Raw genomic sequence first — 57,671 nt, forward strand, 5'->3', positions numbered from 1 at the left:
GGTAAAGTTTCTGCTGAATTATTGATGGGTTCATTACTCAACATCAGCTATGCATTTATTGCCCTGGCTGTAGGTTATGGCTTAACAGAGTTAGCCCACCTTTTTCATGTTCCTCTACATGTCAGCACATGGAATTTACTTTTAGTTTACATGTTACTGATCGGCTTGGATCTGGCTTACTCGCCACTGGATCGTTCTTGGTTAAACTGGAAAATTATGCTGGTACCGATTGCCTGCGTGATTGGCTCACTATTGGGTGCTGTTGCGGCATTTTTTTTGATTCAAGATATCAGTATGAAAGATTTAATCATGCTATCGCAAGGTTACGGCTTCTATTCGATGACAGGGATTGTGGTGACTGAATTAAAGAATGCCCATCTGGGAAGTATTGCGTTAATGAACGATTTATTTAGGGAGATTTTTGCCATTTTATTTATGTATATGATTGGATGGCGTTATCCACGTTCAGCAATTTCTTCTGCTGGTGCAACCGCAATGGACGTCACCTTACCCATGGTGAAACAAGCTTGCGGCAATGATTATATTCCACATGCTATGGTCAGTGGTTTTGTTCTGTCGGTATTGGCGCCAATTGCGGTAAGTGTTCTGGCTGCACTTTAAAATTAAGTTCTGAATATCGTGCTTTATCTGACGAGATAGTAATACTGTTCAATAGAATCATTGGAATATAAAAGATTATTTAAACTATTGAAGAAAAGATCTAGTAGCGCAGGTACACTACAGTGTATATACATCAATTTTTATTATATAAATCAAAGAAATCACCCTCTTGATCAACTGAAAAAGAGGGTTTATTTTTATAGGGTAGCTAAAATATCTTGCAGGGTTTTACTTGGATGCTCTGATTGAGTAATTGGACGACCAATTACTAAATGAGTAGAACCATCAAGCATGGCCTGCTTAGGCGTTACAATACGCTTTTGATCATCTGCATTTGCACCAGCCGGACGAATCCCTGGTGTTACCAAAGCAAATTCAGCACCTAACTCCTGACGTAACATCTTGGCTTCCTGAGCCGAGCATACCACGCCATCTAGACCACTCTGTTGAGTCAAGTTAGCCAGACGTTTCACTTGTTCAAATGGCTCAATGTCTAAACCAATTTCACGCAAGTCTTCACGTTCCATTGAAGTAAGTACAGTAACCGCAATCAATTGGGTTTTATAGTTACCTGCTTTTAAGCGTTCTACACAAGTTTCCATCATTTTACGCCCACCTGAGGCATGGACATTGACCATCCATACGCCCAAATCGGCCGCAGCACAAACTGCCTGCGCAGTTGTGTTAGGAATATCATGAAATTTTAAATCGAGGAATACTTCAAAGCCCTTATCATGTAGTGCTTTCACAACCAGAGGGCCTTCATGGGTAAATAGTTCTTTACCGACTTTTAAACGACATAGTGATGGGTCAAGCTGATCAGCAATTGCTAGGGCGTCATATTGGCTTTTTGCATCTAAGGCAACAATAATACTCACGAATCTCAGTTCCATCACATAAATTTGCGCTCATTATAAAGTGATTCACGCCATGTACAAAGCCAGAAAATCGACTTCATCACAAAACAATCAACTATTCTTACATCTTGCTTATGATTTATCTCTGCTCTGAAATCAAAATTGCACATGTGTCTTGCTCCAGTGCTTCAAAAATATGTGCTTGATCTGCTGGATAGGAAATATAGTCTCCTGCTTGAAGTAACTCAGCACTGTCTAATAAACCGACTTTAGCAGAGCCCTGCATAATAATAATATGCTCCACACTGCCAATAGGATGCGGTTTACTGCAACGCGGCTCACCCGGTTGAGTTGTAAGGATATACACGTCTCGTCGTGCATTGGGTGGGCATGTCGCCAACAAAACAGCCTGATAATTTGATATTTCAGAAACAACTGAAGCACCTTCGCCATAACGAATTACTTGTGTGGCTTGAGCTTGTGCTTCCATAAGTTTGGCAAAAGGAATATTTAAAGCCACGCAAAGTGCCCATAAAGTTTCTAGACTCGGATTGCCCTGCCCAGATTCAAGTTGTGAAAGTGTGGATTTCGCAATGCCTGCACGTCGAGCAACTTCTCCCAAAGATAATGCAGCACTTTTTCTTTCTTTTTGCAGATTATTTGCAATGATTTCAATTGGTATAGACATTACCCTTCCAGAAAATACGATCGTTCGATTTGACGAACAACAACAATAAAACTATTATAACAAATGATCGTTCATTTTATCGAACGATCTTATTACCCCAAGCAAGGCTCATCTCAATGAAGTATAAAGAAATAAAAAATTTACCCAAGCCCCTGATAAAATCAATCATGATTCTCTGCATCGCAACCGCATTGATCGGGATTTCATTAGGTACGCTTGCAGTCAATTATCAACTGCCGATCTGGATACCTTTACTACTTTCAATCTGTGTCTTGGCTGGTGCTGCCGAGTTTACTTTCATTGGCATGATTGCTACTGGAAGCAGTCCGATTACAGCTGCGATTGTCGGATTACTGATTAATTTACGACATCTGCCTTTTGGTTTAGCGATTACCCATTTTATAGAAAAAAATAAATTAAAATATTTTGCTACACATATTATGAATGATGAAAGTGTTTTATTTGGTTTAAGCCAATCTTCAAATGAACTAAAACTGAGTGCTTATTGGCTGTGCGGTGTCGGAATTTTATTTGCTTGGCCGATAGGCGTTTTAAGCGGTTATATATTGGGAAGTCATTTAGCTTATGCAAAATTACTGGGTATCGATACGATTTTTCCTGTCGTATTGTTTGCACTTACCTTTAAAGCATTAAAAAGAAAATCTGCTCGAAAATCGGCAATGACTGGTGCAGTCATCAGCCTCGCTACTTTTCCATTTCTCCCCTTAGGGATTCCAATACTCATGTCATTATTTGGCTTGCTTGTAGGAAGAAAATAACATGCATCAGCAATTTATCATTTTAATCGGGATCATGCTGCTGGCGATGGGGACTTATCTGATCCGATATGCAGGACTTTCACTCGGCCAATATTTTACGATCACTCAACAACGCGAGCAACTTTTTAATGATGCCGCAACAACTTTACTGTTTTCTATTGCGATTCTCAGCACTTTTTTTGAAGGTGCGGATTGGGTAGACTTAGGCAAAATCATGGGGGTATTGGTAGGCTTATTTCTGATTTGGAAAAACCACTCACTTATCACGACGATTGTGATCGCAATGCTGGTCACCACAATATTCCGCTTGGCAGAATTTTTCTGGTTAGCCCAATAGAACTGTTAAAGCTTAAAAAAGCGTTTTACAACAATCAAAGCGCTTTTTTAACAGCATAATGCAAGTGACTACGTGTGCTTAATTTTTGATTGAAGATAATGTTTTAATCTCTATGCTTATTTTTATGAATACTTAATCAATCATAAAGCGCTTAAAATTCATTTTATATTGATCATTTTGAAGCACTTCACTTACTCCACCAAATAAAAATTTTCAAAACACTGCCTTCTATTTATCTTTATCCTTACAGCAGATAAATTCTTTTTCAAGTAATTAAAACCAGTAAAAGCTTAAATGAATATTAAATTAAATAAAAATTATACTTTTATTTAATTTATTGATTGCATGCACCCATGTTTAAGCTCGCGTTTTTTAATAAATCTATTTGCTTTGTTTCTAAATATATTCTTTATGACTAAACAAACATTACATAACAACTAAACAATAAATCTCTTTGTTAAATCAAAATTTAGTCATACTAAGTGAAGTATAGTCGCATTAAAACGTCTTCTGCTTTCAAAATCAGCCTAGGATGAGCGCGATTTTAACTTGATCTATTCTTTTAAAAATAATTTATAAAGAAGTTGAATGAATATTAAAAAAATCCTTAAATTCAACACTATAAAATTATTGATAAAAATGCTCAATTACAGTGCAGTCTATTAAAATAAAAATAATATCTGATTAATCATGATAATAAAGTATTTTAGAAAAACTTAAATAAGACCTTATACTTAATATAAGCAGATCAAAATAGTTTGCTATAATATGACGTTATTCACAAAAAGTGACATTTTTTGTCACTTTTTAGTAAACAGAAACAAATCCGCTTTAAATTAAATAAACATGTTAATTATAAATATAATCTTGTATTTAAATAATAAAAAATAAATCTAAAACAAATAATGTTATATTGCTTTTATAAGATAAAAATAATGTGATATTTGTCTCTTTTTTTCGTTGTTTTTATTTAGAAAAAATTTATAGTAGCCCTTATTGTTTAGCTCCTAAACACTTCCCCTTTATTAGGAAAGTACCAGTAAAGGGCAAATCAACGCAGTATTGAGAGAAATTCTATGAAAAAAATTCAATTGGGTTTAGCGATCATTGGCTTAGGTTTAGCATCTTCAACAGTTTTTGCAGCTGCAGATGGTACAGTAACAGTTACAGGTAAAATCGTTGATCAAACTTGTACAGTTGGTGGTAATGCTGGTAACTATACTGTTGTTTTACCAACTGTAGGTAAATCAACTTTAGCGACAGCGGCGACAACAAATGGCGACACTAAATTTACCATTAATTTAACAGCATGCCCTGTAGGTAATGTGGGTGTTTATTATGACAACACCAATGCAAATATTAATACTGCAGGCCGTTTAAACAATACCGTAACGACTGGCGGTGCAACAAATGTAAATATTCAATTATTAAACTCTGCAAAAGCAGTAATTGACCTTACTAAAGATCGTACAGGCCAAAACATTGTGACTTCAAATGTTGCAACTGCAAACGGTTCTGCAAATCTTGATTTTTATGCGCGTTACTATGCAACTGGTGCAACAACTGCTGGTGATGTAAGCACAACTGCTACTTACTATGTTGTATATCCATAATTAAAAATTTGGATCTGTAAGTTTTCAAACAAGTCTGCGTTAATTTCTACATCTTAACCAGACTTGCCTCTCCCCAAGGGTCTTTCGATGAAAAAAACCATTTTTATTTCTAGCTTGTTAATGCTCAGTACTTTGATCACATCCGCTCAAGCAGGTATTGTGATTACAGGTACCCGTGTAATTTACCCTAGTGATAAAGAATTTGTATCTGTGCAATTAACCAATGTAGGTGATCAAGTTGCATTAGTACAATCATGGGTGGACAGTAAAGACATTATTGCAGATCCAACCACAACCCAAGCCCCATTTATTGTTACCCCTCCAATAACCACGATTGAAGCTGCTAAAGGTCAATCTTTACGTGTCATTTTCAATCAAAAACAAAAACTTGCTACTGATCGAGAAACATTGTTTTGGCTCAACGTACTTGATATCCCAGCCAAGCCAACAGCTGAAGCAAATTACTTACAATTTGCGATTCGTAACCGCTTAAAACTGTTTTACCGACCAACTGGCATCAAAATGGAACAGCAACAAGCGTTTCAAAAAGTTGAATTACAACGTGTAAATAACCAACTACAAATCAATAATCCGACACCTTATTACTTAAATTTTGGTAAATCGAATCTGGTTTTAAAAAATGGTGCGCCAAGCGAAATTAAAAATCTAAGCTTTATAGAACCATTTTCAAAACAACAAATTGAGGTCGAAAATTTATCAGACGCCAAGTCCGTCCAGCTTTATTTAATCAATGACTACGGCAGTTTATCGACAATAGAGAAACAGTTTTAATCTAAATTATTGGGAGAATTGTGCTTGAAACATTTCACACTTAGGTATAGTGTTTTGGCGCTAAGTCTATATCTATGCAATCAAAATGTTATAGCGCAAGCACCACAATTCGATAATAGTTTTTTATACGGTAAAAATTCTAAAACAATTGATCTTGAAAAATTTGTTTCAAGCGATAAAGTCGCGCCAAATGATTACATCCTCGATATTTACCTAAATGATCGTTATATCACCCGCTCTATTGTGCATATTTCAGATGATCCTGAATCACCTGAAAAGCAACGCTATTGTATTCCACGCAGTACTGTTAAGCAGCTTGATTTCAATCATAAACTTATCGATTTAGATAAAGTCACTGGTGACTGTATCGATACACGCTTAATGAATCATGTCGTGTTCTGGAAGCTGAATATAGCGGAACAACGCGTGGATGTTTCAAGCCCTCAATCAATGTTAAATGAGCGACCATTTGGCTATATAGATCCATCACTTTGGGAAACTGGTGGAAATAGTGCTTTTCTCAAATATTACTACAATTACTATAATTCAGATTATGGTCAGGACAACAAACAAGATTCTAGTTTTCTGAATATTAATTCTGGTATCAATATTGATGATTGGCAATTCCGTCATTCTGGTAGTACCAGTATGGGAGACAGCAATCATTCAGGCCAATATACCAGCTATGAAAACAAGCTTATGCGAGTACTGCCTAGTTTAAAAACTCAGCTTAGCCTTGGTGATTTCTATACCAATACCAAAACCATCAATAGTAATTCGAGTATCGCCATTCGTGGGGTACAACTTGCTAGCGATGACAGAATGCTTCCGATTTCATTGCAAAGTTATGCACCTACAATTTCAGGTTATGCAAAAAGTAATGCTTTAATACGGGTACGCCAAAATCAACAAATTATTATGGAACGCACTGTTCCTGCCGGTGCATTTAACATTACAGATCTCCAAACACCTGGGACGGGTGGCACATTAAATGTAGATATTATTGAAGCAAATGGTGAAATCCGCAGTTTTGATTTGCCTTATAATAATTTTATTCAGTCTATCCGCGCGCAACAGTATCGTTATCAAATTGCAGCAGGTACTTTTCGTCAAAATAGCAAATCCTATGATGAGAAGTTAATCAATGCATCTTTTGATTATGGATTAAATGATTTTATGTCAGTGAGCAGCTCAGCACTGGTCAGTGATCACTATCAATCTTATATTCTTGGAACCGCGTTAAATACCAAGCTCGGTGGTATTGCCCTAGAAAGCAATTATGTTAAAGCAGATATTAACCAATCCAACCAAAATTTAAACAGTTCTTTGCTTACGCTGCGCTATAACCTTGCACTAAACGGTGCAAAAACAAATATCAGTTTAAACAGTACTGTTTATGGAAATGATCAATATTATTCCTTTGATGAAGCCATGCAGAATCGTTATATCCAAAACAACAGTTCTGCGCTGGTGCTTAATGGTCGTCCCAAGTCATCAAACTATATTCAACTAAGCCAAAACTTAGGTCATCAGTTTGGTGCTGTTTCAGCCAATTTTTCGCAATATAAATTTTGGCATCAAATCAATACACAAAAGTTTTATCAAATTAGCTATAGCAATAGTTATAAAGGCATCAGTTACTATGTCGGTATGCAACATACTCAAAATGATCAATACAAATTAGATAAAGACACTCAATACTTCGTGAATGTGAATATTCCTCTATCGTTTAAAAAGAAAAATAGTAATTTACGTCTAAGTAGTGAAGTCTATCCAGATAATAATGCACTCAATACCAATCAAGTCGGCATATTTGGAAATTTAGGTGAAAATCAGCAGTTCGGCTATAACTTCAATTATTCAAATAGTAAAGATAAAGATCTCTTCAGCAGTTCTTTAAGTTATCGAACCAATCCGGTTTATTTAGCATCGACTTATGCAACTGACTTTGACCAACAACGTCAATACTCTTTACAAGCACAAGGTGCTATCGTTGCACATCAGCATGGTATCACCTTAGCCAATGATTTAAATGATACTTTTGCAATTATTCATGCCAAAGGTTTAGAGGGAACCAGCCTTTCAAATGGAAATAATATTAAAATTGATCGCTGGGGCAATGCGATTATTCCCTATCTAAATCCTTACCAATACAATAGTATCAACTTAAACCCAAATACAATTCCATTAAATACCGATGTTGATGCAACCCAATTACAAGTTGTACCCAAATCAAACGCAAGTATTTTGGTTGATTTTAAAGCATTAAAAACCACAAAAGCCTTAATCGAACTTAAAAACGCAAATGAGGTGCTCATTCCAATGGGTGCTCAAGTGAAAGATACTTTGGGTAATGCTGTTACTACAGTAGGACAAGGTCAGCAAATTTTTATGCAAAATATAAATCCTGGACGCTATAGCGTCTATTGGAGTAATACTGATTCTTGTCAATTCGATATTTCTAAAGAAATATTGCAACAAAGTAAAAATCAAATCCCTTTTGCAAGCTTTAGCCTAAACTGTAAATAAGCACGGAGTAATTTTATGCTGAAATATAAATTGTTATTTATGTTATCTACACTCCCCGCAAGTTTTGCAGCATTTGCAGATTGTAGTGTAGGCAGCAATTTCACTGGCGGTTATAGCATGCCGACGATGAATGCCAGTACCATGAATATCAATAAATATGAAGGGACATCGGTACAGTCCAATGTCTATTCACGCGAAGTTGCTTCAGCAAATTTTGATATTTTCCGTGTCTATAGTGGATGTACTGTTGGCACAAATAGAACCATTTTTGGGAATGTTTTTGCCACCAATGTGATTCCTTATGATGCCAATATTTCGCGTTTAAATGCTTACCCAGCTTTAGGAATTAAAGTTGAAATGGGCGATGCACCTGCAAGTGGCACATTAAAAACGCTAAATACCACTGAATTAGCCATTTATAGTTATAGTGGTGATACACATGGTGTAAAAATGAGAGTGACATTATATGTTTTGCCCAGAACATCAACAATGACCTCCTATCCTGCAACAATTAATGTGTCTAATCTACAAATAGCAACTATCAGTTTAAGACGTGTAAGTGATAATGGTCTCATCCCTGCAAATAGACAAATTCCCGTATATTTAAATGCAACAGTGAATATATCTGAATCCACATGCTCACTAAGTCAAAGTAGCTACACTATTGCGTTACCTGACGTCAGTGTACGAAACTTGGGTTTAGTCGGAAATGAAACTGCATTAAGCTCAAGTAATACAGCAACCCTCAGTATTAATTGTGCAAATTTAAATGATGGTGCAGGTCGCGAAATAAAGGCTTATACCACGGATGCCTTAAATCAATCCAATGCGACAAATATATTAGAAAATCAAGTTGGTGCTGGTTATGCGACAGGCGTAGGGATTCGTTTACGTGATAAAAACAATGCGATAATTAGTCTAGATCCAAACCAATCAAAGAGTACCAACAAGTGGACCTTTGGCAATTTAGGCACTTCTCAGTTGATTCAACATGTAATTAAAGCCAATTACGTAAGAACAACAAATACAGTGACACCTGGTCTGGTCAGATCTCAAGCTTATTTAAATATTGTATATGATTAAAAAAAGCGAACTTATGTTCTTTTATTTGTTTGATAATATTGAACAAAGTTTCTGGTATTGAATAATTGACACAATCAACAATCAGTACAAATAAAAAAGCGCTTTACAGTGATGGTAAAGCGCTTTTTTTATCATAATGATTAAAGCGGATTGATATTCTTATTTTCTGGTTGAATATCTAATACCGTCTTTTCATGACGAGCACTTGCAGCAGCTTCAGCAGCAGCCAATTGTGCTGTCTGTATTTGTTCTTTTCGGAGATGATCGATATCTTTACGAAGACGCTTAACTTCCCATGCATTTTGGAATACACGGAAAACCTGTACACCAAGCAACAATCCAAGAACAATCCCGAGTACCAAAGTTAATAGTAGCAATAACCCTAAACGCATTGCTGGTACTTGAGTAAACAATAAATCTACAGGTAGTTCAGCTGGATTCTGCAAGACTAATGCTAAAGCATAACCAAAGACTACCAGTAGTAATGCAACTAAGAAATAGCGCATACTCACCTCATTCGAATTTTATTAATTAGCAGATTCGTTTACTGCATCACGGAGTGCTTTACCAGGTTTAAAGTGAGGTACAGCTTTTGCTGCAACTTCTACTGATTTACCTGTTTTAGGATTACGACCCACACGTGGCTCACGGTGATGTAAAGCGAAACTACCAAACCCACGAATTTCAATACGGTCATCTGAAGATAACGATGCAATCATTTGATCGATCATAATCTTAACTGCTTCTTCGACTAATGGCTCTGCTAAATGCGGATTTTTAAGAGCAATTCTTTCTATTAAGTCAGACTTATTAAGTGCTTCAGTTGTCATTTAAGACCTCATTAATTTTAATGCTAATTGATATACACCAGATAATATCCTTTTTAAATACAAAAAGGTAGCGCAGTAATCATATACTACGCTACCTTTTACACTATTTGAATAAAAAATATTAATTAATTACATTAAATAATACTTCTTAACAATCACTTAGTGGTTCATCTGTGCTTTGATCAAATCACCAATAGTCTTAGGACCATTGTCTTGACCTGCAGGCGCAGTTGTAGTTGTTTTCAAGTTTGCTACAGCTTCTTTCTCTTCAGCTTCGTCTTTCGCTTTAATCGACAAGTTGATAGAACGTGATTTACGATCTACATTGATGATTTTAGCTTCAACTTCTTGACCAACTTCTAAGAATTTAGTTGCATCTTCAACGCGATCGCGGTTGATTTCAGACGCTTTCAAAGAAGCTTCAACTTCGTCAGCTAACTTAATTGTTGCGCCTTTAGCATCAACAGCAGTTACTGTACCTTTAACCAACGCACCGCGTTCGTTAGCAGCTAAGAAGTCATTGAACGGATCGCTGTTCATTTGCTTGATACCAAGACTGATACGGTTACCTTCAGCATCTACAGACAAGATAACTGCTTCAACTGTATCACCTTTCTTGTAACGACGAATAGCGTCTTCGCCTTGTTCGTTCCAAGAAATATCAGACAAGTGAACTAGACCATCGATACCGCCAGGTAAACCGATGAAGATACCGAAGTCAGTGATAGACTTGATCGTACCAGAAACTTTTTCACCTTTGTCGTGTGACTTAGAGAACTCTTCCCATGGGTTCGCACGAGTTTGCTTGATACCCAATGAAATACGACGACGTTCTTCATCAACTTCAAGAACCATAACATCAACTTCATCACCAATCTGAACAACTTTAGATGGGTGGATGTTTTTGTTTGTGTGATCCATTTCTGAAACGTGTACTAAGCCTTCAACGCCTTCAGCGATTTCAGCGAAACAACCGTAGTCAGTTAAGTTTGTAACACGTGCTTTAACGATAGAACCTTTAGGATAACGGTTCATGATCGCTAACCATGGATCTTCGCCTAATTGCTTAAGACCTAAAGATACACGATTACGTTCTTTGTCAAACTTAAGTACTTTAACAGTAACTTCTTGACCCACTTCAACAACTTCTGAAGGGTGTTTGATGCGTTTCCAAGCCATATCTGTGATATGTAGAAGACCATCAATACCGCCAAGGTCAACGAATGCACCGTAATCAGTAAGATTTTTGATCGTACCAGTAACTGTTTGGCCTTCTTCCAATTGAGAAAGAAGCGCTTCACGGTCAGCTGAAGATTCAGCTTCCATTACAGCACGACGAGATACAACAACGTTGTTACGTTTAGCATCAAGTTTGATTACTTTGAATTCTAACTCTTTGCCTTCAAGGTGAGTTGTATCACGAATAGGGCGAGTATCTACCAATGAACCTGGTAAGAATGCACGAACTGGACCGATGTCAACAGTGAAACCGCCTTTAACCTTACCAGAAATAACACCAGTAACGATTTCGCCGTCTTCAAAGATTTTTTCAAGTTTAGTCCAAGTTTCAGCACGTTTCGCTTTTTCACGTGATAAAACTGTTTGACCCATACCGTTGTCAAGCGCTTCAACAACAACATCAACTTCATCGCCAACTTGAACTTCAAGTTCGCGTTGTTCGTTTAAGAATTCTGAACGTGCAACAACACCTTCAGATTTAAGGCCAGTGTCAACAGTAACCCAGTCAGAGTCGATGCTAACAACGATACCTTTAATAACGGCACCTTTGTCGATATTGAGAGTTGATTCGCTTTCTTCAAAGAGGGCTGCAAAAGATTCGGTCATGATATACCTAGTAAAGTCAACGGTCTTGGATCAGACAAGGCCGGTTTAGTTAAGCCATCCACATAGTCCGTATAAACTGATCAAGCTATGCTTTGGCTAATATTTGGTTAAATATTCTTTATTTAGCTAAATGTAACTCGACATAATCAGTCATCAGTTTAAACACTTCATCGATGTTCATTTCTGAGCTATCAATGATATAAGCATCTTCTGCTGGCTTGAGTGGAGCGACTGTGCGTTCCATATCTCTTTTATCTCGAGCTTGTATATTTGCTAAAATGTCGCTTATTTTAACATCCAGCCCCATTCCCTGCAACTGTTTTACACGACGCTCTGCACGGGACTCGGCTGAAGCAGTGAGATAAATCTTCGCTTGTGCTTGTGGAAAAATAGAAGTGCCCATATCACGCCCATCGGCAACCAAGCCAGGCAACTGAGCAAAAGCATGTTGTCGATCTACCAATGCCGCTCTAAGCGCTGGAATTGCTGCGACTTTTGAAGCAAATTCACCAACACGTTCAGTACGAATCGTTTGTGAGACATCCTCACCATCTAACAAAATCATGATTCCGTTGTCAGCACTCTTAAATACGATATCTAAATTTGTTGCAATCGTCACACTTTGTTGCAATACAGATTCAGTATCTAATGCGTCCAACAATTCTTTTTGATGCAATGACAATCCAAGCAAACGATACAGCGCACCAGAGTCTAATAAATGGAATTGATAGTGATTCGCAAGTTTTGCTGCAAGTGTTCCTTTACCAGAACCACTTGGCCCATCGATTGTGATAATTTGAATTGTCATTGAATTTCCAATTAAGCTACAGACTTAGCAAGTTTCTTAAATCCAAGTGTAATCGCTAGTTTAAGCTGTGCAAGTATTAATTTACTCACAAATGGTGCACGTGCTTGTAATTCGATCGTATAGTCAACACGGGTTTTGTTTGCATCAAGCGCTGTAAACTCAATAATTCCAATATGATGTTTAATTAATGGATTGTTAATTAACTTATATTCAATACGTTTATTGACATCCAGATGCGTAATTTTCTCTTGAATCGGCTTGATCGGACCAAACCCCATACGACGGATAGAACCCAATCCATCTGGGCGTTCAGGATCAGCAGCATCTTTTACCCGTACAACTTGAATGGGAGCAAAAGCCACATTATAGGTTGAATGCTTTGATAACAAGTCAAAGACCTGATCGATTGGTGCATTAAACTCTTGTTTTACTTGAATAGAATTCATTGTTATACCCTTTTAAACTTTAACTATATTTTTAAACCCTTATTTTGACAATTTTTATTGTCACTAAAATCTTGTGTATTCTAGATCATTTTAATGAGTCATTTAAGGTCTTTTGTTGTAACTTTAATTGTTTTTTTTGCTCACGACGCATTTTAAAAAAATCAGACAGTTGGCTTGAGCACTGCGTTTGTAAACAACCGCCTTCAAACTGAAATATATGATTGTAATAGCCAATCTCTAACAGTTGGCGGCTACTGATAAGTGAACCCGCTTTAGGTTCAGTCGCGCCAAAAACCACACGTTTGATTCTTGCATGGATTAATGCACCAACACACATGGTACAAGGTTCAAGTGTGACGTATAAAGTGGCGTCTTCTGGCAGGCGATAATTTTCAATCTTTTGACACGCATTGCGCAGTGCCTGAATTTCCGCATGGGCTGTTGGATCATGCTGAGCAATCGGTTGATTATAACCTTCACCAATGACTTGCCCCTGACTTACAATCACTGCACCAACAGGAATTTCACCGATAGATGCAGCAAATGCAGCTTGCTCTAAAGCCAGCTGCATCCATTGTTGATCTATGTGTTGTTGAGTTTTTTCAGTCATACGACCTTAAATGATACCGTACTGACTTAGCAGCGCATTCCAACTGTCAATCGTTGTGACAGGTGGATTTTTAGCAAGTATTCCACGCAATGTTCGAGACTCAACCTGTTCCCACTCTGGTGATAAATCTTTATCCACCAAACGTGCGCGTACCCCTTCAACAAAATCAGGATGACGAATTTTCCAATCAGAAATTTGTTTTTCTAATTCAAAAACCTCAGACCACGGATGAACTTGACGTCCCCACTGCCATAACAACCAGGTAATCGCAGCAGTACTTGGTGAGCCCTTTTGTAGATTCTCACTGGCTTGACGCAACCAATCACTACGCGCATCACTTAGGCCAATAATCGCTTCATAATCATGTTCAAAGTTTACACCACGACAAACACTATGAATCACATCCAAAGAGTTTTGCAACGGTCCTGGTGAAACAGGACGATGTAAACTATTTAAGGTGTCATCTAAAGCACGGAAATCACCAGCAGGATAATGATCCCAATCAATATCAATCAGTTTCTGTAAAACCACATCACGTTGGGCATCACAAATATGAGTTGCCCAGCCAATCCCATAACCACCCGCTGCAGTCATGATCGAACCAGTTAAACCTGTGAATAAACCTATCGGACCACGATCTGCCAAGAAACGTGTAGCCCCCACATCTGGATATAGACCAATATTCACTTCAGGCATAGCAAGACGCGAATACGGAGTAACTAAACGAAATGGGGCAGCCATAAATAAGCCTAAGCCACCACCCATGACATAACCTTCACCCCAAACCACTATAGGTTTAGCATAATTATGCAACAGTAAATCTAAAGCATATTCCGTTTCAAAAAACTTATTGGCTGTTTCAACTTCATTGTTGATCACCAATTGGCGAAGTTTACGAACATCACCACCTGCACAAAAAGCTTTTGGCGTGGTTGAATCCAACCAAATTGCCTTAACTGAGTCATCATGATGAAAATCCTCAAACAGCTTCAATAATGCCGCAACGATAGATTCATCAAGTGCATGAAGCGACTTAGGACGATTTAAGCGAATAATTCGCCATCCCTTTTTCGCTTCTTCGATAATCAGATCTGGGTGATAATTATTTATTTCGGGAGAGTTTGTCATGCGTCCAGCTGCCAGTCGATTGGCTCAATGCCATATTGTTTCAGATAATTATTTGTTTTTGAAAAAACCTTACAACCAAAAAAGCCACCACGATTTGCTGCCAATGGAGATGGGTGTGCAGCTTTTAATACCAGATGCTTCGTTTGATCTATACGTTGTCCTTTTTTCTGAGCATATGCACCCCAAAGTATAAATACAATGTGCTCTCTATGCTCATTCAACACATCAATCACATGATCTGTAAAATTTTCCCAACCGCGTTTTTGATGTGATGTCGGTTGCCCAGCTTCCACTGTCAACACACTATTTAAAAGCAATACACCCTGTTGAGCCCATTTAGTGAGATCACCATGTCGGGATACAGGCACAGCTAAATCTGTATTTAACTCATGAAAGATATTACGTAAAGACGGAGGCAATGCAACGCCTCTTTGTACGGAAAAACTCAAGCCATGCGCTTGTTCAGGGCCGTGATAAGGATCCTGTCCTAAAATGACCACTTTTACATGATTCAATGGCGTTGTGTCTAATGCATTGAAAATAAGTGAGCTCGGTGGATAAATGGTTTTATTTGCATTTTTTTTAGCAACTAAAAAAGAACGCAAATCATCCATTTGCTGACTCAAAAGAAACTCAGCTAAACCTTCTTTCCAACTTTGATCTAACCGAACTTGATTTAATTTTGTTTGTTCGAGTTCAGATAATTGCATCAACTTTCATCCTAAATTTCATTTTCCTAAAAATTTATTTGTCCTAAAGATGGATTTCACTCAAGAATCATCATTTAAATTTTAACCTGTAAATCCACTTCAGGGTTTTGAAACGGAATACCTTGTTTCAATTTTTCATACATTTCTGGGTCAGACCATTCAGATATGACCTGCTCAGAAAAAATAATTTTATCCAGATTCAACAGTCCCATCTGAGCATTTTCAATATCTTCTTGAAAACTTTGCGCATAACCTGTATCGGTTTCATGCACAATCACAGAATAGACTTCAACATCCCCTTCCCCATTTTGGGTAATGGTGGATTTTAAAATCTGTTGCGCGAGAAAAAAGAATATCCGTGAAAACTGTTCAGCCGATGGAGAAACTGGCAAAGCCACCCAACGAGCACTAAAGGTTTTACACGCCTGAATATATTCAGGGTTATCTTCTTGCCAAAAACAGATCGCATGGTCAAAACTGTCGAAAATTTCTTTAATTACACCTTTAAGCAATCCAAAGTCATATACCATTTGACCATGATCAAGTTTTGAAGCTTTAAGTAGTAATTCAACTTTATAGCTGTGCCCGTGTATAGACCGTTTGCAACGATCTGACGTGCAATTGCGCACAATATGTGCATTTTCAAACTTAAATAACTTACGAATTAACATGAGCCAAATTTTATAAACAAATCGGTAAAGAATCTCGATTATAAAGCAAAACTCGAACCCTGAGCATTAATTTTCACGTTGATTGCAATTAGCAAAAAGGATGATCTGCTTTTTTAGGCCTATTTAGCTTATCGAATCATGTTTACTCAATCAACCAACCTTTTGACTACCTTTTAACTATTTTTTATAGTTATTTAAAATCATATAGTTAAAATAAATATTCACTAAAATTTTCAAAATGGCGCAAGGCTACGCGAATAAACATAAACTTGCGATTTATCATTACGCATAAAGCGCGTAGTAAATTGACGCTTTCGATTGCTTAAAGATACTTCGATGTTGGCTTTAAAATAATTGGATGTCACACCGAAAATCTTATCTGCCTCGGTTTTACTTGCAGCTTCCAATGTGTCAAATGGTGCGACTTTCATCAACTCACCTACATTGGCAAAGTGCTCAAGTTTTTCTTGTCTCGCTTTTAAAGCTGTTTGTATGCTATTTACGTCTAGTTTTTCATCCATGGCTGCCAAAACCATTGCAGGTGCTGTATTAACATTAATTCGTGTGGCAATATCAGGCAGTGCCGATATATAAGGTGCGATTAAATCATACTTTTTTTCTTCAAAACCACGTACTTGTTTAAGTTCTTCAACACTGGAAAATTTTCGATTTGCAGCCAAATATGGTTTAGGTAAACCTTGGTAATAACTTGTTTCGGCGCCGAATGAACCTATGGTTTCATTATCTGGATCTTGCCAATCAATCACGGCTTGGACAGCATCAGCAGGTAAACCGACACGAACCAACAGTTTAGAAAAATATTTCTGTGCTGCATCGTTGGGCTTACCTTCATTGGTTAATAAACTGTTTAAATTGAATTTACCTGACTCATCTTCCAACACACCTGTAACATATCCATCTTCAACGGGAAATGCTGGCATTGGTTTTGCCCAAGTTTCCTGTAAATAATCTGCCTCTTTGCTGTTTTCGCTGTCTTGTACCAATATCTCAGAATAAAATGCTTCCGCACTCTTTGCATAAAAAAGTGCTTGGCTTTGCCGTTTTAAAAACCCTGTACTTTCATTGGTGTAATTTTGACGTTTAGCAATCGTCGCAGCAATAATGGTTGCCAAAGCGACCATCACTAAAATCGTAATTAATGCGATACCCTTTTGCTGCTTCAACTGCATGAATGATTTACCTAAATTGATTGATCCACATCTAACATAATACTGATTTAATTACCTGTGCCGTTATTGATCAGATAGTCAGAATTGAGCAAACTAAAAATCCATTCATATTCTATATCACGAATCGTGACTTTAATTTTAATCCCACGTGGCAATTGCCCATCATTTTTAATCATATCGTTTGGCCAACGATCTAATTCAGTTGGATTTAAAACATCAATACGATACTGATCAACATCTGCCAATAACACACTCGATAAGGGTTGTTCTGAATTATTTCGATTTAAATTTGAATATTTTAACCGATAAAGTTTTTTCTCTTGTGCATTGTAAACATATTCAATTCGTTCATAGGGTGACAGCCCCTGTTTAAGCGGGTCGGTTACACCTGTTTTACTGAAAGAAAGTTTTTGATTGTCTAAGCGTAAAGCAGGTTCAATTTCCTCACCACTTCTCGCAGAAATAGGAACAATCTGTAAGGTATCACGCTGAATCTGTTGATAGGCACCTTGCAATTGACCTAAATTTTCCTCATGTATGACATTACGATCTTTAACCTTAATCAGATAGTCAAATATTTTCCAGCCCAATGCTGACAAAACAGCAAAGATTGCAATAGCCACCAAAAGTTCAATTAAGGTAAAACCCGTACTTTTCTGTGAATACACAGTTTGATTTTTTTTATGTTTGATTAGATTCATCATTATTTTTCTTTGATCGGATAATTAAAGAACACCATATTGGTAATCCCTGCTTCTACTTTGCCCGTATCAGGATTAAAAAGGCTCACTTGCACATCTATTTTTTGTACATTTGGGCTCAGTGTAGATTCTGCTTTTTTATCTACCTGCCAAGTTTCACCTTGTGTGGTGATTTGTTTGGATGATGTTCCTGACAGCCATTCACGATTAATCATCATCATTGAGATTTCATTCTGTGCAACAAACTGAGCTTTGGTTCGTAAAATCGCGTTGGCTGTCGACTGCGTATATTGCATCGCGACTTTAGTCAAAGCCATTGCTGCGACTGCAAAAATCGCCAAAGCCACAACCACCTCAATTAAAGTAAAGCCCTTATTTTTCTTCATCTACTTTACCCAAATAATCAACTCGAATCACCCCACCCACTGGCTTTTGCTGATAATACATTTGAATTGTGACAGGTTTGACTTCACCATTTCCAAACCAAATCAATTTAGGTGCATTATTCCCCAAGAGTTCTGAGTTATTTGCATTTTGGAATTGATGATCTTCCGTTTCAATAGAAAATGAAACGTATTCTGGCAACGCTCTTTTAGGAAAGTCCGTCACTTCTTTCCATGGTTTATTGTCAACCACTCGAATACGTTGCTCAGCGTCTTCTTTGACTGGAATATATTCAATAACACCATACTGTGCATCTGCAACATCCGTAGCATTGTGTAATTCGAGTGCATAAATACGCGCTTGATCATTGGCTTCACGATTAATCTGCTTTAAATCGAGCAATAACATCTCGCGCGCTTGCATAGCTTTACGCTGATCTACGCCATCAATATTTAAAATGATCAATGAGGCAATAATACTGATGATGACGATCACCACCATCACCTCAATTAAGGTAAAACCTCGCATTTTTTGAGATGATCGTAGATTTTTCATTGCAGCTAAGCCACCTGTTCTGAGGCTTGTGGATGTTTTGGCACAGCCAATGCCTGATCAATCAATGCGACACGTAAGGTATCTCGACAACCTAAATAACGTTGATAGAAGCTTGAATTCAATATCGCTGCTCCACCATGCGTAATTGACCAAATCGAAGCCAAATAATCACGTACAGACATCAAACTTTGAATGGATTCTAGATAGCATTCTGTCATTCGAATAATGATACGTAAACGTTGTTTACGCACTTGATAGAGTTCACTAAATAAATGATGGATGCCTTGTCCAGTAGTGGATAATCGCTCTTCGATCTGATGGAATAACACTGCACGTTCAGGATGGTGTAAATGGTGCAACATAAAAAAAGCCAAATGCTCAGGAAATGCTTTTTCAGTATCACGTACCATTTCAAGTAACATACGTTCATTACGAATGATGAGTAGTATATACAACTCATCTTTACTCTGAAAATGCTTATAAAGTGTTCCCTTAGCTAGATCTAGTTCTGCAGCAAGGGCATCCAATGTCATCCCAGCTTCACCATTTTCTAAAAGCAGTTGTTCAGCAACCTGAAAAATCAATGCTTCTCTTGCTCTAAACTGAGCCTGTCGATCCATCTTCACCCGATAAACTCTCTTGTTAATTCTATCCGTTAATAAATTGACGCACTTCTATTGATTGCTTTTTAAATCAGTGCTTTTCAATCACTTTTGTTGAAGCAGATTTTCAAAATTTTGTGTGGTAATGAAAGCGATCTCTTCAAGCGTTTTATCATATACATCACTCAGCGCTTTGGCTACATAAGGAACGTATTTTGGTTCATTCGGTTTTCCTCGATAAGGCATCGGCGCCAAATAAGGACTATCCGTTTCAATCAACAAGCGATCTAAAGGTACCTGCTTTGCAACATCTCTTAAATCTTGCGCATTTTTAAATGAAACAATCCCAGAGAAGGAAATATAGTAGCCACAATCTAAAACCGCCTTTGCAGTCTCCCAATCCTCTGTAAAACAATGCAAAATACCATGTGTTGATTTTTCAGCCCGAATAATGTCTACAGTTTCATGCTTTGCTGAACGGGTATGGACAACTACAGGTTTTTTAAGCTGTTGCGATGCGTGAATATGTCGTGCAAAACAGGCTTTTTGTTCAGCAATAAATTCAGTACTATGAAAATAATCCAAACCTGTTTCACCCAAGGCCCAAACTTTTTCAGCCTGCGCCAATTCAACCAGTTTTTCAACACTTGCACGTTGCATCACTGCAGGATCTTCACATGGGTGCACACCAACACTATAGCCCACATCTGAATGTCTTGCGGCAATTTCTGCAAGTGCGATATGGTCATCCAAATCTACAGAAATCCCCATAAATTTGGACACACCAGCATCTCTTGCTTGTTGTAATGCGGCATCGAGATCCCCAGCATAAGGTTCAAGATTTAACATGGTTAAATGGCAATGCGTATCAACAAACACAGAAATTCCTAAATATTGAAAATTGGCTTACATTGTAAAGCTAGGACGGTCTAAAGACATACTGCCTGCGAGTAGTTTTTCTGCTTCCATTTTGTAATAGATGCCTTTTTCGCCAGTGAGTTGAATTGCAAAACCTTGTGGCTTAATTCCATTTTGCTTTTGCGAAATCCAAATCACTTTCCCTGTTAAAGGAACTTTCTGTGATTGATCTGGCAAACCTGCCAATACGAACACTTCATCGCCCATTTTTACAGCATTCTTTGATGGTACAAATAAGCCACCACCTAAAATATAAGGCATATAACTGGCTTGTAAGGTTGCACGATCATTGATGTTGACTTGAATCAAACCGCCCATACGTGGTTGCATGATTATTCCCCCTGAATATTCAAATTTTATGTCACATTCATTAACTGAATCGACAATTGATCAATAATTAGATTTGTTTGTACATTTTGATCAACTTTTAGCTTAGATTGTTGTAAATCCTCATAAATAGAGAACAAGCTTTGCAATTGATACTGCGCTGCAAGCTCATCCAACTGCAAATCTGAATTCTTTACAACTTGATTCAGCTTGACACAAATTATATCTGACAACAAGTATTCAAACATTTGTAAAAAATCATAAAAGCTCAGTTCTTTATTCCATTTTGAAGCGAACTGTAAAGGCATGCTTTTTTGACTGACCAGTCTTTGCCAATCTTGTAAAAATTCCCCACGTCGGTTTAACCAATCCAGCTCAGCAAGCGCCAATGCTTGCAATGGCATGTTATTGGATAAATTCATCAACAAGTTAATTTTAGAATGCATTTCACTTGGTAAATGCTGTTGCAAATATTGTTCTGAAAGCGTGGGGCTAATACGATCCATGGCAAAGTGCTGTAACCGACTACGAATCGTTGCAGGCAACTTTAGATAATGTTCTGCAAGTAAGATAATCTGTACCCGATCACCTGGCTCTTCTAGTGTTTTTAATAATGCATTTGCAGAAGCAATATTTAAAGCTTCTGCAGGTTCAATCACAATAACGCGCCAACCATCTACTGTTTGCTGCACAAATGGTAGTAAATCACGGATCTTCTCGATCTTAATTTTCGCGTTTTGCTTCTTATTCTCTTCATCGGTCGTGATATTAACATAGTTAGGGTGGGTATCCGATTTGAGCCACTGGCAACTTGCGCACTCTCCACAAGCACCTTGTGGTGTTTTATTTAAACACAAAACCCATGACAAAAAATGTTGGGTAAATGCATGTTTACCACAACCTTTTTTACCATAGAACAATAAACCATGCCCTAATTTTGGAAAGCGACCTGTTAAGGTTTCCCATGTCTGTTGCTGCCAAGGATAAACCTGAGAATTAGAAGCATCCATGAATCAAAAACCTAAATACAAGTGAGGTAAAAACAAGTGACGTAAGTATAAATAATGCAAAGACAAACTATTCAAAAACCGCTACATCTAAGGCGTTTAAGCGATCCAAATCTGTTTGAGTATCGACACCCGGTGGTAAGTTTACTTGTGCGATATCAATCGCAATACGATGTCCATTTTCTAAAACGCGTAATTGCTCTAAACTTTCCAACTGTTCCAAAACACCCATATCCCAAGTGACATATTCTTGTAAAAGCTTGACACGGTAAGCATATAAGCCCAAATGACGATAAGCATGCTGATGTAGCTTTTGCTCAGCCTGTTTAACACCCTCTCGATCATAAGGAATTTGTGCACGACTGAAATAAAGCGCTTCATTGAACTTTGACATCACCACTTTCACGATGCTGTCACGCTGAAACTCGTCAAGCTGATGTATCGGCTCACATAAGGTCGACATTGAACAATCTGCTTTCTGTGCTAGCAACTCCGCAACTTGAATCACCAATTGTGCAGGCAACAAAGGCTCATCGCCCTGTACATTCACAATAATATCCTCAGCATTCCAACCTTTGATCCGAGCAACTTCACTTAAACGATCTGTGCCTGAAGGATGACTCGGATCAGTCATCACAACATCCACACCTTCTGCTCGGCAAAGCGCTGCAATACGTGGGTCATCTGTTGCCACACAAAGATCATCAAACCCCTGTACTTTTTTTGCTTGATCAACCACACGTAAAATCATGGCTCGTCCATGAATTTCTAAAAGCGGTTTACCCGGAAGACGTGAACTCGCAAAACGCGCAGGAATAACAATATGTTTCATCAAATTAACCTTGTATTAGATCAATACCAAGTTGAGTAAGTTGTTGGTTGAGTAATAGATAGCATTCATCAGACAAGACTGCCCCTACTGGAACCACCCAAATCTCACGACTAAATGTAGAATGATTTTTCAATAATGGTAAAAGCTTTACTGCATCTTTTTCAGTGGTGATAATCGGATTGTTATCTTCAAACTGCAAATCATCAATTTCATAATCATAATGGTCTGGAAACTCATGACATTGAAATTGAGTTACACCTATACTTTCCAAGGTATTATAAAAGCGTTGAGGAAAACCAATTCCAACAACTGCATAATAATCGAGTGTAGGATCAAACTGCTCAGATTGGTCAAAACTTGGATTTAATAGATAAGGTTCTGTCACTTCTAAATGCATATTGAGAGCTGAATGTGGCTGGTGCGCATGCTCAATCACGGTGCTGTGCTTTAAACGGCTCACAGGCTCGCGTAAATAACCTTCAGGAAGCAGTTTTTGATTGCCCAAACCCCGGTTATTATCCAACACAATCCATTCGATTTGACGCGCTAAAGCCCAATGCTGTAAACCATCATCACTGATAATCAAATCAAGTTCATAATGTTGCAGTAGTAACTCAATATTGGCTTGGCGATTGCCACCCACCACCATGGGAACCTCAGTAGACTGAACAATTAAACAGGGTTCATCGCCCACTTGATCAGGCACAGAATCTAAAGTAACCAGTGCAGGAAAAGGCCCTTGCCCCCCATAACCACGGCTAATCACACCAACACGAACACGGTGATGTTGCAAATATTTCACCAACTGGATCAATAACGGTGTCTTCCCACTCCCGCCCACAGTAATATTTCCAATAATCATCACTGGGACAGGTGCTTTATAGGTTTTTTTTATACCTTTTTGATACAGTTGCTTATTTACCGTAAAACCGAATTGATATAACCATGACAATGGCCGCAATGCAATCAACCACTTGGACTGTTTATTCCAAGCATCTTGAATGATTTGCGCAATAGACATGTTCGATTATTCCTCAAAGTTACGTTCATACAATTGATAGTAAGCGCCATGCTTCGCTAATAACTCCGTATGAGTACCTTGCTCTATGATACGCCCTTTATCCATAACCACAATCTTATCTGCTTTCTCAATTGTGGATAGACGGTGAGCGATCACAATCGTGGTTCGATTTTGATCAAGCATCGCTTCATCAAATGCTTTTTGAATAAAGTGTTCAGACTCATTATCTAAAGCACTGGTGGCTTCATCAAGGATAAGAATTGGTGCATTTTTAAGGATTGCACGTGCAATGGCAATACGTTGACGTTGACCACCAGAAAGACTTAAGCCTTGCGCGCCCAAAGGTGTGTCATAACCATTTGGTAACTCCATAATAAAGTCATGTGCATAAGCTGCTTTAGCAGCGGCAATAATGGCTTCATCGGATGCTTTTTCTAACTGACCATATGCAATATTTTCACGCACTGTTCGATCAAATAAAACAACTTGTTGGTTGACCATTGCAACTTGTGTACGCAAACAACTGAGTTCAATATCTTGAATAGGAAGTTGATCTAGATAAATTTGCCCTGCGCTAATTTCCTGAAAGCGCACCAACATATTCACCAAAGATGACTTACCAGCACCTGAACGCCCAACCAAAGCAATGGTTTGGCCTGCTTTTATGTCTAATGTGAAATCATCAATCCCTTTTACATTGTTTTTATAAATCAAAGACACATGATCAAACTTGATATTACCCAATAATTTTGGCGTTAATGTTCCAGTATTTTCTTCATGTGGCAAATCTAGAACTTCGAATACAGAATATGCAGCAGCAATACCACGTTGTAATTTTTCATTAATATCCGTTAAGTTTTTAATAGGTTTCGCCAGTAACCCTGCTGCTGTGATATAAGCAACAAACTCGCCTGCTGAAGTATCGCCTAAAATTTGTGGACGTAATGCCAACCAAATAATGATACCCAGAGCAAAAGCCATGACCAATTGTACCAGTGGACTATTTAGGTTTTGTACAACCACCATTTTCAAGCCACGTTTTAAGTTTTCTTCTGACGACTTATAGAAACGTTGTTGTTCACTTTCTTCACCTGCAAAACTCTTTACAACAGCATTACCACTGACTGTTTCTTGCACAATATGGTTGACATCACCCATGGTATTTTGCACTTGAATAGAGAGCTTACGCATACGTTTTGAAGCTTTACGTACCAATAAGCCAATAATCGGCATAAAGATAAAAATACACAAGGTTAAACGCCAATTGGTATACAGCAAATAACCCAATAAACCCAAAGCAATTGCACCATCACGAATTAATGTTTTTAACGATTCAGAGGAAGCCGCAGTTAACTGCTCCACGTTATACATAATTTTTGCAGTGATATGGCCAGATGAATTATCCAAGTAATACTGTGCTGGTAGTTTTAACAGTTTGGCATAAACTTCTTGGCGAATACTAAATACCAAACTTCTTGAGATGACTGCAGTAAAGTAGCCTCCCATAAACAAACCTAAGCCTCGGAAGAATATCAATAGAATAATCAGTGCTGGGAACCAATCAAGATCTCCACGATTACCATCTTGAATTGCATCAATAATATATTTAAGTAATTTCGCTACAGAAACTTCAGTTGCCGCATTTACGCCAAATCCAATAATAACGAGTAAGGCTGCCCCCCAGTACGGCTTTAAATATGCCAAAAGACGGACATAGACCTTAAAATCTTGATTCACTAATTAATAACCTCGAGATGGAACTTTGGTACTGATATTGATGTTAACGAAACCAAGCTGTCCTGCGACGTCCATCACTCGTATAACATCTTGATGCGTCGCTTTGGCATCTGCAGCAATTACAAACATCAGATCACGATTGTCATTTGCTGCTTGCTTAATTGCAGTACTTAAATCAGCCGACTCTTTACTCGAAAGTGCCTGCCCATTAACTGCATAATGTCCTGCCGAGTCTACCATGACTTCAATTTTATTTTTGTATTCTTTTGGCGGAACACCTTGTGCATCCGGTAAAGAAAGATTGATCCGACTTTGCTGGTTAAAGGTGGTGGTCAGTAATAAAATCACCAATATAAATAACAAGCAATCAATCAATGGCGTAAGATTGATATGAATATCTTCAACTGTTCTGCGTCTAAATTTCATGAAACACCCCTAAAACGGATTTAACCAGCTTTCTTTTTTTCATTTTCAAGGTGTTTCTGAAAAAATAATGCGGCATGAAATAAAGTCGATTGTTGCTCGAGTTCAGCCACATATTCCTGAACTAGGCGTTGAAAATAACGGTAGGCAAATAGTGCTGGAATAGCAATCACCATACCTGCAGCTGTGGTAATTAATGCCTTAGAAATACCTGGAATCATCATGGTTGGATTGGCATTCGTACCTAAATCAATCACCAAAAAGGATTCGATAATCCCAATCACTGTACCCAACAGGCCCAATAACGGTGCAACAGCGCTCAATGTTCCCAAAAAATTGATATTTTTTTCTAAATATCCAATTTCGCGTGAAGCAGTCGCTTCCATCTGAGCACGTGCAAATGCCTCTCCTTGAGCGTAAGCATCGATACCATCTTTAAAAATATAACCCAATGCAGTTTGGCAAACCGCTTGATCTTGTTCCATTTCATCTAAAACATTGTCAACATTGCGACCTTTTTGCATCATAAGCGACTTAGGTAGAACTAAAGATCGTTTCAGCCGTATAAATCTCTCGATTGAAATCGCAACAGTAAAAATTGAACATAAAACCAATGGCAGCATTAACCAACCGCCGGCTTTAACAAGTTCCCACATCTTTAGTTCCCCAAATTAATTAAATCGCTTAAACATTATTGTTCTGGTAAACAGATATTTAAAATTCCATCTAACTCATCAAGCGAGTTATAACTGATGACCAGCTTGCCTTTACCCTGTTTGTTATAGTCTAATTTTACACTTGCACTAAAACGTTCTGACAATTTCTGAGTCAGCTGTTGTACATCTGGTGCAAGTGGATCTTTAGATTTTTCCTGCTTTGGTGTATTCCAATCACGCACCAACTGCTCGGTTTGACGAACAGATAAACTCTTATCAATCACAATTTTTGCAATTTGCAATTGATCTTTAGCTTTTAGGGTCAATATCGCACGGGCATGCCCCATGTCTAATAAACCTTGTTGCATTAAATCTTTGATTTCATCTTCTAGACTTAATAAGCGCAATAAATTACTTACGGTAGTGCGTGCTTTACCTACAGTATCTGCAATTTCTTGATGACTAAGCCCGAATTCCTCATGGAAACGTTGTAATGCTAGTGCTTGATCAACAGGGTTTAAATCTTGACGTTGAATATTTTCGATCAATGCCAAGGCAATCGCAACCTGATCGGTCAAATCACGTACAATTGCAGGAATTTCAGTCAAACCAGCCAATTGCGCAGCACGCCAGCGACGTTCACCTGCAATGATTTCATATGGAGTTTCGTCATTCTCAATTGGACGAATCACTATCGGCTGCATTACACCATGTTTTTTAATCGATGCAGCAAGTTCTTGTAAATCCTGCTCACCAATAAAACGACGGGGTTGATATGCACCGCGTTTTAATTGGGTTACATCCATCTGTTTTAATTGGCCATGATCCAATGCTTGAACTTCAAGCTGTAATTTTTCTTTTTGGATAGAACCTAATAATGCATCTAAGCCACGACCCTTTGCCAACCCTCTTTTTTTCACGGTCATGCTTTATTTCCTTTTTTCACTTTACTCTTTTTCAACATTTCAGCTGCTAAATTTAAATATGCAATTGCACCTTTAGAGCTTTTCTCAAAATAAATAATCGGTAATCCATGTGCTGGCGCTTCGGCCAACCGCACATTACGCGGAATCACTGTATCATAAAGTTTCTTACCAAAATACTGTTCTAATTCGGCAGAAACATCACGAGTGAGTGCATTACGCGCATCATACATGGTACGAAGCACCCCAATAATTTCCAATTCAGGGTTTAACGCCTGCTGAATTTTATCAATGGTCTGGGTCAGATCTGCCAATCCTTCTAATGCATAATACTCACATTGCATTGGAATAATCACTGCATCGACTGCGGCTAAAGCATTGACCGTAATTAAACTTAAACTTGGTGCACAATCAACAATAATATAATCAAAGTCTTTTTCAATCTGCTGTAAAGCGTTACGCAAAATAAACTCACGTCCATCTTGCTCTGCAATTGCCAGCTCAACACCTGCCAAATCACGATTTGAGCCAAGCACTTTATAGCCAACTTCAGCTTTACTAATTGCAGTTTCAATCGGTACTTCACCCAGAAGTACATCGGTGACTGAATACAACAAATCATTTTTTTGAATACCCGACCCCATGGTAGCATTACCCTGAGAGTCCATATCCACCAATAAAACACGCTTTTTCAACACTGCCAAAGAGGCAGCCAAATTCACGGCTGTCGTGGTTTTACCTACGCCACCTTTCTGGTTTGCGATAGCAATAATTTGAGCCATGGTAACCCCAACCCTTAGTCTGTTTTAAATCTGTTTTAATAAAAGTAAATGACGTTGTTCGTCCAATCGAGGTACATGCAATTCAATAATGTCACAACTCCACTTGTCTTTTAAAGCATCAACTTCTTCAGTGGGAATCAAACCTTTCATTGACGCAATGATACTGCATTCATGCATATAAGGTTTTGAAGCTGTCACAAAATCTGTCAATGAAGCAAATGCACGACTGGTGATCACATCAAATTGCCCTAGATCATGGATACTATCTTCATTTTCTACACGTGTCTGAACTGCGACAACATTTTTTAGTTTTAAATCTGCAATAAACTGTTTCAGAAAACGAATTTTCTTACCATTTGAATCCAACAAAACACATTGGCGTTCAGGTTGGCACAGTGCAATGATCATCCCTGGCATACCCCCGCCTGTACCAATATCGAGTAAACGACCAGCGGGTAAATCATTTAAAATACTTAAGCTATCCAATAAATGTTTAACCAACATTTCTTTTGGATCACGAATCGCCGTTAAGTTATAAGCTTTGTTCCACAGGACGAGTGCATCTTGATATTGCAACAATAATCCTAATGCTTCATCACTAAGTTTTAAGCCAAGCTTTAGACTGCCTTGCTTTAACTCTTGAAAAAATGGATGCATGATCAAATAACATCTCTAAAAAGTTAGCTGAAAGTATACCTATTTCTCGCCCGTGGAACAGTAGTTAACGATGAGTTAATACGCACTTAGGCGTATTTATCCTCACTTAACTATACTCACCCTGTCTTATTTGCAAATCCAAGGCTGTTAAACGCTCAGGTGTACCCACATCAACCCACGCTGCCTGCATTTTCTCAGCCGAGATTTTACCGTCTAGCATGCCTTGTTTAAGCAAAGGTGCAAGTGGTCTTTTACCCTGTTCCAGACCATCAAACATTTTTGGGTTAATCACAGCGATACCACTATAAGTTAAATTTTCACCTTGCTGATTTTGCTCAAAGGTATAAGCACGACCATTTGCCAAGGTAAAATCGCCATGAGGATGCTGTTCAGGATTATTGACAAAAACCAAATGTGCAAGATCATCGGCAAGATTGATATCTAATAATGATGCAAAATCAAAAGTGGTCCATACATCACCATTGACCAGTATAAAAGGTTGATCACCGAGAAGCGCTAAGGCATTGATAATCCCACCTGCGGTTTCCAAGCCCTCATCTTCACGCGTCCAGCGTATAGTCACACCAAATTGTGAGCCATCACCCAAGGTGCCAATCAGAATATCTGCCAACCATGCAGAGTTAATCACGATTTCAGTCACGCCAATTTTTTTTAATTTTTCAATATGCCATACAATTAGTGCTTTGCCGCCTACTTCCAACAAAGGCTTTGGCTTATAGAGGGTCAAAGGTCGCATTCTATTGCCTAGACCAGCAGCTAAAATCATCGCTTTCATGCTGCAACCACCTCATATGCGCCATATTTTTCTTCAAATTTCGGCAAAACCCGTGCATGGATAAAACGCATAAACGATTGTAATTCTGGGTAAGGTTTTGACTCTTCCAGTAAATACCACATGACACGAGGCAAGTCCTTGAGATAACCAGACTTACCATCACGCTCAAACAAACGAACGAAAATACCTAAAATTTTGATATGACGCTGAATTGCCATAAAGTCAGCATCTTGTTTGAATTGATCAAAATCACGATCTTGCTTCGCAGATTCTGGCAACAAGTCATAAAACACTTTAAACCACTCATACACACGCTCAGGACCCCACTGTACGTAGGCATCACGGGTAATCGAAATCAAGTCATAAGTATCCGCACCGATCACTGCGTCTTGAAAATCAATCACACCTTGGTCTTTCTCAGCTTCAAGAATCATCAGGTTACGACTATGGAAATCACGATGTACGATTACTTGAGGTTGTGCCAAAGCTGCATTGGCAAGGATAGCAAAAGTTCTTTTAATTAAAGCATGTTCTTCATCTGTCACTTGGATTGCTAATGATGGTAACAACCAATCCGTTAACAATTCCATTTCTGAGATCAGCTTTTCATAGGCATATGCTGGCAATTGTGATGAATCAGCGACAATCGACTGCAACTGCACCAACTGCTTAAAACTTTGCGCATAATGTGCATCTACCGTTTGATCATTCAATTGTGTAGATAGCAATACATCGCCAAAATCTTCAAGTAACAACAAACCTTGAGCTAAGTCCTTGGCAACAATATGAGGTACACGCACCCCATTTGTGTCAAAGAATTCATCAATCGCAACAAAAGGACGACAATCTTCCTTCTCAGGAGGTGCATCCATAAGCATAAATGTTTTATTATTCAAGGTAATTCGTGCATAACGACGGAAACTCGCATCGCCTGCTAAAAAATTGATTTCAAATTGATCTGAACTGAGTACAGATGTTAACCATGTTTGTATCAATTGTTCACGTTGTGTATTCATTTGCAATTTAATCTAATTCAGGCTGAATTTTTGAAGTGCTAAGTGTAGCTACTTATCGACTTTTTCTCTATGATGCGACAATAATTAATTGCGATTAGCATATTTGGTTAATGAGACAAATGAAGCATCAGTTTAAATTTAATCCTTTAGCGACTGCTATTTTGACACTTCTTTGTGGAAGTTCAGTATCCAGCTATGCTGAATCAACAGACACTGTTTCTGAAGTTAATAATAAGCAACTGAATGCAGCCATCAAAGAAAGCTTTGCAGGGCAAAATTTCTTTGAACAATATTATGTGGACAAAAACTCGCCTGAAGCACAGGTACGTGATTTAAAAAATCCAAGTAGCCGTTATTGTGAAGGAGTCTGGGTAACGCCTTTTAGTACTCAAACTAAATCGACAAATCCAGAAGAAGCATCATCTGTGATTACCGCAGATAATGGGTATTACAATCCCAATGGTGACTCTTTCCTGTCTGGTGATGTGGTCATTGACCAATCTGGACGTATGATTCGTGCTGATGAAGTGACCATTGATAAAACACAAACTTTCGCCAAAGCGAAAGGCAATGTACAAATGGCGCAAGGTGGTATCATCGCGCAAAGTGATCAGATTGATTACAACCTGAAAGATGAAACTGGTCAGTTAAATAATAGTTTCTATATTGCAGAATTGACCCATGCACATGGTCATGCAGAAAAAATAGAAAGAACTTCTCCAACCAATATCGTCCTTGAAAATGCCACCTACACCACCTGCCCACCTGACGAAAAACCCACTTGGAAAATTCAGGCCAATAAAATTGAATTGGATCAAGATACTGGTCGTGGTGTAACGCGCGGGACTAAACTTTATGTTAAGGATGTGCCTGTACTCGCAGTTCCATACTTTAACTTCCCGATCGATGACCGCCGTACAACCGGGATTTTAAGCCCGAGTTTCGGCTTTACCAATGATGGCGGTTTTGAACTCGCAGTTCCTGTTTATTTAAATTTGGCACCTAATTATGATGCCACCATTACACCACGACTGATTACTGACCGTGGTCTTATGGCTCAAGGTGAATTTCGCTACTTAACTGAGAACTTTGGTGCTGGTAGCGTCTGGGGAAGTTACTTACCCTCTGACCGCGACTATAATGATGAAGATCGTAAAGACCTCCATTTCCTACACAAGTGGGATATCACCAAACAGTGGTCAACTAATTTAGAATATAACTATGTTTCTGATAAAGACTTCTTCTCAGATCTAGATAGCAACCCAAATTCTCGCACAGAGCTGAACCAACGCCGCGTATGGGAACTTAACTACAATCATGGTATTCCTGGGTTAAAAGCTCAGCTTAAAGTTGAAGACTTCCAAACACTTGATAAAACCATCAAAGATGTAGATAAGCCATATGCCCGCCTACCACAGTTTTTACTGAACTATGTCGCTGGCAATCCGCAAGGTTTGGAATACGAATTTAATAACGATACTGCTTATTTCCAAAAAGACATCAACGACGCTGATTATAACAACCAACCAAGTGGTACACGTTTATATAACCAATTTGCGACACGTTATAATTTCCGCAATCCATGGTCTTTTGTGATCCCTGAAGTTTCTGTACGTAGTTTAAATACTTTCTATGATCAAACCACGGTAGATCAACTTAACTTAAATAACCAAAGCCAAGATAGCAAAAATAAATCCGTTGTTGTTCCTCAATTTACCTTGGATACGGGTTTAACTTTTGAAAAGGATGGGAAATTCCTCCAGACTATTACACCTCGTGCTTTCTACGCTTACGCACCATATAAAAATCAAACAGGTTATCCAAACTTTGATTCAACAACAGCTTCTATCAGCTATGATCAATTGTTTAGCCCGTACCGCTTTTATGGACACGATCGCTTAGAAGACAATAACTTTTTATCTTTAGGCTTAAGTTATAGTTTATTTGATACGGTAGGCTTAGAGCGTTTAAGAGCCAGTATTGGTCAAAGTTATTATTTTGATGATCGAAAAGTTACACTGCTTAACAATACTGATGATTTAGACAGAGAAAAACATACCGGCCCTGTGCTGAGTCTTTCTAGCCAACTTTCACAAAACTTCACATTGAGTACCAACTCAGCGTGGATGTCAAATGGTGATAGCGCACAACATGACTTCCAACTGTATTATACAGGCCAGCGTGGAAACCTTTATAACGTCGGTTATTTTTATCGCAATAACCTTCCTGACCGTCAACGAGAATATGATCAAGCAGTTGCATCATTTATACAGCCTGTAAAAGACAACTGGCGTATTATGGGGCATGTTCAATATGACCTTGACAACCATGTCGCACGCGAATATCTATTGGGTGTGAATTATGAATCTTGTTGTTGGGGAATTTCCGTCTATGGTCGTTCATACTTTAATGATCTAGATGACGTTTCTCTTCCTGATACAAAGCCAAAACGCGCAGTGATGGCTGAGATCACACTAAAAGGACTTGGTGGTTTGAACAACAAGTTAAGTTCATTACTTGAAAATCGTATTTTAGGTTTTGATAAAGCTAATCAATCTTGGACACATTAATGAAGACGCAAAAATTTAAAAAATTATTTAAAGCATCAACCTTAGCTTTACTCATCTCCACCTCGGTATCAGTTTATGCTGCCCCGCAGGACCAAATCATTGCAATTGTTGGTTCTACGGCAATTTTAAAAAGTGATTTAGACCAAGGTGTTGCTGAAGCGACACATCGACTTCAGGCACAAAAGAAAGAAATCCCACCACAAAACATTCTGCAACAGCAAGTACTGAGTCAGCTCATCACCCATGATGCACAGCTTGAACAAGTGAAGAAGTATGGCTTAAAAGCAGATGAAAAAAGCTTAAATGAAGCCGTATTGAAAGTTGCCCAACAATCTGGTGCAAATTCTTTAGAAGCTTTTCAAAAAAAATTAGATGCTGTTGCACCGGGTACCTATGAATTACTGCGCAACCGTGTTGCAGAAGATTTACTCATTCAACGATTGAGTCAACAACAAGTGATGTCTCGTATCAAGATCACTGACCTTGATGTTGAAAACTTCTTAAAATCACCTGAAGGTCAAGCTGCTGTTGGTAGTCAAGTCCATGTACTACATATGCGTATTTCAGGAGAAGCGCCTGCAAGTGAGTTAGAAAGTATTGCAAAAGCAGTTCGTACTGACTTAAAAGACAGCAATGACGTTAAAAGCTTAGAAAAGAAATTTAGCACAGCCCAAGTTAAAGTCGATGGTGCTGATATGGGCTTCCGTCCGCTTTCAGATATTCCAACAGATCTTGCTGCACGTGTTACGACTCTTGAGCCAGGACAAACCACTGACTTAATTCCAGCAAAAGACGGCGTTCATGTTTTAAAATTATTAGAAAAAAAATCGAATGAGCAAAAAGCTTTAGTTCCACAATTTAATACACGTCATATCCTGATTAAAACATCAGAAGTTGTTAGCCCTGAAAATGCAAAGCAAACCATTGACAGTATTTATAACCGCTTAAAAGCGGGCGATGATTTTGCTACGCTTGCTTCAACCTATTCAAATGACCCTGGTTCTGCTCGTGATGGCGGAAGTCTTGGCTGGGTAAGCCCTGGCATGATGGTTCCTGAATTTGACAAACTCATGCAAAGTTCGCCAGTCAATGAAATCAGTAAACCATTTCAAACTCAATTTGGCTGGCATATTCTCCAAGTTACAGGCACACGTCAACAAGATATGACCTCAGAGTACCAAAAGCGTATGGCTCGCCAAATTTTAGGTGAACGTCAATTCGAATCAGAATATGACGGCTGGTTAAGAGAGTTACGTGCAAATACTTACATTGAAATCAAAGATCCAAGCTTAGATCCAAAGAAAAATGAAAGTTAAGTCTGTGCTGAGTCGTTAAATTAAAAACCAGTGCTTTTGCACTGGTTTTTTTCTCTCTAAATTTAGCAACACCAATAAAAAAGAGACGCCAATTTGGCGTCTCTTTTACAATCGTTCTTGTTAAATCAAGAAATTAACGATTGTTTTCATCTTCTTGTGAATCTTCAAATTTTGTTTCGCCGCCAAAGTCAGTACCTTGACCGCCGAAGCCACCTTGACCACCGAAGCCGCCTTGACCACCGAAGCCACCTTGACCGCCGAAGCCACCTTGGCTACCGAAACCACCTTGACCACCGAAACCGCCTTGTTGACCACCAAAGCCGCCTTGTTGACCACCGAAGCCACCTTGACCACCGAAGCCACCAGCTTGACCGCCGAAGCCGCCAGCTTGACCACCGAAGCCACCAGCAGCGCCTTGAGCACCAGCAGGAGCACCAGCTGGACGTGGATTACGTGCAGGTACTACAGTTGAAATAGCATGCTTATAAACCATTTGGCTTACTGTGTTTTTCAACAAAACAACATACTGGTCAAAAGATTCAATATGACCTTGTAATTTAATACCGTTTACAAGAAAAATAGAAACAGGAATACGTTCTTTACGGAGAGAATTTAAGAACGGATCTTGTAAAGTTTGACCTTTAGACATTTTATACTCCAAAAAAAATTAAAATCAGCGCAAAAACTACCTTTATTTTTCAATTAAAATTTATAAAAAAGGTAGTTGTTAAATTTTGCTTTATCCGTATAAGTTTCGCAAGTCTTCTTGTGCTTGGTTTATCGTAAAAAAAGTTTGAAAAGAGTGTGTTTCTTGCAAAGATCGTAACCATGTGTATTGACGTTTTGCTAATTGTCGTGTCGCAAATAGTGCTTTATCCTTCATTTGACGCTCACTTTCTTGACTCAAATCACTGTTTTTTAAAAAATCTATCGCTTGTCGGTATCCAACAGAGCGTGAAGAAGGTAAATTTTCTTCGAGATCGTATTTTTTCATAAGATTTTCAACCTCATTTAAAAATCCGATTTCCCACATTTTTTCCAAACGAAGTTCAATTCTCTTGTGCAGCTCTAGGCGATCAGGCAATAAAGCATAATTATGAAAATCATATCGGTACGGTTGATTCTTCGGTTGTTCTGCCTGTAGTTGAGTAATCGGACGACCAGTAATTTTATACACTTCTAAAGCGCGAATGATTCTTTGCTTATCACTGACTTTAAATTTTTCACCTGCCAATACATCAACAGATTTTAATTCATCATACACCGATTGCCAGCCTTCCGTTTCACCTTTTAACTCAATCGCAGCACGAATCGCGTAATCAGCACTCGGTAAATTTGTAGAGAGCCCCTCAAGCAACGCTTTAAAATATAGCATTGTACCGCCAACTAAAATAGGTGTTTTACCGCGTGCATGGATATCATCAATCAGTTGACAAGCATCCTCCACAAATTCAGCAGCGGAATAAACCTCAAGTGGGGTAATAATATCAATCAAATGATGCGGATAACGCTCCTGCTCCGCTTTGGTTGGCTTTGCAGTACCAATATCCATATCTTTATAGACCAAGGCAGAATCTACAGAAATAAGCTCATAATTCCCATGATCATACAGTTCACATGCCAAAGCAGTTTTACCGCTTGCGGTTGGTCCCATTAAATTGATGACGGGCAATTGATTTGACATGTACAACTACTCTCCTCGAGCAAATAATTTATCTAATTGGGGCAATGGAAATGCACGCCATGTTGGTCGACCATGATTACACTGACTGGCAAATTCTGTGTGTTCCATTTGACGCAACAAAGCATTCATTTCAGAAAGACTCAGCATCCGATGGGCACGCACTGCACCATGGCATGCCATGCCTGCTAAAATTTGATCACGCTTTTGCTGTAGCGCCTGTGCTTCATCATTTGGATCTAAATCATTGAGTAATTCAGGTACCAAGGATTCAAAATCTGCTTTATGTAAAATCGCAGGCACACCACGTACAATCACTTGATCATCACCATATTGATCAATTTCTAGACCTAAGCGTTCCAACTGTGGTTTTAAATCATCAACACGGGTTGCCTGCATACGGGTAATCGAAATGACTTTAGGAATAAGCAACTGCTGTGAGGTCCAAAATTCTGGTTTATCCCATGCAGATTTCATTTGTTGTAGCAAAATACGTTCATGCGCTGCATGCATATCGACAATAATCAGGCCTTCCGTATTCTGTGCAAGAATATAAATTCCATGTAATTGCGCTATTGCAATTCCCAACGGATATTCATCAACCTGATGGACCTGTTTATTTTGGATTTCTTGTACAGATCGCTCATAGGACGCTTGATCTGTTAATTCTTGATCAGCATCCCCAGACTCACGTAAAGGGGCTAAATAGCTTTTCAAGGCGTTATTGAGTTGTTGAGTGCCACGATACTGCTGTTGTGGTTCATAGTGGGAATAATTGACTGTTTGGGCATGTGCATCACTAAAATCTGTTAGACCACTATGCTGTATAGACCCATCTGAATTGCTTCGTTTATTTTGATCACTTACATCTTGCTCAGTTGGTACATTGCGATGTAAAGGAAATTGTTCCTGATAACGTGGCTGCGCTGGCAATGCTTGATTTTCTGTTGCGCCATCCTGCTTCATTGCAGAAGACAAATCCGCAGTTGCAGTTTGGAATTGAGATAAAGTGTCTTTAGCAAAATGTCGTACAAACTCATGCACTTCACGCTGATTTAGGAAGCGAATTTCATGCTTAGTTGGATGCACATTCACATCAATATTTTCAGGATCAACTTCTAAAAACAGCAAATACGCTGCATGTTGATGCCCATGCAAAATACCATCGTATGCCATACGCAAAGCATGAGAAATGGTCTTATCTTTGACGATACGACCATTCACATAGACATATTGCAAATCGGCTTGTGCACGCGCATCTGAAGGATGTCCTAACCAACCTGATAAACGCATACTAATACTGTCTGCATCTATCCAGTAAGCATTTTCAGTGAATTGGCGACCTAATAATTGCTGTACCCGTTGAAATCTTAGCTCACCACTATCTGCAATCGGCAAATTAAGGCGAATATTATCATTATGTTCTAAAACAAAGCGGATATCGAAATGCGTAAGTGCCATTCGACGTACAATTTCTTCAATATGACCAAATTCAGTACTTGGTTTCTTTAAAAATTTACGCCGCGCAGGCACATTAAAAAACAAATCCTGAATACGGATATGTGTACCTTGTTGGGTTGCTACCGCTTGAATATCTTGATGATCAAATGCTGTACCATTGACTTCCAGTTGGTAACCGACACCTGAATCATCCTGACTACTGGTTAAGGTTAAACGCGAAACCGCTGCGATAGATGCAAGCGCCTCTCCACGAAAGCCCAAACTCACAATTGCATGTAAATCTTCAGCAGATTGAATTTTACTGGTTGCATGACGGGTGACTGAAAGTGCTAGATCCTCAGCGTGAATACCTCGACCATTGTCAATAATTTCAATCAGGGTACTGCCGCCATTTGCCACACGAATAATCAGCTCAGTCGCACCTGCATCAATCGAGTTTTCAAGCAACTCTTTCACTACCGATGATGGTCGTTCAATCACCTCACCTGCAGCAATTTGGTTGGCCAGTGCTGGATCTAGATTTTGGATACGTCTTAAACTGATATCTTCGCGTTGCATTCAATTAACCTAAAAATTTAAATAAATTAAAATATATGATGGACTTAAAATGCTGAAAACATTGATCAAGTCAACGCTTCAATCAATTCAGCAGAAATACTTTCAATGACCACTTCTCGTGCAGCTTCATCTTCTGTTTTTAAAATGCGAATGACATGATCTGGCTGTGGAATTTCATCACCGCCCTTAGAAGGCCATTCAAACAAGAATAAAGCATTCTCGACCTCTAAATAATCACGAATACCCATCAATTCAAGCTCATAAGGATCATTTAAACGGTATAAGTCAAAATGAAACACCTCTTTCGCATTGATATTATAAGGTTCCACCAAGGTATATGTTGGACTTTTAACCGCACCTTGATGACCTAAACTTTGCAACCAATAGCGTGTAAGTGTGGTTTTACCTGCCCCCAAGTCACCGATTAAATAAATCACGCCTTTTGCAATATGTTGAGCTAACTTTTGTGCCAACATTTCGGTGTCTTGTTCATTGCTCAGACTTAATTTATATGAATATTGCATAACGCTCACGACATGATTCAAACCAGACAATATGATAGCATTGCGTGACTTTAAAACCTATGTTGCATTGTTTAGAAATCATGTTTTGATACTTTCCAACACGCTTAGACCACTCACTTTAAACTTATCTGCATAAAAAATACGCTTATGAAACCCGCCACCCCTGTTTCAGAATATCAACCGCCAATGAGAGATGGTGTAACTGCATCAAAAGTTTATCTCCCCAAGCTAGCAGCTTTACCTAAAAATTTATTCAGTTATTTATGTGAACATTTTCCACATATTTCAGCCAATGAATGGCAACAACGTTTTCAAGAGCAACTCATCATCGATATGCAAGGTCAAGCATTAACGGTTGATCAGCCTTATCTAGAGAATACCCATCTTTACTACTATCGATTTCTAACCCATGAAATTCATGTGCCATTTCAAGAAAAGATATTGTTTGAAAATGAAGATTTAATTGTCGTAGACAAGCCTCACTTTTTAACCATCAGCCCATCAGGGCAATATATACAAGAAACCTTATTAGTTCGTTTAAAAAAAACCACAAACAACCCAGACCTCACCCCAATCCATCGCTTAGATCGGGAAACTGCTGGCATTGTATTGTTTTCTAAACGGCCTCAAACACGTGGTTTATATCAACAAATGTTTGCTGAACGGCAAGTCAATAAGACCTATCAAGCGATTGCTCAATTCAATGCTGATTTAGAATTTCCATGTGCTGTGGACTTGAGAATGGAAAAGGGCGAACCCTTTTACACCATGAAAGTTGTTGAGGGAAAATCAAACTCATATACCGAAATTGATCTGATTGAACACAATCAAATTTGGGCAAAATACTTATTAAAGCCGACTACAGGTAAACAACATCAATTACGGGTGCATTTAAATTGGTTAAATATTCCAATAAAAAACGATCCTTTTTATCCGCAAGTTCTACATAAAGATGCTGCTGATTTTTCACAACCTTTACAGCTATTAGCCAAGAAAATTGAGTTCCTTGATCCGATTACACAAGCCAAATATTGCTTTTGTTCTGACTATGAATTGACACTGTAATTTTGACGTAATGACAAATATATGACTTTTTGACGATTAAGCATTGAAATTCCGAAAGCTTTGATTAAAATAAGCATTCAAACTCAAATTTTGTTTGGTCACTATTCATGAGAAAAACCGAAGTCTATCAAGTACGTCTTGATTCACAAGAAAAAAAACTAGCATTTGCTGTTTTTAAACAATTGGGGATTACGCCTGCACAAGCAGTTCGACTGTTTTTTAAACAAGTTGTCATCACAAAATCCATCCCTTTCGCCATAGAAAATCAAAATATCAATATGGATCAGTTATTCAAGCTGAGAAAACTTAAGCAAGACCAACAAAACGGACAACTGAATTCTTCTGTTGATTTAAATGATGACGATGAAGATCTATTTGCAGAGTTAAATGCCATCTTGGGTGAAAGTGACAAAAAATAACACTGTCGCATTTTTAAACAAATAATTAAGTTTACTTTTCTATTTTTTGGTTATGCTCTTTTGCAAAGATAAAAATCATTGCAAGGAGTAATAAATGATCGTTAGACGAGCGACCAAAGAAGATTTAAATCAACTTGCTACTTTATTTGATGAATATCGCCAATTTTATGGTGCATCTTCCAATATCCAACAGTCCTTTAATTTTTTAAAACAACGTTTTGAAAATAAAGAAAGTGTTATCTTCATCCATGTAAAAGATGATGTTTTTACAGGCTTTGTGTTGTTATACCAAGGCTTTTCATCAGTTTCTTGTTCAAAGTACTATATTTTAGATGATGTATATGTAACACCTGTTTTTCGTCGACAAGGTTCTGCCAAACAACTGATTGATACTGCAATTCTGTTTGCACGCCATGAAGATGCGCAACGGATCAGTTTAGAAACCCAGAAAAACAATTACCATTCACATCAGCTGTATGAACAAATGGGGTTTGTTAAAGACAATGAATTCCAGACATTTCATTGTTTCCTCAAGTAATTTTTACAATGCGTTTTTTGATCAATTCAATGTCGGTTTCCACATCTTTGCGAATTTAAGTACATTGGGTATCATGTCCTGTGAAATAGGAAAAACCACAGCACAGGATTTCTTAGCATCCAATACTGTACTTTCATGTCCTAAATAACACTTTAATTGAGCAATTTTATCAAATTCTTTTTGATTCACCTTGACCACAACTTTACGAAAAGAATGTTCTAACCAATTTTTATAACTTTCAGCATCAGCATCTTGAACAAATTGTAAGTGCGCAGCCAAGACTGCATGCGCAACAAGGGTTGGAACCATAAAGTCTGGCATTTCATCTAAAACAGCAATATAGAGCTTTAAAGCCATGATCAAATCACTATTTGTTCATTTTGACTATTTCTAGCAGCATTCACCTGATCTTCTGTCAAATAAACCCACTCACCTTCAACTAATTCTTTGAGTGCTAATTGCCCGACTTGTGCACGATGCAAGCTTTCAACCTTATTCCCCACAGCAGCCAACATCCGTTTGACTTGATGATAAACTCCTTGGTGTACAGTCATTTGTAATGCATATTCAGCCAAGCGCTGTACATCTGTTGCTGCAAATGTACCTTTTTCATTGCGTAATTCTACACCCTGTTCAAGTTGTTGAATCTGATCATCTGTAATCGGATCTGCTGTTTGTATTTGATAAACTTTAGCCACATGCTTTTTAGGATGAGTCAATGCTTGCAAAAACTGCCCATCATCTGTCAGTAGCAATAGACCCGTCGTGTCCTGATCTAAACGACCAACAGTTTGTAAACCACGGTTCATAAGGACATCATCAAATAAATCAAAAACACTAAAATGGTGTGTTGATTGATGGGAACATTCGTAGTCCTGCGGTTTATTTAAGGCAATATAGACTTTTTCACGGTATTGAAATGTTTCGGTATAGACTGAAAATACTAGATTTTGGGTATCAAGTTTAAATTTGGGGTCTGTAACGACCTCGTTTTGGATTTGAATTGCACCATTTTTAATGAGTTGTTGGCAATGCTTACGTGAACCAAAGCCTTGTGATTGCAACATTTTTTCCAAGAACATAAATCAATACCTTAAAAATTCACGATACATTTTAAAGTATCGTGAATTGAAACCCAAACAACATTCAGGCTTTTTTAGCCTTATTGATTATCAATATATGCTTTTATCAAGTATTAAAGATAAATGACTTATGTACAGCAACACCCGCCAGCGCTCCATCTGCAACTGAGAAAGCAACTGAACCACCTGAACGGGTGATATCACCACAAGCATATATCCCTTTAAGATTGGTTTCTTTCATGGCTGTGGTTTGAATGACTTTACTATATTCATTTACATCAAGCACTATCCCCAGTTTTTCAACCCAAGGGACATTGATGCGCATAAAAGTGGAGACGAATAATCCATCTAATTGAACCTGCTCACCATCTTCAAAGACTAAATCACAATGATTGTGTATTTTGACAATCTTGCGTATATCCAATTTCACATTTCTTTGTTTAAGCTGTTCAAGTGTGACGGGATCTAATTCAGCTTGTGAAATTACATCATTTAAAAATAAAGTGGTATTGCCCCAGTCGGGTAACATCAGTGCCATATGGATCGAATGTAAACCTGAACATAACATTCCAAGTGTCCCCAGATTTAACTCATAGCCATCACAGTATGGACAATGAAAAATGCTTTTCCCCCACCGTTCTGCTAAACCATCGATTTTAGGTAAATCATCTTTAACGCCTGTAGCAATAATTATTTTTTTGACTTGAATGGTTGTACCCGTGTCATCGGCTTGGTCTATTTGAATCTCATATTGCTGCCCGACAGCGCTCACATCGGTGACTGATGCGTTAATACATGTCAAAGTTTGGTATTTGTCTAACTGTAATTTTGCATCACGAATAATTGCTGCTGGCGTATTACCATCTTGGGTTAAGAAATTATGTGAATGTTCAGCAAAACGATTACGACGCATGCCTGCATCAATCATTAACACTTTTTTTCTAGCACGAAGCAATGGTAATGCTGCTGACAAACCTGCATAACTCCCACCAATAATTACAACGTCATAGTTCATTTTCAACACCAATAAGTAACTTTTAAAGTTACTATATTGAGTTATTTTTATAATTGCAACTTTTAATGTTACAATTGACAAAAGAGTGTTGACTAAAAAACTATGCGTAAAGACAGTAAGCTTTCTCGAATGTTGCATGTGCTATTACATATGGCCCGTGAAAAAAAACCGTTCACCTCTGAACAAATTTCAATCATGTTAGACACCAATCCTGTCGTAGTACGTCGTACCATGTCTGGTTTAAAAAAAGCAGGCTTTGTCCATGCAGACAAAGGCCCCGGTGGTGGCTGGACCTTAGTACAAGCTTTAGAACAAATATCTTTATTTGATATTTATCAGGCTGTTGGAGAACCTACTATTTTTGCCATTGGCAATGAACAAGAAACACCCAACTGTCTGGTTGAATTGGTGGTGAATAAGGCTTTAAACCAAGCTATGCAAGAAGCACAAAACATTTTAATACAACAGCTTAAATCAACAAATCTGTCTAAACTGGCACAAGACTTTGAGTATGAATGGAATTTATTGGGTGCTGAAACTCAAAAATTTATTGTCCACTAAATCCACACTCGACTGAATTTAAATGTGAATCATTGCCAGACAAGGCAAATTCACATACCGCTTTTCAGTATAATGGATGGATATATTAATTTTTAATGCTGAATATTGATGAGTCTTTCTAGTCTAGACCTAAATTTAATTGTGCTCCTTGTTTTACTGGCCTGCGGTATCTTTAGTCACAATACTGCGGTCACCATTGCAGCTGGGGTTTTGATCGTCTTTAGAATCACACCTTTAAGTGAGTTTTTCCCATTATTACAAACTCACGGTTTAGAAGTCGGCATTATTATTTTAACCATTGGCGTGCTTACTCCAATTGCCAGCGGCAAAATCCCCGGTGATGTCATTTTAAAATCATTTATGCATTGGAAATCATTAACAGCCATTGCGATCGGTTTATTGGTTGCATGGTTAGGTGGTCGTGGAGTTTCCTTAATGACCAGCCAACCCAATGTCGTTGCAGGCTTATTGATTGGAACAGTCGCTGGAGTTGCATTACTCAGAGGTGTTCCTGTGGGTCCCTTGATTGCTGCAGGAATCCTATCTTTACTGATTGGAAAAACTTAAGGTATTTTAAAATCACCAATTGTGTATCTAAAAATCATGTGCTCGCTGAACTTTATCAATGGACTTACTTTCGCCAGTAATTCTATTGATAAAGGGTAAATTTAGAATTTTTCGCACATCATTTATCATTCTTCCACTGCTTTAATAAGATTAATTTTTTAAAATTTACTTATTATATTTGGACTCTTGCATAAGTCCTTTTTAAAACCAAAGCTCAGCATAAAATCCCCCTCATCCTAGCCTTCTCCCAAAGGGAAAAAAGAACGTTCAATCCCCAGACAACTCACTTTTCATGATCTTTTTTTGATTTTTAAAAGATCTTTATTCATCAGATAAATAAAAATTTGTTATCATAAAATAAGTAAAAAAATCATCGTATTTAAAATACAAACTCAAGATATTTTAATCAAACAATTACAAGTCATCGCTACGCTTGTTTTTTTCTTAGCCCATTTATCGGGTTTATCATCTGGTATAAATAAGCTACTATATAAGCTTGTATAAAAATACTTTTAAAAATCAGAATCAATACTGAAACATTTTTAGATTCGTTCACCTTACCATTTTTTGATTTGCTCAAATAAAATGAGGCACCATATTGGATATGAAAAATAATGCAAATTCGATAGAAATACAGTCTTCTACGCTACAATCAGCTAATTACAAGACGCAAATGCAAAGCAACATTGTCGATCATAATGGAAATACCTTATTTAGTATTGTTTATCCAAATCCCGACAAAGAGACACTAATTTTATTGCATGGAGGACCTGGTTTTCCAAGTGATCTCTCTGCCGTTGCCGATCTTTTAAAAGATTATTTTCAAGTGATCACATTTCATCAAAGAGGAACCCAAAAATCTCCTTGTCGTGATAAAGACTATTCTATGCAGGCTTATTTAAGCGATATAGAAACTGTTCGAGAGTTCTATAAAATCAATAAGTTTCATTTATGGGGACACTCTTGGGGTGGACTTTATGCACAAATCTATGCTGAAAAACATCCCGATAATTTACTCAGTCTTTTTTTATGTAGCCCAGGTTCAGGTACCAATACGCAATGGAAGCAAACTGAAAAAGAAGTCATGCAACTTAATAAGTCCAAAACAAGTGCTTGGGCATGGACAAAAATGGGATTAAATAGCCTTTTAGGCGCGCTTGGAAGCAATGAAGCTTATAAACGCCTCTTTAAACAAGTCATGAAAAACTATAATGAAGGATTTATTGCAACAGATCATTCAGATCTCACTGATGATTTTGATTTACTGAAAGCAGAGCCGATCAATAAAACCAGACCTGAAATCATCAAGTATCCGCTGTTGACTGGATTAGAGGAACCAGATTTTAAGATTACCATTGTCTATGGAGATCAGGACATCTATACAACAAGTAAAAACTTTGTGATCAATCGATACCCAACAGCACATTTATTTACACTTTCAAACTCAGGGCATATTCCTTGGTTACATCATCCAGAGGCTTATAACGATATAGTGAGGAATCATTATTAGTTATTAGTTATTAGTTATTATCGGAGCTTATATCTAAAAATAAATTTTTTAAAATTCTCATATAGATTCAGACAGTTTTCCTTTCATCTTTAGAATAAATTTAAAAATCGTTTACGACTGTTAACGATTTTTAAATTTAATATCATTCCCCAATAAAATTCATGCCTTTTAATTTATTTAATAAGCATAGTTCTTTGAGTTTCTCACTTAAAATAATTATAGTTTTTCCCTTAACCTTGAAATTAAATTATTCCCCATAAATTCTGATGTAAAAAAATAATTTTAAAATACCGAACCTATTTACTTCAAAAAAATTTTGCTTTATCAACTCCTTCAAAGCAATTAAAAATATTTAAATATAGAAAATTATCAATAATCTCTCCATAGCGTGATAATCATCTTCCAATAAATAATCACCGACTTCCTCAATTATTCGTAATAACAATTATTACACCATGCTTTAAATACAACAAAACCAACTGTATATCTTTCGATAATTTTCAGCGCACTGAAACTCAACTGTTTTAAGTTTTTTTATATTTCATATCTGAGCCACATTAAAATAGTATTTTTCATTTTCCCTAGAATCTTTATATCCTTTAAAATCATCCACTTTTGTTAATGTAAACAAAAAACCATAATTTGCATTGGGGTATTCTTTTTCTATTTTTCTTCGGTAACCTTCAATTTTGACTAAATAATTTCCAGTTAACAAATCAAATCTAAAACCGTTATATAACGTTTCCCCATCTAAGGTTTGATAAGACATATATTTCTTGTCAAAATTTTCTTTACCTAAATCATATAACACACCTGCGCCTAATATCCAAAAACCATCTTCTACAGCTAGATTAAACCCGTCTTCTTCTATTTTCTTTTCCCAATTTTCATCAAAATTCTCGCCATTATTTGACAACTTTATAACATACTCAATTGAATTAATTTGTAAAAAAGGAATCCAAACACCTTTTGATATTGAGTCCAGATATAAAGAGTGATTCTCTTTAAATAATTTCAGAACTTTTTTAGTTCTAATTTTATTATTTTTCAAATATTTTTTTAAAACATTTTCAGAAGTTAATACTATTCCATAACTCGCAACATCTAAAACTTTATCTGTCATCATTAAACTTTAAAACTCCTTACTTTATACTAATAACATGCTCAATAGAACTAAAACAAAGAAATTAAACCTCTTTCCTAAGTCAAAAATACTAATCTTTGTGTTCAATATTCATAATGGGATCAAAACTTCACTAAAATTTATTTCTTATTAAAGATCTTAAATCTCAAGTATTTAGATTAATCATTTTTCTAGAACGTTTATGTTCATACATTTTAAGGTCTGCAAATTCAATCAACTTATTGAGTTCAATACCATCTTCAGGAAATAAAGCCAGACCTACACTTGCACCCATGGTTAATTTGACATTTTCAAATACAAACGGTAATCCACACGCCTCAACAATACGATTCATGACTTTTTTTGCCAGCTCTTGATCGCCAAGACTACTTAATATCACTGCAAACTCATCACCACCTAAACGTGCAACCAAATCATCATGTCGGGTAATATTGACGATACGTTTACCAATTTCTTTTAACGCCTCATCACCTAAACGATGTCCATATTGATCATTAATTGGTTTCAAACCATCCATATCAATAATCAAGATTCCAAGTAGCTTTTGTGTACGTTTAGCCTGTTCAACACCTTGTCTTAAACAATCAAGAAACAAAGCACGATTGGCAAGTCCTGTTAACTGATCCTGTGTAGCAAGCTTATAGAGTTCTTGAGCACCAAACTTACTGGCATGATACATCGCAGCAGCAATCAGTTCAGACATGAGTGTAAGTAAATTGATATCACTTTCTTTAAAGGCATTTACCCGTTCTGAATAAATTTTTAATACACCAATCGGTTCATCACAATGAATTAGTGGTACAACAGCCATAGAACGCAGCCCAACCCGTCTACATGCTTCACGATCTACACGCTCATCAGTTTCACTGTCTTTACAATATAAAGTCGTATTCTGCGCGATACAAAGCCCAGAAAGGCTAGAATCCATCTTTAAGCGTAGGCCTAGAAATTGATTTGCACCATTCGAAACGGCACGATAGACCATATCACCTTCTTCAGCGAGCTCTACAATTGCACCTTTTGCATGGGTAATCAATTGAACTTGCTCTGCCACTAAAGTCATGACAGCATTGATATCCAAGCCCAATTTTGCAATTGCTGTCTGCGTCTGAATCACTGACAGTAATTGTTTTGAGGTTGGTTGTTTCGTTTTAGACATACATCATCCTAGACGAGTGTGATCCAATTTAAGTATATAAGCTCAAACGCTACACTGATGAAATAAATGCAAGTGCCTAGCGCTGACTTAATTTCAAAGCTTGAACACGTAAAATATATCAAATACAGAGTTTGTGGCATACATATTATGATGATTCATATTTAAAGTATATTACTGTGTTCATTAAATTTTTGAAAAAAATTACTTCGTTATACCCTTCATATATCTACATTTAAATTCATACAGATAGGTGGCTATTTTTAATCCGATATAAATTTGACATGTGCTCCAATACTCTCCAAATAGTCTTTATTGTATTGACAGAACTGCTCAGCCCCGCTTTCAATTTCCAATGGTAACTGATTGATGATTTGCAACGCTTCCATACCTGTTATTTTGAAATGCTGTTTTAGAAAACTCACCACTTTAATTTTATTTTTACCTGATTCCACAAGTATTAATTTGCCATAAATCCATGGTTGAGATTCTATTTCATCATTTGCGTTTATATTTTCATCAGATAACGATTCGACTAGACTCAAATGCAATTCCTTCCAAAAATCTAGTTTGAAGTTCTTATTACTCACCACGTAATCAATTAATGCCTGCTTATCGTGTTCAATACGTTGGATTTGAATCAAATCTAATTGGAAATTCTTTAAGCTGCTGGCTACTTGTTTAAAATCCCAACACCCAGCGCCATGTTGAGCATAATAGACTGGATAGCCTTTTTTATCCTCATCCAGATGAATAACAAATGGATCATTAAAATAGTTTGAACAAATAACATAACCTTCAGGATGCCAAGCTCCATCATTTCGTCCTGTTATATTTTCATCTATACCCTCACAAACGCGATAACCAACTTGAAAATCCTCAAAATGATCAATAGCTGGATAGTTCCAAGGTAATTCCATCTGCTCAAATACAATTGGATTTTTTATAAAGTTAATCAATTCATCTGGTAAATTTTTCAAAAAATAGGCCTCCAATTCAGCCACTTGCGGTTATATTTCTCGAACTCACCGCTATCTGTAAATTCATAAGCTATCATACAGATCTCAAATATATCTTCTTGGCCCGAACCAGTACTAAAATAAATAGTAGATTGTGTTAAAGAAGCGCGTACAGAAATATTCTCATTCGACTTTTCAAAATTATGCATGGCTTTAAGATTAAAGCCTTGAACTTGTTAGCCCATTCTAGTGTCCTTTTATAGCTATAACTTCTATCCTAAAACTGCTTACTATTTTAAAGCCACATACTATTTTAAAGTGACTTACTTTTTATAACGTTTAAGTCACTAACAGAAAACCTTAGTCTAAATCACGATTTAATGTATCTATATAAATTTTATTAAATCGTTTTAAATTCAAAAAAGTAATAATGAGTATCATCTAAATACAAAAAAACAGCCACTTTTTGAGGCTGTTTCCCAAATGCTTAAGTCATCACATCACTTTTTCTAACAGAACATTTAAAAGAACTTCGTAATGGTTTGAATAACAACGGCATTCACAATATCAACAAAAAATGCGCCGGTTAGAGGAATAATTAAAAATGCTTTATGCGATGGCCCATAAGTATTGGTTACCGCTTGAATATTGGCAATAGCAGTCGGTGTTGCACCTAAATTTACCCCACACTGACCTGCACACAATACTGCAGCATCATAATTTTTACCCATAACTCGAAAAGTGACAAAAAATAGATATAAAGCAAGAAAAACAGTTTGAACGATAAGAATAATTACCAATGGACCAGCTAAATCAGCAAGTAACCACAATTGCAAGGACATCAAGGCGATAGCTAAAAATAATGCCAGCGAGGCATTACCAAATACATCGATACAACGGTCAAACAATTCAATTTTAAATACATATTCCAGTGTATTACGTAAAAATACCCCACAACCCAATGCCCATACAAAAGTCGGTAACTCAAACCATTGTCCTTTGGCAACACCGGTCATAAAGTTAGCAAAGACAATACACAGCGCAAACATTCCTATGGTTTTAACCGCATCATCAGCGGTGATTAAACGGGTTTTTTCTGGATATTCAAATGGCGCTGTTTCAGCAGATGGAGGAGCTTGCATACGCGCTGCTGATGGCGCTATTTCTTCAGCCAATTGATAACGACGAATCAGAAACTTTGCAACTGGACCACCCATCATTCCACCAATGACCAGACCAAATGTCGCACTCGCCATTCCTAAGACAATCGCACCTTTGATACCATAATTTTCTTCAAAAATACTGCCCCATGCTCCAGCTGTACCATGCCCACCAGTTAAAGTGACGGATCCAGCAATCAAGCCAATCAAAGGGTTTAAATCGAGTGCGGTTGCCAAACTTATCCCAACAGCATTTTGCAGTAGCACATAAATCACTACGCAGACCATAAAAAGAAGCAGCGACTTACCCCCTTCTTTTAACTTAAGCAGACTTGCACTCAATCCAACAGAAGTAAAAAACATCAACATAAAACTTTGTTGAATATTGGCATTAAAATTTACGGTTAAATTAAATTGCTTAAAAAGCACAAAAGTTACAGCAGCAGCAATTAACCCACCCACGACAGGTTCAGGAATATTATATTGCTTCAATATACTGATCTTATTTACAAGAAAATAACCAATAAAAAGAACGGCTACAGCAATTGCAATCGTGCCAAAAATATCAACATTAATGTTCATTGTTAACCATTCAAAACTTTTATGGCGTTATTAATACTTAAATTTACTCAATAATTCATTAAAAAATATGTAAAAAATAAATTTAAAACTCTTATTCGGCTATTCGTTGGTCAAAATATTTAGAAGAATTTTCATCATTATACAGATTGAATTTATCGTTGTTATTGTGAAGCACTTAGCGCAAATAAAGCGAGGATTGATTCGTCTCAGCCAATTTAAGAATGGATAGTGCTATGCAGATGATGACTACGGATCCAAGATAATTCACTACTTATATTTTTATCAATGACGGTCACTCATCTTCATTTTAGGGTCAATTCATTATTAAAAAAATTTTCACGCTGAATCAATTGACTCCATTCACGATAGCTGTACAACTTCAAATTTTCGACTTTATTACCTGTTAACAAATAACGCCCATCCCATGACAATACTTCGCGACAATCATCAGGTCGAATTTCCGAAAATTTCGGTAATTGAAATAAATGCTGTTCTAAAATCATTCCTATTTCTAATAGCTCTTTGAGAGTTTTCACATTTTTGGGAATCATTGAAAACAAAGGACACAAAGTTAAAATCTCTGCTACGATTTCGATTGGTTCTTCATACAAATCATCTAGACACCAGTTTCCATCCAAAGTTCTCCAGATATAGATATTCCAATGTCCTATACCAATACTTAATGTTTCAGGATCGGCATCAGGTTCTTGATAATACACTTGATATTTTAAAGATGCTGTAGACACGATATTCATTTGAGGAAGTTTTAAATATGAATAATTTTGAAAAACTTCCTCAAAAAATGATTGCAATCGGTTTTGTAAAATATCTAGCCCAAAACTTTCAGAAAAAATACTCACGAATTTAGCTTTCTGTTGTTCAGAAAGATTAAATTTATTCATCCAAATACTCACTCAGGTAACTTATACCCACAATTTGGACAGAAACAATACTTGTTTTTTTCTCTTTCCAATTCCTGTTCTTTACGTTCACGAATCAGTTGTAAAACAATATCTCGTGTCTGCTCAGCAGATAAGCCAACATCTCTACGAATATCATCAATCTTGTCTTCATCATGAATAATGTCAATTTCACAGCTTTCTAACAAATCTCGAAACTTTAACTCCAGTTGTTGCTTTCTTAATTCCAATTCATTGGCTAAACCATTTGCCAAAATACCTGCAGGTAAAGCGGCCAATCCGACACCGAGTATGGTAATCAAAGCACCAAGGAAGCGTCCAAGTGGAGTAATTGGCGTTACATCACCATAACCCACAGTGGTTAATGTCACCACCGCCCACCACATAGATGCAGGGATTGAGCTAAAGACATCGGGTTGTGCACGACCTTCGACAACATAAATGCCTGCTGCCGCCATCACGATCATAATCACCAAAATAAAAATCACGGCTTGAAATGAACCCTTTTCACGTTCTATAACGCGCAGTAGAATCTGTAATGAAATAAAATATCGGGTAAGTTTTAATAAACGCAGTAAGCGCAGAATCCGCAAAAATCTTAAATCAATATGTACAAAGAAGTTGATATATGCTGGTAAAATCGCCAGTAAATCGATAATCGCAGCACCACTGGTCACATATTTCCAGCGTACTCTCCACTCAGAATCAAACGGTTCTTTTTCTGCAACACTCCAAAAACGTAAAATATATTCAACGGTAAAGACAATGATTGAAAAATCCTCAAATGCATCGAAGTAAAGCTGATAGGCTTTATAAACATCATTGATTGACTCTAAAAGTACCGCGACAACATTACCAATGATTAGAAAAATCAAAGAGAAATTGATCGCACGACTAAACCACGTTTCATAATCTTCATTATGCAAATTGTCATATACAAATTTTCGGAGTGTGTACCAAGCTGTGAATCGCATGCATTATTCTTTATTTTAAAGATAAATCATCTTAATACTTCTCGATTTAATTGCACATCTTCAGCTGCTTGAGTTTACAATTTTGTTGATTATTTTGGCTGTTAAAGCATCGAACTCAAAGTATAAATATATCTTATTCATTGCATAATTTTTTGTTATACAATAAAAAAGATTACAATGTCTTATTGAATCATATGCAATTTGTGAAGGCGCGGTTGAATTTTATCGTTTTAAAACTATTTTTATAATTTTTTTAAAGCGTAGAATAAGGTCGCGGACAGTATCGTTAAAGGCACCCTTTCCTCTAAAGATACTATCCGCTCAATCAAAGCCAGTCTCCCAAATGTCTTTGATTTGATAAGTTTATTCTAGCGTTCTACTGAATAGAATGTTTCCCGTATTTAATATAAATCTCCAGTATTTTCGGAATGATTTTTCACATATTCCATTATTCTCGAAAATATTTTCTGTGGTAAAGCTCATGAATGAAAGTCAGTACACTTTAGATAGGATTGATCGCAAAATTTTATCGGCACTTCGAAAAGATGGTCGTTTAACGGTCGCTCAGCTCTCTGAACTGGTTGGACTCTCCTCTTCGCCATGTTGGACACGTGTTAAACGTCTAGAATCTTTAAATGTCATTGAAGGCTATACTGCCACCATTAATGCCAAAGCCATCGGGATTAATGAACTATTTTTTATTGAGATCACCTTAGAACGTCATGATGACGAAATTTTAGAGCAATTTAGTGATGCACTCAGTCAAATGCCTGAGGTTGTAGAAGCGCATTTGGTAACAGGTGATTATGATTATTTGGTCAAAGTTGCGGTGAAAAATGCTGAACATTATGAGCGCTTTTTACGTAAAAATTTATATTCAATGAAAGGTATTCGCCATACTCGTTCTATTTTTGCTTTACGTCCTTTAAAGCTTGAAAATAAATCAGACCTCATGATGATTGAATAAGCAAAAAATCTTGAGAAGAGTTTTCATATTTAGGCTGAAAAACTCTTCTTTTCAGCATATTTTTTAGCCAGCTTAAAGCTACAAAAAGCTTAACACCTACAAAAAATAGTACTTTAGTCTAAGACTTTTTTGAATATTTATTACACAAATATACTAATCAAATTTTAATCTGGTTGTTTTTTGTACACATCTTTACAAATTTAAAAACAAATTATTTCATATATTTAAATCATTTACGAAAAAAATCATTACACAAACTAACATTTATGTAACTTTTCTACATTACAATATTATTAAAACTTGATGAAACAGGAAATATATGAAGAGATTTTTTAAATACCTACTGATTGTCATCGGGGTTATATTTGTTATTGGATTGATCTTTTTATTCAGACCAATTGCTTCTAAAAAAGTCAACACAACAACAGATGAACCAGTTGTAGATGTGGTACTTGTTGGTGGCGGTATTATGAGTGCAACTTTGGGGACTTACCTCAATGAAGTTGAACCAGACTGGACCATCAATATGTATGAACGTTTGGATCAGGTAGGTCAAGAAAGTTCTGCGGGATTCAACAACGCAGGAACGGGACACTCTGGCTTTATGGAAATGAACTATACCCCTGAGAAAGACGGTAAAGTTGATATTAAAAAAGCCATTGATACTGCTTCACAGTTTGAAGTAAGTAAACAATTCTGGGCTTATCAGGTCAAAAATGGCGTGCTGGGTCAACCAAACAGCTTTATTAATCCTGTACCACATATTGCCTTTGTTTGGGGCGATAGCGTGAACTACATGAAAAAACGTTATGAAGCGATGAGCCAAAGCCCAATGTTCGAAGGATTAAAATATACTGAAAATCCTGCTGAAATTAAGCAATGGGCGCCTTTAGTTATGCAAGGCCGTGATGCAAACCAAAAAGTTGCTGCAACACGTATGGACGTAGGTTCTGATGTAAATTATGGTTCAATTACGACTCAATTAATTGATCATTTGAAAAAACAGCCTAAATTCAAACTTGAAACTTCATCTGAAGTAACAGGTATTAGTCAAAATGCAGACAAAACTTGGACTGTATCGTTTAAAAATCTAAAAACCAACACAACCAGCCATGTTAAAACTCGTCATGTGTTTATTGGTGCGGGTGGTGCTGCGATTAGATTATTACAAATGACAGGTCTGGAAGAAACTAAGCAATATGCTGGCTTCCCGATCGGTGGTATTTTCTTGATGACAGACAATCCAGCTGTTACATCACAACATACTGCAAAAGTCTATGGTAAGCCTGAATTAGGTGCACCTCCAATGTCTGTACCACACATTGATACTCGTTACGTTGATGGTAAAAAGTATGTATTGTTTGGTCCATTCGCAACCTATTCAAACAAGTTCCTAAAAAATGGTTCTCAGTTTGATTTGATTGATGCGACCAACAAAAACAATGTGATTCCGATGGCAACCATTGGAATGGAAAATCTGGACTTGGTGAAATATTTAGTCAGCCAAGTGGCGATGTCTAAGCAAGATCAGTTCAATGAATTGAAAAAGTATTATCCAGATGCAAAAATTGAAGACTGGACTTTAAGCCAAGCTGGCCAACGTGTTCAAATCATCAAAAAAGCACCGGGTAAACCTGCAACACTTCAATTCGGTACTGAGATCTTCACCTCTAAAGATGGTTCAATCACAGGCCTTCTTGGTGCTTCTCCTGGTGCATCAACCTCTCCATACATTATGCTGAGCTTGATGGAAAAAGCATTCCCTGAGCAAGTTAAAGGTAAATGGAATCCAAAATTGCATGAGATTGTGAAGTCTTATCAACAAGATTTAAATACCAACCCTGCTCTGCTTGATCAAGTGCGTACATATACCAGCTCGACTTTAGGTTTAAATTACACACCTACCCGTAAAGCTGCAAATGATGCGACAGCCCCTGCTGCTCCTGCTGTAGCAAATACACATTAATCTTCTTGTGTAAAAAAAGATGAGCTACGGCTCATCTTTTTTATGGCTGAATATCTCATTTTGTGTTTTAATACAATCAGTATGAGATGAGCCTTATATGAGTATAGCGCGAGCTATACGACTAGCCCCTGAAAATGGGGCTTTTTAATGCCTACTAAAAAACTTTCTGATTAAGCAAAGGTTATTAAAGAAAATGATTTTTAGTTATTATCACTTTATTAATTTTTAAGATAAACTTTCAAAACCTCATCCACCCCTTCTCATTTAATCTTTTGAGATGTTTAGCAACAAATAAAAATTAGGATTACTTAGCTATTAATTTACACTTAATTTCTAAAGTTCAGAATTTAATAACAATCTAACGCAATTATTTAAAGCAAAATTATTAATCTTATTAAAACCGACTCAAAAACACGTTAGATTATCAGTTCAATTTAATTGCTTTAGTTAATGGTTGAATATAATTATCATCACCATCTACAATTGATTCATCAATATACATAATATATAAAACATTCATATTCTTCAGAAATAATTTTATTTTAATTTTCCTAATATCATTTAAATTACTGAACTGTTCATAAGCGGATTCATCAAAAATTAAATTAAAATTCAACTCCTCATCAAAATATGAAGAAATATCATATCCTTGTCCATGGCTATAAATTTCACATTTAATTAAATTAGCAGTATCAGGATAAGTATTAATCAATTCACCATCCCAATTCCTTCCTTCAATGTTACATTTAACTAATCTTTCTTTTATAGAGATTTTTAAAAAAAATTTATTTATCTGCCATTCACCTACTAACCTTTTTAAAAAAGAGTATTTTAAGTCATAGTTATATTTGCATAAAATTGATGTTTTTATTGAATTTATTACATATTTATTCATTTTTTTTACAAATGAACTATCACCAAACCCTTGATCACAATTCAAATAAACTGCTAATAAAGATTCTGAAATGTGATTTTTTGATATGCAAAATGGCATATGTTCAAAAAAATTATATTTCTTGGTATAGATTGAATATTCCTTATATTCACTATCAAAATCATCTGAATAATAAACATTAATAGCTAAAATTTGTGTGAGTTTAAAATCCAAAGTCGATCTTAAAATATTTGTATAATAAGTAGTTTTTACATTCCTAAAATTTAAAATTTTATCTTCATTCTGATCAACCATTTTTAGTATCTGATACAGCATTCTAAAATAGTGTCCTATATCAGTATTATACATATGGATAATTTTTTTACTTTCTTCTAGTGTCTTAATAATTGAAAACTCATTAATTCGTTCTATCTCCCCTAAAATTTTATTTTTTAAATCATCGTCAATTTTATCTTTAATTTTCTCCAATGTTTCAAGCATTAAAAAAAACTTATTATCAAAATTGTCTTGATCTGATTTTTTCCTTTCAAAATTAAGTGTTTTTGCCAAAAAAATTAATGAGCCTGCTGTAAAAATAATTCCTAATGTGCCACTTATAAAACTTCCCAAATATCCATAATTTACAATTGTCTGATCATTTTCACTTATACTTATTGTAGGAATAATAGAAGCAAAGTAAGTCACTCCGAGTAAAAATAGTATCAACAGAATAGGAATTATATAAGCATAAAAAGTAATACTTAAAATAGTTTTTATATCATGTAAATTCATAGAACCTCTAAAAAGTATTATTCTCAAAAACTAAGGGCTGATTAATCAGCCCTTAGTTTTAACTCAATTTAATTTATTTTTCAATAAATTAGCTTAATTGAGCAGCAGCAATTTTCTTCGTATCAATGTCTTTCGCAGCATCTGTATACTCGCCCATCTTGTCGAAGTTCAAGTATTGATAGATGTCAGCAGACATGCTGTCGATTTGAGCAGCATATTGTTGATACTCTTCTGGAGAAGGTAATTTACCAAGCACCGCAGCAACAGATGCAAGCTCAGCAGAAGCTAAGTAAACATTTGCGCCTTGACCTAAACGGTTCGGGAAGTTACGTGTAGAAGTCGATACACAAGTTGTGTTCGGAGCTACACGTGCTTGGTTACCCATACATAATGAACAACCTGGCATTTCAGTACGCGCGCCAGCTTTACCATAAAT

Annotated in this window: 61 protein-coding genes (2 of these 61 running past the window's edge); 17 read left to right on the forward strand and 44 right to left on the reverse strand. The window is 37.0% G+C overall.

The genetic code is table 11. The features are described 5' to 3' along the window. Nucleotides 1–621, forward strand: partial view of a lysine exporter LysO family protein gene (locus tag FHR28_RS10580; protein WP_166782550.1) — the 3' portion only. Its footprint begins 288 nt before the window's first position; only the last 621 of its 909 coding nucleotides appear in the window; its start codon lies off the left edge, out of view; its stop codon occupies nt 619–621. Nucleotides 622–818: 197 nt separating this feature from the next. On the opposite strand, the gene pyrF is transcribed toward FHR28_RS10580, so the two are convergent. Then, the gene (gene pyrF / locus FHR28_RS10585; RefSeq protein WP_171527313.1) at nt 819–1,514 is read right to left on the reverse strand and encodes an orotidine-5'-phosphate decarboxylase; all 696 of its coding nucleotides are present in this window, start codon (nt 1,512–1,514) and stop codon (nt 819–821) included. A gap of 103 nt (nt 1,515–1,617) precedes the next feature. Beyond that, nucleotides 1,618–2,166, reverse strand: a complete 549-nt coding sequence (locus FHR28_RS10590; protein ID WP_166782552.1) for a helix-turn-helix domain-containing protein — start codon at nt 2,164–2,166, stop codon at nt 1,618–1,620. A gap of 116 nt (nt 2,167–2,282) precedes the next feature. On the opposite strand from FHR28_RS10590, the gene FHR28_RS10595 reads away from it, so the two are divergent. From FHR28_RS10595 to FHR28_RS10620, 6 genes are all read left to right on the forward strand, one after another. Further along, complete coding sequence (locus FHR28_RS10595) at nt 2,283–2,945, forward strand: AzlC family ABC transporter permease (RefSeq protein WP_105712757.1); 663 nt, start codon at nt 2,283–2,285, stop codon at nt 2,943–2,945. Between the two features lies 1 nt (nt 2,946). Next, entirely contained in the window at nt 2,947–3,282 is a 336-nt protein-coding gene (locus tag FHR28_RS10600) for an AzlD domain-containing protein (protein ID WP_166782553.1), read from the forward strand. 1,076 nt (nt 3,283–4,358) lie between these two features. Then, entirely contained in the window at nt 4,359–4,895 is a 537-nt protein-coding gene (locus FHR28_RS10605) for a fimbrial protein (RefSeq protein WP_105712759.1), read from the forward strand. Nucleotides 4,896–4,982: 87 nt separating this feature from the next. After that, nucleotides 4,983–5,687 carry a molecular chaperone gene (locus tag FHR28_RS10610; protein ID WP_151957119.1) on the forward strand — a complete coding sequence of 235 codons (705 nt, stop codon included), beginning with the start codon at nt 4,983–4,985 and terminating at the stop codon, nt 5,685–5,687. A 24-nt stretch (nt 5,688–5,711) separates the two neighbouring features. Next, nucleotides 5,712–8,216: a fimbria/pilus outer membrane usher protein gene (locus tag FHR28_RS10615; protein WP_166782554.1), complete on the forward strand. Its 2,505-nt coding sequence runs from the start codon at nt 5,712–5,714 to the stop codon at nt 8,214–8,216. A 15-nt stretch (nt 8,217–8,231) separates the two neighbouring features. Further along, the gene (locus FHR28_RS10620) at nt 8,232–9,299 is read left to right on the forward strand and encodes a fimbrial protein (RefSeq protein ID WP_166782555.1); all 1,068 of its coding nucleotides are present in this window, start codon (nt 8,232–8,234) and stop codon (nt 9,297–9,299) included. A 140-nt stretch (nt 9,300–9,439) separates the two neighbouring features. On the opposite strand, the gene FHR28_RS10625 is transcribed toward FHR28_RS10620, so the two are convergent. The 27 genes from FHR28_RS10625 to FHR28_RS10755 all read right to left on the reverse strand — a co-directional run bounded on the left by FHR28_RS10625 (nt 9,440) and on the right by FHR28_RS10755 (nt 30,874). Beyond that, complete coding sequence (locus tag FHR28_RS10625) at nt 9,440–9,805, reverse strand: lipopolysaccharide assembly protein LapA domain-containing protein (RefSeq protein ID WP_004720791.1); 366 nt, start codon at nt 9,803–9,805, stop codon at nt 9,440–9,442. Nucleotides 9,806–9,826: 21 nt separating this feature from the next. Continuing rightward, nucleotides 9,827–10,129 (reverse strand): integration host factor subunit beta, encoded by a 303-nt coding sequence (locus FHR28_RS10630; RefSeq protein ID WP_004720793.1) that lies wholly within the window; start codon nt 10,127–10,129, stop codon nt 9,827–9,829. A gap of 159 nt (nt 10,130–10,288) precedes the next feature. Continuing rightward, nucleotides 10,289–11,974: a 30S ribosomal protein S1 gene (gene rpsA, locus FHR28_RS10635; RefSeq protein WP_016539437.1), complete on the reverse strand. Its 1,686-nt coding sequence runs from the start codon at nt 11,972–11,974 to the stop codon at nt 10,289–10,291. A gap of 118 nt (nt 11,975–12,092) precedes the next feature. Next, nucleotides 12,093–12,782 (reverse strand): (d)CMP kinase, encoded by a 690-nt coding sequence (gene cmk / locus FHR28_RS10640; protein WP_004720801.1) that lies wholly within the window; start codon nt 12,780–12,782, stop codon nt 12,093–12,095. A gap of 11 nt (nt 12,783–12,793) precedes the next feature. Next, complete coding sequence (locus FHR28_RS10645) at nt 12,794–13,228, reverse strand: SRPBCC family protein (RefSeq protein ID WP_004720803.1); 435 nt, start codon at nt 13,226–13,228, stop codon at nt 12,794–12,796. Nucleotides 13,229–13,313: 85 nt separating this feature from the next. After that, the gene (tadA, locus tag FHR28_RS10650; protein WP_056510868.1) at nt 13,314–13,838 is read right to left on the reverse strand and encodes a tRNA adenosine(34) deaminase TadA; all 525 of its coding nucleotides are present in this window, start codon (nt 13,836–13,838) and stop codon (nt 13,314–13,316) included. Between the two features lie 6 nt (nt 13,839–13,844). Next, entirely contained in the window at nt 13,845–14,966 is a 1,122-nt protein-coding gene (locus FHR28_RS10655) for an enoyl-CoA hydratase/isomerase family protein (protein ID WP_056510865.1), read from the reverse strand. Further along, nucleotides 14,963–15,676 carry a uracil-DNA glycosylase gene (ung, locus tag FHR28_RS10660; protein ID WP_166782556.1) on the reverse strand — a complete coding sequence of 238 codons (714 nt, stop codon included), beginning with the start codon at nt 15,674–15,676 and terminating at the stop codon, nt 14,963–14,965. The genes FHR28_RS10655 and ung overlap by 4 nt, the downstream gene beginning before the upstream one ends. A 74-nt stretch (nt 15,677–15,750) precedes the next feature. Next, complete coding sequence (locus FHR28_RS10665) at nt 15,751–16,347, reverse strand: 6-pyruvoyl trahydropterin synthase family protein (protein ID WP_004720811.1); 597 nt, start codon at nt 16,345–16,347, stop codon at nt 15,751–15,753. Between the two features lie 233 nt (nt 16,348–16,580). Then, entirely contained in the window at nt 16,581–17,537 is a 957-nt protein-coding gene (gspK, locus tag FHR28_RS10670) for a type II secretion system minor pseudopilin GspK (RefSeq protein ID WP_154130511.1), read from the reverse strand. Between the two features lie 47 nt (nt 17,538–17,584). Further along, nucleotides 17,585–18,241, reverse strand: a complete 657-nt coding sequence (gspJ, locus tag FHR28_RS10675) for a type II secretion system minor pseudopilin GspJ (protein WP_154130510.1) — start codon at nt 18,239–18,241, stop codon at nt 17,585–17,587. Next, the gene (gene gspI / locus FHR28_RS10680; protein ID WP_016539436.1) at nt 18,241–18,624 is read right to left on the reverse strand and encodes a type II secretion system minor pseudopilin GspI; all 384 of its coding nucleotides are present in this window, start codon (nt 18,622–18,624) and stop codon (nt 18,241–18,243) included. Before gspI ends, gspJ begins: the two co-directional genes overlap by 1 nt. Then, nucleotides 18,611–19,177 (reverse strand): prepilin-type N-terminal cleavage/methylation domain-containing protein, encoded by a 567-nt coding sequence (locus tag FHR28_RS10685; RefSeq protein ID WP_105712767.1) that lies wholly within the window; start codon nt 19,175–19,177, stop codon nt 18,611–18,613. Before FHR28_RS10685 ends, gspI begins: the two co-directional genes overlap by 14 nt. A 5-nt stretch (nt 19,178–19,182) precedes the next feature. Continuing rightward, nucleotides 19,183–19,797 (reverse strand): TetR/AcrR family transcriptional regulator, encoded by a 615-nt coding sequence (locus FHR28_RS10690; RefSeq protein WP_004720824.1) that lies wholly within the window; start codon nt 19,795–19,797, stop codon nt 19,183–19,185. Between the two features lie 87 nt (nt 19,798–19,884). Then, nucleotides 19,885–20,658 carry a TatD family hydrolase gene (locus tag FHR28_RS10695; protein ID WP_004720827.1) on the reverse strand — a complete coding sequence of 258 codons (774 nt, stop codon included), beginning with the start codon at nt 20,656–20,658 and terminating at the stop codon, nt 19,885–19,887. 27 nt (nt 20,659–20,685) lie between these two features. Beyond that, nucleotides 20,686–21,027 (reverse strand): PilZ domain-containing protein, encoded by a 342-nt coding sequence (locus FHR28_RS10700; protein ID WP_004720833.1) that lies wholly within the window; start codon nt 21,025–21,027, stop codon nt 20,686–20,688. Between the two features lie 26 nt (nt 21,028–21,053). Continuing rightward, a complete protein-coding gene (locus tag FHR28_RS10705) occupies nt 21,054–22,034 on the reverse strand; it encodes a DNA polymerase III subunit delta' (RefSeq protein ID WP_154130507.1) in 981 nt (326 codons plus the stop codon). Between the two features lie 67 nt (nt 22,035–22,101). Next, the gene (kdsB, locus tag FHR28_RS10710) at nt 22,102–22,863 is read right to left on the reverse strand and encodes a 3-deoxy-manno-octulosonate cytidylyltransferase (RefSeq protein WP_166782557.1); all 762 of its coding nucleotides are present in this window, start codon (nt 22,861–22,863) and stop codon (nt 22,102–22,104) included. A gap of 4 nt (nt 22,864–22,867) precedes the next feature. Next, on the reverse strand, nt 22,868–23,884 hold the full coding sequence (gene lpxK / locus FHR28_RS10715; protein ID WP_166782558.1) for a tetraacyldisaccharide 4'-kinase: 1,017 nt from the start codon (nt 23,882–23,884) through the stop codon (nt 22,868–22,870). Between the two features lie 6 nt (nt 23,885–23,890). Next, nucleotides 23,891–25,621, reverse strand: a complete 1,731-nt coding sequence (msbA, locus tag FHR28_RS10720; RefSeq protein ID WP_151957108.1) for a lipid A export permease/ATP-binding protein MsbA — start codon at nt 25,619–25,621, stop codon at nt 23,891–23,893. A gap of 3 nt (nt 25,622–25,624) precedes the next feature. Continuing rightward, complete coding sequence (locus FHR28_RS10725) at nt 25,625–26,047, reverse strand: ExbD/TolR family protein (protein WP_004821219.1); 423 nt, start codon at nt 26,045–26,047, stop codon at nt 25,625–25,627. A gap of 20 nt (nt 26,048–26,067) precedes the next feature. Beyond that, nucleotides 26,068–26,700 carry a MotA/TolQ/ExbB proton channel family protein gene (locus tag FHR28_RS10730; protein ID WP_151957107.1) on the reverse strand — a complete coding sequence of 211 codons (633 nt, stop codon included), beginning with the start codon at nt 26,698–26,700 and terminating at the stop codon, nt 26,068–26,070. A gap of 35 nt (nt 26,701–26,735) precedes the next feature. Further along, nucleotides 26,736–27,626, reverse strand: a complete 891-nt coding sequence (locus FHR28_RS10735; protein ID WP_004720851.1) for a ParB/RepB/Spo0J family partition protein — start codon at nt 27,624–27,626, stop codon at nt 26,736–26,738. Further along, nucleotides 27,623–28,405, reverse strand: a complete 783-nt coding sequence (locus tag FHR28_RS10740) for a ParA family protein (protein ID WP_004720853.1) — start codon at nt 28,403–28,405, stop codon at nt 27,623–27,625. Before FHR28_RS10740 ends, FHR28_RS10735 begins: the two co-directional genes overlap by 4 nt. Before the next feature lie 24 nt (nt 28,406–28,429). Further along, nucleotides 28,430–29,062, reverse strand: coding sequence for a 16S rRNA (guanine(527)-N(7))-methyltransferase RsmG (gene rsmG / locus FHR28_RS10745; protein WP_166782559.1), 633 nt, complete (start codon nt 29,060–29,062; stop codon nt 28,430–28,432). A gap of 106 nt (nt 29,063–29,168) precedes the next feature. After that, entirely contained in the window at nt 29,169–29,858 is a 690-nt protein-coding gene (gene murU, locus FHR28_RS10750; protein WP_166782560.1) for an N-acetylmuramate alpha-1-phosphate uridylyltransferase MurU, read from the reverse strand. Next, nucleotides 29,855–30,874, reverse strand: a complete 1,020-nt coding sequence (locus tag FHR28_RS10755) for an aminoglycoside phosphotransferase family protein (protein ID WP_166782561.1) — start codon at nt 30,872–30,874, stop codon at nt 29,855–29,857. Before FHR28_RS10755 ends, murU begins: the two co-directional genes overlap by 4 nt. A gap of 119 nt (nt 30,875–30,993) precedes the next feature. Here FHR28_RS10755 and FHR28_RS10760 point away from each other — a divergent pair, with 119 nt between their 5' ends. Together FHR28_RS10760 and FHR28_RS10765 are read left to right on the forward strand one after the other, a co-directional pair. Next, entirely contained in the window at nt 30,994–33,444 is a 2,451-nt protein-coding gene (locus FHR28_RS10760; RefSeq protein WP_166782562.1) for an LPS-assembly protein LptD, read from the forward strand. Further along, nucleotides 33,444–34,760 carry a peptidylprolyl isomerase gene (locus FHR28_RS10765; RefSeq protein ID WP_004720862.1) on the forward strand — a complete coding sequence of 439 codons (1,317 nt, stop codon included), beginning with the start codon at nt 33,444–33,446 and terminating at the stop codon, nt 34,758–34,760. Before FHR28_RS10760 ends, FHR28_RS10765 begins: the two co-directional genes overlap by 1 nt. Nucleotides 34,761–34,893: 133 nt before the next feature. Here the strand turns inward: FHR28_RS10765 and hfq are convergent, their stop codons facing one another. From hfq to tsaE, 4 genes are all read right to left on the reverse strand, one after another. After that, on the reverse strand, nt 34,894–35,409 hold the full coding sequence (hfq, locus tag FHR28_RS10770; protein ID WP_004720864.1) for an RNA chaperone Hfq: 516 nt from the start codon (nt 35,407–35,409) through the stop codon (nt 34,894–34,896). Nucleotides 35,410–35,499: 90 nt separating this feature from the next. Next, nucleotides 35,500–36,444: a tRNA (adenosine(37)-N6)-dimethylallyltransferase MiaA gene (miaA, locus tag FHR28_RS10775; protein WP_004720866.1), complete on the reverse strand. Its 945-nt coding sequence runs from the start codon at nt 36,442–36,444 to the stop codon at nt 35,500–35,502. A 6-nt stretch (nt 36,445–36,450) separates the two neighbouring features. Further along, nucleotides 36,451–38,460 (reverse strand): DNA mismatch repair endonuclease MutL, encoded by a 2,010-nt coding sequence (gene mutL / locus FHR28_RS10780; RefSeq protein WP_166782563.1) that lies wholly within the window; start codon nt 38,458–38,460, stop codon nt 36,451–36,453. A gap of 65 nt (nt 38,461–38,525) precedes the next feature. Beyond that, nucleotides 38,526–38,984, reverse strand: coding sequence for a tRNA (adenosine(37)-N6)-threonylcarbamoyltransferase complex ATPase subunit type 1 TsaE (gene tsaE / locus FHR28_RS10785; protein ID WP_105712779.1), 459 nt, complete (start codon nt 38,982–38,984; stop codon nt 38,526–38,528). A 147-nt stretch (nt 38,985–39,131) separates the two neighbouring features. On the opposite strand from tsaE, the gene FHR28_RS10790 reads away from it, so the two are divergent. From FHR28_RS10790 to FHR28_RS10800, 3 genes are all read left to right on the forward strand, one after another. Further along, complete coding sequence (locus FHR28_RS10790) at nt 39,132–40,049, forward strand: pseudouridine synthase (RefSeq protein WP_166782564.1); 918 nt, start codon at nt 39,132–39,134, stop codon at nt 40,047–40,049. 107 nt (nt 40,050–40,156) lie between these two features. Continuing rightward, the gene (locus FHR28_RS10795) at nt 40,157–40,468 is read left to right on the forward strand and encodes a type II toxin-antitoxin system RelB/DinJ family antitoxin (protein ID WP_004720870.1); all 312 of its coding nucleotides are present in this window, start codon (nt 40,157–40,159) and stop codon (nt 40,466–40,468) included. A gap of 94 nt (nt 40,469–40,562) precedes the next feature. Then, a complete protein-coding gene (locus FHR28_RS10800) occupies nt 40,563–41,006 on the forward strand; it encodes a GNAT family N-acetyltransferase (protein ID WP_004821200.1) in 444 nt (147 codons plus the stop codon). Nucleotides 41,007–41,027: 21 nt separating this feature from the next. On the opposite strand, the gene FHR28_RS10805 is transcribed toward FHR28_RS10800, so the two are convergent. The 3 genes from FHR28_RS10805 to FHR28_RS10815 form a co-directional block, all read right to left on the reverse strand. Next, nucleotides 41,028–41,363: a peptidyl-tRNA hydrolase gene (locus tag FHR28_RS10805; RefSeq protein WP_166782565.1), complete on the reverse strand. Its 336-nt coding sequence runs from the start codon at nt 41,361–41,363 to the stop codon at nt 41,028–41,030. Nucleotides 41,364–41,365: 2 nt separating this feature from the next. After that, nucleotides 41,366–42,088, reverse strand: coding sequence for a pseudouridine synthase (locus tag FHR28_RS10810; RefSeq protein ID WP_166782566.1), 723 nt, complete (start codon nt 42,086–42,088; stop codon nt 41,366–41,368). A 106-nt stretch (nt 42,089–42,194) separates the two neighbouring features. Next, a complete protein-coding gene (locus tag FHR28_RS10815) occupies nt 42,195–43,103 on the reverse strand; it encodes an NAD(P)/FAD-dependent oxidoreductase (protein ID WP_166782567.1) in 909 nt (302 codons plus the stop codon). 102 nt (nt 43,104–43,205) lie between these two features. On the opposite strand from FHR28_RS10815, the gene FHR28_RS10820 reads away from it, so the two are divergent. The 3 genes from FHR28_RS10820 (at nt 43,206) to FHR28_RS10830 (ending at nt 45,741) form a co-directional block, all read left to right on the forward strand. Continuing rightward, nucleotides 43,206–43,664 (forward strand): RrF2 family transcriptional regulator, encoded by a 459-nt coding sequence (locus FHR28_RS10820; protein WP_166782568.1) that lies wholly within the window; start codon nt 43,206–43,208, stop codon nt 43,662–43,664. Between the two features lie 108 nt (nt 43,665–43,772). After that, the gene (locus FHR28_RS10825; protein WP_056510794.1) at nt 43,773–44,231 is read left to right on the forward strand and encodes a DUF441 domain-containing protein; all 459 of its coding nucleotides are present in this window, start codon (nt 43,773–43,775) and stop codon (nt 44,229–44,231) included. A gap of 604 nt (nt 44,232–44,835) precedes the next feature. After that, on the forward strand, nt 44,836–45,741 hold the full coding sequence (locus FHR28_RS10830) for an alpha/beta fold hydrolase (protein ID WP_166782569.1): 906 nt from the start codon (nt 44,836–44,838) through the stop codon (nt 45,739–45,741). Nucleotides 45,742–46,282: 541 nt separating this feature from the next. Here FHR28_RS10830 and FHR28_RS10835 read toward each other — a convergent pair. The 6 genes from FHR28_RS10835 to FHR28_RS10860 form a co-directional block, all read right to left on the reverse strand. Continuing rightward, nucleotides 46,283–46,867: a hypothetical protein gene (locus FHR28_RS10835; protein WP_216076331.1), complete on the reverse strand. Its 585-nt coding sequence runs from the start codon at nt 46,865–46,867 to the stop codon at nt 46,283–46,285. 163 nt (nt 46,868–47,030) lie between these two features. Then, nucleotides 47,031–48,044: a sensor domain-containing diguanylate cyclase gene (locus FHR28_RS10840; protein ID WP_056510791.1), complete on the reverse strand. Its 1,014-nt coding sequence runs from the start codon at nt 48,042–48,044 to the stop codon at nt 47,031–47,033. Between the two features lie 260 nt (nt 48,045–48,304). Then, complete coding sequence (locus tag FHR28_RS10845) at nt 48,305–49,021, reverse strand: hypothetical protein (protein ID WP_166782570.1); 717 nt, start codon at nt 49,019–49,021, stop codon at nt 48,305–48,307. A gap of 500 nt (nt 49,022–49,521) precedes the next feature. Beyond that, nucleotides 49,522–50,742, reverse strand: coding sequence for a sodium/glutamate symporter (gene gltS, locus FHR28_RS10850; protein ID WP_004720888.1), 1,221 nt, complete (start codon nt 50,740–50,742; stop codon nt 49,522–49,524). A 302-nt stretch (nt 50,743–51,044) separates the two neighbouring features. Further along, nucleotides 51,045–51,644 carry a hypothetical protein gene (locus FHR28_RS10855; protein ID WP_166782571.1) on the reverse strand — a complete coding sequence of 200 codons (600 nt, stop codon included), beginning with the start codon at nt 51,642–51,644 and terminating at the stop codon, nt 51,045–51,047. A gap of 8 nt (nt 51,645–51,652) precedes the next feature. Continuing rightward, nucleotides 51,653–52,636, reverse strand: a complete 984-nt coding sequence (locus FHR28_RS10860; RefSeq protein ID WP_004821177.1) for an ion transporter — start codon at nt 52,634–52,636, stop codon at nt 51,653–51,655. Between the two features lie 481 nt (nt 52,637–53,117). Here FHR28_RS10860 and FHR28_RS10865 point away from each other — a divergent pair, with 481 nt between their 5' ends. Both FHR28_RS10865 and mqo read left to right on the forward strand, forming a co-directional pair. Beyond that, nucleotides 53,118–53,603, forward strand: coding sequence for an Lrp/AsnC family transcriptional regulator (locus tag FHR28_RS10865; protein WP_004720894.1), 486 nt, complete (start codon nt 53,118–53,120; stop codon nt 53,601–53,603). Between the two features lie 319 nt (nt 53,604–53,922). Further along, entirely contained in the window at nt 53,923–55,569 is a 1,647-nt protein-coding gene (gene mqo / locus FHR28_RS10870) for a malate dehydrogenase (quinone) (protein ID WP_166782572.1), read from the forward strand. 424 nt (nt 55,570–55,993) lie between these two features. Here mqo and FHR28_RS10875 read toward each other — a convergent pair whose 3' ends face one another. Both FHR28_RS10875 and FHR28_RS10880 read right to left on the reverse strand, forming a co-directional pair. After that, nucleotides 55,994–57,235, reverse strand: coding sequence for a putative phage abortive infection protein (locus FHR28_RS10875; protein WP_166782573.1), 1,242 nt, complete (start codon nt 57,233–57,235; stop codon nt 55,994–55,996). Nucleotides 57,236–57,323: 88 nt separating this feature from the next. Further along, nucleotides 57,324–57,671, reverse strand: partial view of a bifunctional aconitate hydratase 2/2-methylisocitrate dehydratase gene (locus FHR28_RS10880; protein WP_004720906.1) — the 3' portion only. Its footprint extends 2,292 nt past the window's final position; 348 of the gene's 2,640 nt are visible here — the last part of the coding sequence; its start codon lies off the right edge, out of view; it ends in the stop codon at nt 57,324–57,326.

This window comes from Acinetobacter sp. BIGb0196 (genome assembly GCF_011759595.1).
Lineage (GTDB): Bacteria > Pseudomonadota > Gammaproteobacteria > Pseudomonadales > Moraxellaceae > Acinetobacter > Acinetobacter guillouiae.

Excerpts from the sequence above, each read along its gene's own strand:
- pyrF (WP_171527313.1), bottom strand. The coding sequence starts at position 1,514 with ATGGAACTGAGATTCGTGAGTATTATTGTTGCCTTAGATGCAAAAAGC.
- FHR28_RS10590 (WP_166782552.1), bottom strand. The coding sequence starts at position 2,166 with ATGTCTATACCAATTGAAATCATTGCAAATAATCTGCAAAAAGAAAGA.
- FHR28_RS10595 (WP_105712757.1), top strand. The coding sequence starts at position 2,283 with ATGAAGTATAAAGAAATAAAAAATTTACCCAAGCCCCTGATAAAATCA.
- FHR28_RS10600 (WP_166782553.1), top strand. The coding sequence starts at position 2,947 with ATGCATCAGCAATTTATCATTTTAATCGGGATCATGCTGCTGGCGATG.
- FHR28_RS10605 (WP_105712759.1), top strand. The coding sequence starts at position 4,359 with ATGAAAAAAATTCAATTGGGTTTAGCGATCATTGGCTTAGGTTTAGCA.
- FHR28_RS10610 (WP_151957119.1), top strand. The coding sequence starts at position 4,983 with ATGAAAAAAACCATTTTTATTTCTAGCTTGTTAATGCTCAGTACTTTG.
- FHR28_RS10620 (WP_166782555.1), top strand. The coding sequence starts at position 8,232 with ATGCTGAAATATAAATTGTTATTTATGTTATCTACACTCCCCGCAAGT.
- FHR28_RS10625 (WP_004720791.1), bottom strand. The coding sequence starts at position 9,805 with ATGCGCTATTTCTTAGTTGCATTACTACTGGTAGTCTTTGGTTATGCT.
- FHR28_RS10630 (WP_004720793.1), bottom strand. The coding sequence starts at position 10,129 with ATGACAACTGAAGCACTTAATAAGTCTGACTTAATAGAAAGAATTGCT.
- rpsA (WP_016539437.1), bottom strand. The coding sequence starts at position 11,974 with ATGACCGAATCTTTTGCAGCCCTCTTTGAAGAAAGCGAATCAACTCTC.
- cmk (WP_004720801.1), bottom strand. The coding sequence starts at position 12,782 with ATGACAATTCAAATTATCACAATCGATGGGCCAAGTGGTTCTGGTAAA.
- FHR28_RS10645 (WP_004720803.1), bottom strand. The coding sequence starts at position 13,228 with ATGAATTCTATTCAAGTAAAACAAGAGTTTAATGCACCAATCGATCAG.
- tadA (WP_056510868.1), bottom strand. The coding sequence starts at position 13,838 with ATGACTGAAAAAACTCAACAACACATAGATCAACAATGGATGCAGCTG.
- FHR28_RS10655 (WP_056510865.1), bottom strand. The coding sequence starts at position 14,966 with ATGACAAACTCTCCCGAAATAAATAATTATCACCCAGATCTGATTATC.
- ung (WP_166782556.1), bottom strand. The coding sequence starts at position 15,676 with ATGCAATTATCTGAACTCGAACAAACAAAATTAAATCAAGTTCGGTTA.
- FHR28_RS10665 (WP_004720811.1), bottom strand. The coding sequence starts at position 16,347 with ATGTTAATTCGTAAGTTATTTAAGTTTGAAAATGCACATATTGTGCGC.
- gspK (WP_154130511.1), bottom strand. The coding sequence starts at position 17,537 with ATGCAGTTGAAGCAGCAAAAGGGTATCGCATTAATTACGATTTTAGTG.
- gspJ (WP_154130510.1), bottom strand. The coding sequence starts at position 18,241 with ATGATGAATCTAATCAAACATAAAAAAAATCAAACTGTGTATTCACAG.
- gspI (WP_016539436.1), bottom strand. The coding sequence starts at position 18,624 with ATGAAGAAAAATAAGGGCTTTACTTTAATTGAGGTGGTTGTGGCTTTG.
- FHR28_RS10685 (WP_105712767.1), bottom strand. The coding sequence starts at position 19,177 with ATGAAAAATCTACGATCATCTCAAAAAATGCGAGGTTTTACCTTAATT.
- FHR28_RS10690 (WP_004720824.1), bottom strand. The coding sequence starts at position 19,797 with ATGGATCGACAGGCTCAGTTTAGAGCAAGAGAAGCATTGATTTTTCAG.
- FHR28_RS10700 (WP_004720833.1), bottom strand. The coding sequence starts at position 21,027 with ATGCAACCACGTATGGGCGGTTTGATTCAAGTCAACATCAATGATCGT.
- FHR28_RS10705 (WP_154130507.1), bottom strand. The coding sequence starts at position 22,034 with ATGGATGCTTCTAATTCTCAGGTTTATCCTTGGCAGCAACAGACATGG.
- kdsB (WP_166782557.1), bottom strand. The coding sequence starts at position 22,863 with ATGAAACATATTGTTATTCCTGCGCGTTTTGCGAGTTCACGTCTTCCG.
- lpxK (WP_166782558.1), bottom strand. The coding sequence starts at position 23,884 with ATGTCTATTGCGCAAATCATTCAAGATGCTTGGAATAAACAGTCCAAG.
- FHR28_RS10725 (WP_004821219.1), bottom strand. The coding sequence starts at position 26,047 with ATGAAATTTAGACGCAGAACAGTTGAAGATATTCATATCAATCTTACG.
- FHR28_RS10730 (WP_151957107.1), bottom strand. The coding sequence starts at position 26,700 with ATGTGGGAACTTGTTAAAGCCGGCGGTTGGTTAATGCTGCCATTGGTT.
- FHR28_RS10735 (WP_004720851.1), bottom strand. The coding sequence starts at position 27,626 with ATGACCGTGAAAAAAAGAGGGTTGGCAAAGGGTCGTGGCTTAGATGCA.
- FHR28_RS10740 (WP_004720853.1), bottom strand. The coding sequence starts at position 28,405 with ATGGCTCAAATTATTGCTATCGCAAACCAGAAAGGTGGCGTAGGTAAA.
- rsmG (WP_166782559.1), bottom strand. The coding sequence starts at position 29,062 with ATGCATCCATTTTTTCAAGAGTTAAAGCAAGGCAGTCTAAAGCTTGGC.
- murU (WP_166782560.1), bottom strand. The coding sequence starts at position 29,858 with ATGAAAGCGATGATTTTAGCTGCTGGTCTAGGCAATAGAATGCGACCT.
- FHR28_RS10755 (WP_166782561.1), bottom strand. The coding sequence starts at position 30,874 with ATGAATACACAACGTGAACAATTGATACAAACATGGTTAACATCTGTA.
- FHR28_RS10760 (WP_166782562.1), top strand. The coding sequence starts at position 30,994 with ATGAAGCATCAGTTTAAATTTAATCCTTTAGCGACTGCTATTTTGACA.
- FHR28_RS10765 (WP_004720862.1), top strand. The coding sequence starts at position 33,444 with ATGAAGACGCAAAAATTTAAAAAATTATTTAAAGCATCAACCTTAGCT.
- hfq (WP_004720864.1), bottom strand. The coding sequence starts at position 35,409 with ATGTCTAAAGGTCAAACTTTACAAGATCCGTTCTTAAATTCTCTCCGT.
- miaA (WP_004720866.1), bottom strand. The coding sequence starts at position 36,444 with ATGTCAAATCAATTGCCCGTCATCAATTTAATGGGACCAACCGCAAGC.
- mutL (WP_166782563.1), bottom strand. The coding sequence starts at position 38,460 with ATGCAACGCGAAGATATCAGTTTAAGACGTATCCAAAATCTAGATCCA.
- tsaE (WP_105712779.1), bottom strand. The coding sequence starts at position 38,984 with ATGCAATATTCATATAAATTAAGTCTGAGCAATGAACAAGACACCGAA.
- FHR28_RS10790 (WP_166782564.1), top strand. The coding sequence starts at position 39,132 with ATGAAACCCGCCACCCCTGTTTCAGAATATCAACCGCCAATGAGAGAT.
- FHR28_RS10795 (WP_004720870.1), top strand. The coding sequence starts at position 40,157 with ATGAGAAAAACCGAAGTCTATCAAGTACGTCTTGATTCACAAGAAAAA.
- FHR28_RS10800 (WP_004821200.1), top strand. The coding sequence starts at position 40,563 with ATGATCGTTAGACGAGCGACCAAAGAAGATTTAAATCAACTTGCTACT.
- FHR28_RS10805 (WP_166782565.1), bottom strand. The coding sequence starts at position 41,363 with ATGGCTTTAAAGCTCTATATTGCTGTTTTAGATGAAATGCCAGACTTT.
- FHR28_RS10810 (WP_166782566.1), bottom strand. The coding sequence starts at position 42,088 with ATGTTCTTGGAAAAAATGTTGCAATCACAAGGCTTTGGTTCACGTAAG.
- FHR28_RS10815 (WP_166782567.1), bottom strand. The coding sequence starts at position 43,103 with ATGAACTATGACGTTGTAATTATTGGTGGGAGTTATGCAGGTTTGTCA.
- FHR28_RS10820 (WP_166782568.1), top strand. The coding sequence starts at position 43,206 with ATGCGTAAAGACAGTAAGCTTTCTCGAATGTTGCATGTGCTATTACAT.
- FHR28_RS10825 (WP_056510794.1), top strand. The coding sequence starts at position 43,773 with ATGAGTCTTTCTAGTCTAGACCTAAATTTAATTGTGCTCCTTGTTTTA.
- FHR28_RS10830 (WP_166782569.1), top strand. The coding sequence starts at position 44,836 with ATGAAAAATAATGCAAATTCGATAGAAATACAGTCTTCTACGCTACAA.
- FHR28_RS10835 (WP_216076331.1), bottom strand. The coding sequence starts at position 46,867 with ATGATGACAGATAAAGTTTTAGATGTTGCGAGTTATGGAATAGTATTA.
- FHR28_RS10840 (WP_056510791.1), bottom strand. The coding sequence starts at position 48,044 with ATGTCTAAAACGAAACAACCAACCTCAAAACAATTACTGTCAGTGATT.
- gltS (WP_004720888.1), bottom strand. The coding sequence starts at position 50,742 with ATGAACATTAATGTTGATATTTTTGGCACGATTGCAATTGCTGTAGCC.
- FHR28_RS10855 (WP_166782571.1), bottom strand. The coding sequence starts at position 51,644 with ATGAATAAATTTAATCTTTCTGAACAACAGAAAGCTAAATTCGTGAGT.
- FHR28_RS10860 (WP_004821177.1), bottom strand. The coding sequence starts at position 52,636 with ATGCGATTCACAGCTTGGTACACACTCCGAAAATTTGTATATGACAAT.
- FHR28_RS10865 (WP_004720894.1), top strand. The coding sequence starts at position 53,118 with ATGAATGAAAGTCAGTACACTTTAGATAGGATTGATCGCAAAATTTTA.
- mqo (WP_166782572.1), top strand. The coding sequence starts at position 53,923 with ATGAAGAGATTTTTTAAATACCTACTGATTGTCATCGGGGTTATATTT.
- FHR28_RS10875 (WP_166782573.1), bottom strand. The coding sequence starts at position 57,235 with ATGAATTTACATGATATAAAAACTATTTTAAGTATTACTTTTTATGCT.